The organism is Collinsella aerofaciens (assembly GCF_015556945.1).
GTDB lineage: Bacteria > Actinomycetota > Coriobacteriia > Coriobacteriales > Coriobacteriaceae > Collinsella > Collinsella aerofaciens_AO.
Map to the genome: position 1 here is coordinate 1 of NZ_JADNNH010000017.1, position 55063 is coordinate 55063.

The 55063-nt window shown below is 62.1% G+C and carries 53 protein-coding genes, 1 tRNA gene and 1 pseudogene; 13 read left to right on the plus strand and 42 right to left on the minus strand.

The features are described from left to right. Positions 1–152: 152 nt before the first annotated feature. From I2F59_RS06060 to I2F59_RS06090, 7 genes are all read right to left on the minus strand, one after another. Complete coding sequence (locus tag I2F59_RS06060) at positions 153–2747, minus strand: DNA topoisomerase I (RefSeq protein WP_195503565.1); 2595 nt, start codon at positions 2745–2747, stop codon at positions 153–155. Between the two features lie 54 nt (positions 2748–2801). After that, positions 2802–3485, minus strand: a complete 684-nt coding sequence (hypB, locus tag I2F59_RS06065) for a hydrogenase nickel incorporation protein HypB (protein ID WP_161115879.1) — start codon at positions 3483–3485, stop codon at positions 2802–2804. 55 nt (positions 3486–3540) lie between these two features. Further along, on the minus strand, positions 3541–3897 hold the full coding sequence (hypA, locus tag I2F59_RS06070; RefSeq protein ID WP_117565013.1) for a hydrogenase maturation nickel metallochaperone HypA: 357 nt from the start codon (positions 3895–3897) through the stop codon (positions 3541–3543). Between the two features lie 6 nt (positions 3898–3903). After that, entirely contained in the window at positions 3904–4695 is a 792-nt protein-coding gene (tatC, locus tag I2F59_RS06075) for a twin-arginine translocase subunit TatC (RefSeq protein ID WP_022093860.1), read from the minus strand. Continuing rightward, complete coding sequence (locus I2F59_RS06080) at positions 4695–5276, minus strand: twin-arginine translocase TatA/TatE family subunit (RefSeq protein ID WP_195503566.1); 582 nt, start codon at positions 5274–5276, stop codon at positions 4695–4697. The genes tatC and I2F59_RS06080 overlap by 1 nt, the downstream gene beginning before the upstream one ends. A 153-nt stretch (positions 5277–5429) precedes the next feature. Next, a complete protein-coding gene (locus tag I2F59_RS06085; RefSeq protein ID WP_035137695.1) occupies positions 5430–5744 on the minus strand; it encodes an STAS domain-containing protein in 315 nt (104 codons plus the stop codon). A 51-nt stretch (positions 5745–5795) separates the two neighbouring features. Further along, a complete protein-coding gene (locus I2F59_RS06090; RefSeq protein WP_195503567.1) occupies positions 5796–7100 on the minus strand; it encodes an aminotransferase class I/II-fold pyridoxal phosphate-dependent enzyme in 1305 nt (434 codons plus the stop codon). A gap of 149 nt (positions 7101–7249) precedes the next feature. Between I2F59_RS06090 and I2F59_RS06095 the strand changes: the two genes are divergently transcribed. Continuing rightward, positions 7250–7504 carry a hypothetical protein gene (locus I2F59_RS06095; RefSeq protein ID WP_195503568.1) on the plus strand — a complete coding sequence of 85 codons (255 nt, stop codon included), beginning with the start codon at positions 7250–7252 and terminating at the stop codon, positions 7502–7504. Between the two features lie 86 nt (positions 7505–7590). On the opposite strand, the gene nhaA is transcribed toward I2F59_RS06095, so the two are convergent. The 7 genes from nhaA to I2F59_RS06130 form a co-directional block, all read right to left on the minus strand. Further along, positions 7591–8949, minus strand: a complete 1359-nt coding sequence (gene nhaA / locus I2F59_RS06100) for a Na+/H+ antiporter NhaA (protein ID WP_195503569.1) — start codon at positions 8947–8949, stop codon at positions 7591–7593. A 267-nt stretch (positions 8950–9216) separates the two neighbouring features. Next, positions 9217–10140 carry a manganese-dependent inorganic pyrophosphatase gene (locus I2F59_RS06105; protein WP_195503570.1) on the minus strand — a complete coding sequence of 308 codons (924 nt, stop codon included), beginning with the start codon at positions 10138–10140 and terminating at the stop codon, positions 9217–9219. 168 nt (positions 10141–10308) lie between these two features. Beyond that, positions 10309–11262: an ROK family protein gene (locus I2F59_RS06110; RefSeq protein ID WP_229065365.1), complete on the minus strand. Its 954-nt coding sequence runs from the start codon at positions 11260–11262 to the stop codon at positions 10309–10311. Positions 11263–11503: 241 nt separating this feature from the next. Next, entirely contained in the window at positions 11504–11836 is a 333-nt protein-coding gene (locus I2F59_RS06115; RefSeq protein WP_197736861.1) for a PTS lactose/cellobiose transporter subunit IIA, read from the minus strand. 9 nt (positions 11837–11845) lie between these two features. After that, positions 11846–12148, minus strand: a complete 303-nt coding sequence (locus tag I2F59_RS06120; RefSeq protein WP_035137700.1) for a PTS sugar transporter subunit IIB — start codon at positions 12146–12148, stop codon at positions 11846–11848. A gap of 163 nt (positions 12149–12311) precedes the next feature. Then, on the minus strand, positions 12312–13655 hold the full coding sequence (locus I2F59_RS06125; protein WP_195503572.1) for a PTS sugar transporter subunit IIC: 1344 nt from the start codon (positions 13653–13655) through the stop codon (positions 12312–12314). A gap of 120 nt (positions 13656–13775) precedes the next feature. Then, positions 13776–15176 carry a glycoside hydrolase family 1 protein gene (locus tag I2F59_RS06130; RefSeq protein ID WP_195503573.1) on the minus strand — a complete coding sequence of 467 codons (1401 nt, stop codon included), beginning with the start codon at positions 15174–15176 and terminating at the stop codon, positions 13776–13778. A gap of 305 nt (positions 15177–15481) precedes the next feature. Here I2F59_RS06130 and I2F59_RS06135 point away from each other — a divergent pair, with 305 nt between their 5' ends. Both I2F59_RS06135 and I2F59_RS06140 read left to right on the plus strand, forming a co-directional pair. After that, a complete protein-coding gene (locus I2F59_RS06135) occupies positions 15482–16201 on the plus strand; it encodes a GntR family transcriptional regulator (protein WP_195503574.1) in 720 nt (239 codons plus the stop codon). A gap of 68 nt (positions 16202–16269) precedes the next feature. Further along, on the plus strand, positions 16270–17208 hold the full coding sequence (locus tag I2F59_RS06140) for a type I phosphomannose isomerase catalytic subunit (protein ID WP_195503575.1): 939 nt from the start codon (positions 16270–16272) through the stop codon (positions 17206–17208). 281 nt (positions 17209–17489) lie between these two features. Here I2F59_RS06140 and I2F59_RS06145 read toward each other — a convergent pair whose 3' ends face one another. Both I2F59_RS06145 and I2F59_RS06150 read right to left on the minus strand, forming a co-directional pair. Beyond that, positions 17490–20390 carry an ATP-dependent helicase gene (locus I2F59_RS06145; protein ID WP_195503576.1) on the minus strand — a complete coding sequence of 967 codons (2901 nt, stop codon included), beginning with the start codon at positions 20388–20390 and terminating at the stop codon, positions 17490–17492. 355 nt (positions 20391–20745) lie between these two features. Beyond that, positions 20746–21726, minus strand: coding sequence for an undecaprenyl-diphosphate phosphatase (locus I2F59_RS06150; RefSeq protein WP_117746102.1), 981 nt, complete (start codon positions 21724–21726; stop codon positions 20746–20748). Between the two features lie 247 nt (positions 21727–21973). Between I2F59_RS06150 and I2F59_RS06155 the strand changes: the two genes are divergently transcribed. Beyond that, complete coding sequence (locus I2F59_RS06155) at positions 21974–22411, plus strand: universal stress protein (RefSeq protein ID WP_006235921.1); 438 nt, start codon at positions 21974–21976, stop codon at positions 22409–22411. Between the two features lie 253 nt (positions 22412–22664). On the opposite strand, the gene I2F59_RS06160 is transcribed toward I2F59_RS06155, so the two are convergent. From I2F59_RS06160 to purH, 4 genes are all read right to left on the minus strand, one after another. Further along, on the minus strand, positions 22665–23708 hold the full coding sequence (locus tag I2F59_RS06160) for a sensor histidine kinase (protein ID WP_195503577.1): 1044 nt from the start codon (positions 23706–23708) through the stop codon (positions 22665–22667). Between the two features lie 9 nt (positions 23709–23717). Beyond that, a complete protein-coding gene (locus I2F59_RS06165; protein ID WP_118206245.1) occupies positions 23718–24389 on the minus strand; it encodes a response regulator transcription factor in 672 nt (223 codons plus the stop codon). 178 nt (positions 24390–24567) lie between these two features. Then, entirely contained in the window at positions 24568–25299 is a 732-nt protein-coding gene (locus I2F59_RS06170) for a hypothetical protein (protein ID WP_195503578.1), read from the minus strand. A gap of 81 nt (positions 25300–25380) precedes the next feature. Then, the gene (gene purH, locus I2F59_RS06175; RefSeq protein WP_195503579.1) at positions 25381–26988 is read right to left on the minus strand and encodes a bifunctional phosphoribosylaminoimidazolecarboxamide formyltransferase/IMP cyclohydrolase; all 1608 of its coding nucleotides are present in this window, start codon (positions 26986–26988) and stop codon (positions 25381–25383) included. A 277-nt stretch (positions 26989–27265) separates the two neighbouring features. Here purH and I2F59_RS06180 point away from each other — a divergent pair, with 277 nt between their 5' ends. Further along, entirely contained in the window at positions 27266–27907 is a 642-nt protein-coding gene (locus tag I2F59_RS06180; protein WP_195503580.1) for a GNAT family N-acetyltransferase, read from the plus strand. Between the two features lie 138 nt (positions 27908–28045). On the opposite strand, the gene I2F59_RS06185 is transcribed toward I2F59_RS06180, so the two are convergent. Next, positions 28046–29998 carry a DUF2207 domain-containing protein gene (locus I2F59_RS06185; RefSeq protein WP_195503581.1) on the minus strand — a complete coding sequence of 651 codons (1953 nt, stop codon included), beginning with the start codon at positions 29996–29998 and terminating at the stop codon, positions 28046–28048. Positions 29999–30506: 508 nt separating this feature from the next. Here I2F59_RS06185 and gluQRS point away from each other — a divergent pair. Next, positions 30507–31517: a tRNA glutamyl-Q(34) synthetase GluQRS gene (gluQRS, locus tag I2F59_RS06190; RefSeq protein WP_267473363.1), complete on the plus strand. Its 1011-nt coding sequence runs from the start codon at positions 30507–30509 to the stop codon at positions 31515–31517. A 15-nt stretch (positions 31518–31532) separates the two neighbouring features. Here the strand turns inward: gluQRS and I2F59_RS06195 are convergent, their stop codons facing one another. Continuing rightward, positions 31533–32258: a metallophosphoesterase gene (locus tag I2F59_RS06195; RefSeq protein WP_195503582.1), complete on the minus strand. Its 726-nt coding sequence runs from the start codon at positions 32256–32258 to the stop codon at positions 31533–31535. Between the two features lie 77 nt (positions 32259–32335). Next, positions 32336–32575: a hypothetical protein gene (locus I2F59_RS06200; RefSeq protein ID WP_195503583.1), complete on the minus strand. Its 240-nt coding sequence runs from the start codon at positions 32573–32575 to the stop codon at positions 32336–32338. Between the two features lie 358 nt (positions 32576–32933). Between I2F59_RS06200 and I2F59_RS06205 the strand changes: the two genes are divergently transcribed. Genes I2F59_RS06205 through I2F59_RS06215 form a run of 3 tightly spaced genes read left to right on the plus strand, consistent with a single transcriptional unit; the run spans position 32934 to position 35553 of the window. Then, complete coding sequence (locus I2F59_RS06205) at positions 32934–33476, plus strand: UBA domain-containing protein (protein ID WP_161144563.1); 543 nt, start codon at positions 32934–32936, stop codon at positions 33474–33476. An 18-nt stretch (positions 33477–33494) separates the two neighbouring features. Beyond that, a complete protein-coding gene (locus I2F59_RS06210; RefSeq protein WP_006235907.1) occupies positions 33495–34274 on the plus strand; it encodes a response regulator transcription factor in 780 nt (259 codons plus the stop codon). Then, positions 34258–35553 (plus strand): sensor histidine kinase, encoded by a 1296-nt coding sequence (locus I2F59_RS06215; RefSeq protein WP_138113387.1) that lies wholly within the window; start codon positions 34258–34260, stop codon positions 35551–35553. Before I2F59_RS06210 ends, I2F59_RS06215 begins: the two co-directional genes overlap by 17 nt. A 75-nt stretch (positions 35554–35628) precedes the next feature. Here the strand turns inward: I2F59_RS06215 and I2F59_RS06220 are convergent, their stop codons facing one another. Together I2F59_RS06220 and I2F59_RS06225 are read right to left on the minus strand one after the other, a co-directional pair. Continuing rightward, the gene (locus I2F59_RS06220) at positions 35629–36003 is read right to left on the minus strand and encodes a VOC family protein (protein ID WP_138113389.1); all 375 of its coding nucleotides are present in this window, start codon (positions 36001–36003) and stop codon (positions 35629–35631) included. An 11-nt stretch (positions 36004–36014) separates the two neighbouring features. Continuing rightward, the gene (locus I2F59_RS06225) at positions 36015–36302 is read right to left on the minus strand and encodes a PTS sugar transporter subunit IIB (protein WP_006235903.1); all 288 of its coding nucleotides are present in this window, start codon (positions 36300–36302) and stop codon (positions 36015–36017) included. Between the two features lie 163 nt (positions 36303–36465). On the opposite strand from I2F59_RS06225, the gene I2F59_RS06230 reads away from it, so the two are divergent. From I2F59_RS06230 to I2F59_RS06240, 3 genes are all read left to right on the plus strand, one after another. Next, entirely contained in the window at positions 36466–37089 is a 624-nt protein-coding gene (locus I2F59_RS06230; RefSeq protein WP_006235902.1) for a hypothetical protein, read from the plus strand. 31 nt (positions 37090–37120) lie between these two features. After that, positions 37121–37205, plus strand: a tRNA-Leu gene (locus tag I2F59_RS06235). A 259-nt stretch (positions 37206–37464) separates the two neighbouring features. After that, positions 37465–38766, plus strand: coding sequence for an ATP-binding protein (locus I2F59_RS06240; RefSeq protein WP_055285567.1), 1302 nt, complete (start codon positions 37465–37467; stop codon positions 38764–38766). 118 nt (positions 38767–38884) lie between these two features. Here the strand turns inward: I2F59_RS06240 and I2F59_RS06245 are convergent, their stop codons facing one another. From I2F59_RS06245 to larC2, 6 genes are all read right to left on the minus strand, one after another. Beyond that, on the minus strand, positions 38885–39886 hold the full coding sequence (locus I2F59_RS06245) for a Ppx/GppA phosphatase family protein (RefSeq protein WP_195503584.1): 1002 nt from the start codon (positions 39884–39886) through the stop codon (positions 38885–38887). Between the two features lie 28 nt (positions 39887–39914). Further along, complete coding sequence (locus I2F59_RS09905) at positions 39915–40676, minus strand: hypothetical protein (RefSeq protein WP_229065366.1); 762 nt, start codon at positions 40674–40676, stop codon at positions 39915–39917. A 196-nt stretch (positions 40677–40872) separates the two neighbouring features. Continuing rightward, entirely contained in the window at positions 40873–42162 is a 1290-nt protein-coding gene (eno, locus tag I2F59_RS06255; protein WP_195503585.1) for a phosphopyruvate hydratase, read from the minus strand. A 192-nt stretch (positions 42163–42354) separates the two neighbouring features. After that, complete coding sequence (mazG, locus tag I2F59_RS06260; protein ID WP_195503586.1) at positions 42355–43215, minus strand: nucleoside triphosphate pyrophosphohydrolase; 861 nt, start codon at positions 43213–43215, stop codon at positions 42355–42357. 2 nt (positions 43216–43217) lie between these two features. After that, positions 43218–43766: a phosphodiesterase gene (gene yfcE / locus I2F59_RS06265; protein ID WP_022094918.1), complete on the minus strand. Its 549-nt coding sequence runs from the start codon at positions 43764–43766 to the stop codon at positions 43218–43220. Between the two features lie 60 nt (positions 43767–43826). Beyond that, entirely contained in the window at positions 43827–44312 is a 486-nt protein-coding gene (larC2, locus tag I2F59_RS06270; protein ID WP_229065367.1) for a nickel pincer cofactor biosynthesis protein LarC2, read from the minus strand. A gap of 340 nt (positions 44313–44652) precedes the next feature. On the opposite strand from larC2, the gene I2F59_RS06275 reads away from it, so the two are divergent. Continuing rightward, on the plus strand, positions 44653–45564 hold the full coding sequence (locus I2F59_RS06275; protein WP_195503588.1) for a PHP domain-containing protein: 912 nt from the start codon (positions 44653–44655) through the stop codon (positions 45562–45564). Positions 45565–45684: 120 nt separating this feature from the next. Here I2F59_RS06275 and hisE read toward each other — a convergent pair whose 3' ends face one another. From hisE to I2F59_RS06330, 11 genes and pseudogenes are all read right to left on the minus strand, one after another. After that, on the minus strand, positions 45685–46002 hold the full coding sequence (gene hisE / locus I2F59_RS06280; protein ID WP_006235893.1) for a phosphoribosyl-ATP diphosphatase: 318 nt from the start codon (positions 46000–46002) through the stop codon (positions 45685–45687). A 45-nt stretch (positions 46003–46047) separates the two neighbouring features. Continuing rightward, complete coding sequence (gene hisI / locus I2F59_RS06285) at positions 46048–46377, minus strand: phosphoribosyl-AMP cyclohydrolase (protein WP_195503589.1); 330 nt, start codon at positions 46375–46377, stop codon at positions 46048–46050. A 148-nt stretch (positions 46378–46525) separates the two neighbouring features. Then, entirely contained in the window at positions 46526–47308 is a 783-nt protein-coding gene (gene hisF / locus I2F59_RS06290; RefSeq protein WP_195503590.1) for an imidazole glycerol phosphate synthase subunit HisF, read from the minus strand. A gap of 3 nt (positions 47309–47311) precedes the next feature. Next, entirely contained in the window at positions 47312–48055 is a 744-nt protein-coding gene (locus I2F59_RS06295; RefSeq protein ID WP_195503591.1) for a 1-(5-phosphoribosyl)-5-[(5-phosphoribosylamino)methylideneamino]imidazole-4-carboxamide isomerase, read from the minus strand. Then, positions 48052–48753 carry an imidazole glycerol phosphate synthase subunit HisH gene (locus tag I2F59_RS06300; protein ID WP_195503592.1) on the minus strand — a complete coding sequence of 234 codons (702 nt, stop codon included), beginning with the start codon at positions 48751–48753 and terminating at the stop codon, positions 48052–48054. Before I2F59_RS06300 ends, I2F59_RS06295 begins: the two co-directional genes overlap by 4 nt. Before the next feature lie 78 nt (positions 48754–48831). Continuing rightward, positions 48832–49419: an imidazoleglycerol-phosphate dehydratase HisB gene (gene hisB, locus I2F59_RS06305; protein WP_195503593.1), complete on the minus strand. Its 588-nt coding sequence runs from the start codon at positions 49417–49419 to the stop codon at positions 48832–48834. Then, positions 49420–50535: a histidinol-phosphate transaminase gene (gene hisC / locus I2F59_RS06310; protein ID WP_195503594.1), complete on the minus strand. Its 1116-nt coding sequence runs from the start codon at positions 50533–50535 to the stop codon at positions 49420–49422. Position 50536: 1 nt separating this feature from the next. After that, positions 50537–51973 carry a histidinol dehydrogenase gene (hisD, locus tag I2F59_RS06315; protein ID WP_195503595.1) on the minus strand — a complete coding sequence of 479 codons (1437 nt, stop codon included), beginning with the start codon at positions 51971–51973 and terminating at the stop codon, positions 50537–50539. A gap of 105 nt (positions 51974–52078) precedes the next feature. Then, positions 52079–53794 (minus strand): ATP phosphoribosyltransferase, encoded by a 1716-nt coding sequence (hisG, locus tag I2F59_RS06320; RefSeq protein ID WP_195503596.1) that lies wholly within the window; start codon positions 53792–53794, stop codon positions 52079–52081. 170 nt (positions 53795–53964) lie between these two features. Continuing rightward, on the minus strand, positions 53965–54801 hold the full coding sequence (locus I2F59_RS06325; RefSeq protein WP_195503597.1) for a sugar phosphate isomerase/epimerase family protein: 837 nt from the start codon (positions 54799–54801) through the stop codon (positions 53965–53967). 73 nt (positions 54802–54874) lie between these two features. Beyond that, positions 54875–55063 (minus strand): annotated as a pseudogene (locus I2F59_RS06330) (SIS domain-containing protein); the annotation flags it as partial.

Here is a 55063-nt window from a genome sequence, read left to right on the forward strand (position 1 = left end):
GCCTGACCCCATATCGTTGGGGCCAGGCCCGATTTTGCCTCTTGACAATGTCCTGCTCATATTAAAAGGAACGTCCCTAACTGCCGGTCAAAAAACGAGCGAGGATCGTGGGGTCCTCGCTCGTTTTTTTGGGCAATGTTTCGACTGCGCCGTTACTTGTCGGCGGCTGCTTTCTTGGTAGTCGACTTCTTCGCGGTCGTCTTCTTGGCGGCAGTTGCTTTCTTGGCCGTCGTCTTCTTGGCCGCCGTCGTCTTCTTGGCCGTGCTCGCCTTGGTCGTGGTCTTGCGGCCGCGGGCGGGCTTCTTCTCCTTGGTCGGGCAGTCCATGTTCACGCAGATGCGCCACGGGCCGCGCGCCGTGTTGACCACCACGATGGGGGCGCCGCACTCGGGGCAGGTCTCACCCGTCGCCTCGAGCTTACCGCGCGCCGGCAGAGGATAGCTCACGCCGCAGTCATCGTAGTTGGTGCAGCGGATAAAGCGCTTGCCACTCTTCTCGCTCTTGTGCGCGATCAGGTCGCCATGGCGTCCGGCCTCGGCGCACACCTTGCACTCGCCCACCTTAAGGTCGGGCTCGTAGTTGGTGGGGCACGTGGGGTTCACGCAAATCTCGAAGGCCTTCTGGCGGAACGGCTGGCACTTAATGCGCGGCGCGCCGCACTCGGGGCACACGGCCGCCTCGCCCTCGAGCGGGCTTACCTTGACGCCGCTCGGCACCGGATAGGTCACATCGCAGTCGGGCCAGCCCATGCAGCCGATAAAGCTGCCGCGGGTCTTGGCGCTCGTCTTCATAACCAGGTCCTTGCCGCACTTGGGGCAAGCGCCCACGCGCGCATCGGCCGTGACGGCGTCGCTGATGGCGTCGCCCAGCTCCTGCGTGTGCTTGAGCAGCTCGTCGAGCACGCCAGCCAGCAGCGCGCGCGAGTGCGTCACGACATGCTCTTCGGTATCCTCGCCGCGCTCCACACGGGTCATGTCGCCATCGAGCTCGCTGGTCATATCGGGGCTCGTGATGCGCGGGGCAAACTGCGACAGTGCATCGATAATGGCGATGCCCAGCTGACTCGGCTCCACGGGATCGTTTTTGAGATAGCGCACGGCGTACAGGCGCTCGATGATGCTCGCGCGCGTGGACTTGGTGCCCAGGCCGCGCTTTTCCATCTCCTGCACGAGCTTGCCCTGGCTGTAGCGCGCGGGCGGCTCGGTCTGCTTGGCCTCGAGCTTAATGTCGAACACGTCGACCGTATCGCCCTGCTCCAGCGGCGGCATCTGCTCGTCGCGCTTGAGTCCGTACGGGTACGCCTCGCGGAAACCCGGGGTCACGAGCACATCGCCCGAAGCCACGAACGACTCGCCGTTCACGTCGAGCTCGAGCTTAGTGTTTTCGATGGTCGCGGGACCCATAAGCGTCGCTAGGAAGCGGCGGGCGATGAGGTCGTAGAGCTTGCGCTGGCCGCCGTCGAGCGTGGACGGATCGCCCTCGCCCGTGGGATAGATAGGCGGGTGGTCGGTGGTCTCGACCTTGCCGCGCGTGGGCTTCATGGGGCCGGCGAGGACCTTTTTGCACACGGGCGCCAGCGCCGGGTTGATCTTTGCAAGGTCACTCACCACAGCGCCCAGATCAAGCGTCGCGGGGTATACGGTATTGTCGACACGCGGGTAGCTGATGAGGCCCGCCATGTAGAGGGACTCGGCGATGCGCATGGTACGCGCAGGCGAGATACCCTCGGCTGCGGCGGCAGCCTGCAGCGAGGTGGTCGCAAACGGCGTGGGCGGCTGCTGCTTGCGCGAGCGCTTGGTCACCGCGGCGACGGTTGCCGTCTTGGCACCGTCAACGTGACCGTACGCCGTCTCAGCAGCATCCTTGTCGGTAAAGCGCGCCGTCTTGTGCGCGATCTTAAAGCGATCGTCCTCGGCAGCGCCTTGCGCGGCGCCCATGCCGCGAATCTGCCAATAGTCCTCGGGCACAAACGCCATGCGCTCGCGTTCGCGCTCGACCACCAGGGCAAGCGTCGGCGTCTGCACGCGGCCGGCGGAACGCACGTTGCCAAAGCCGCCAAACTTGGCGAGCGTCAGGTAGCGCGTGAGCACCGCACCCCAAATGAGGTCGATGTGCTGACGGCTCTCGCCGGCGTCGGCCAGGTTCTGGTCGAGCGAGACAAGGTTATCGAAGGCCTGCGTGATCTCGGCCTTGGTAAACGAAGAATACTGGGCGCGGGCGACCGGCAAGTCGGGCGCCACCTCGCGCACCTTGTTGAGGGCGTCCGAACCGATCAGCTCGCCCTCGCGATCGAAGTCCGTGGCGATGATGACGCTGTCGGACTTTTTGGCGAGGTTCTTAAGCGAGCGGATGAGTTCCTTCTCGGCCGGCAGCTTAATGACGGGTGCCCAGGTGAGATACGGCAGACTCTCGAGCTTCCAGCCCTTGATGGAGATGCCGTCGGCAAGAAACGGCTTGCGTTTGGTGTCGTAGGGCGGGCGTGCCAGGCCATCGGGCATGTCGGCCGGTAGCATCTCGCCGTCCTCGGTAACCGAATACCAGCCCAGCTTTTTATCGAACAGCACGCTGTCGCAAAAATCGGGCGCAAGGATGTGACCGGCCAGGCCGATGGTCACGCACTCCTCGCCCTTCCACTCAAAACGGTAGATTGCGGTGTTGTACACCTTGTCCTTTTTGGGTTTGCCCGTGGACAGACGCTCGGCAATCTGACGCGCGGCGTCGTTTTTCTCTGCGATGATGAGCTTCAAAAGAGGCTCCTATCTCGTGTCTCTGCGGCTACGCCCGCCCGTATGGCGGCCGATTTACGCCCTTGCTTGCTCGATCTGCCCGATGAGCCAATCGCACCAGGCATCCATGCCCTCGCCCTTGCGCGCGCTCACGGCAAACCGCGGCGCCTGCGGATTGAGGTCATCGAGTGTCCTAGTATACCTATCCATGTCAAAATCGAAAGCCGGGGCCACGTCGACCTTATTGAGCAGCTGCGCGCCGGCGTGCTGGAAGATGCCCGGGTACTTGATGGGCTTGTCGTCGCCCTCGGGCACCGAGAGAATCATGATGGACAGGTTCTCGCCCAGGTCAAAGTCGACCGGGCAGACCAGGTTGCCCACGTTTTCGATAAAGATGACGTCGATATTTTGAAGACCCACCGCCTGGTCGAACGCGTCAACGGCCTCCATGATCATGTTGCCCTCGAGGTGGCACAGGCCACCCGTGTTGATCTGGATGGCGGGCATGCCGGCTTCCTTCATGGTGATGGCGTCGACATCCGAGGCAATATCGCCCTCGATGACGGCACAGCGCAGGCCAGCCTTGTCGCGCAGGCGCTCGTTGGTGCCCAGGATCGTGGTGGTCTTGCCCGAACCGGGGCTCGACAGCACATTGATCACATAGGTGTTTGTCTCTTTAAATCGCTGTCGCAGCTGATCTGCCAGGCGCTCGTTGCGCGACAGAATCGGCGACGCGATATCAATCGTTTTCTCAGCCATACTCGGCACTCCTTACTTTGGCCCCTTTATACCCCATCACCAGATGGCTAGCGGGCTAATCGTCGGGGGTTTCGATTTCGATACTTGCGATGTCGAGCTCGCGGCCGTGCAGCAGACGCACGTTGGCGCCGCCACATTGGGGACAGCGGCAATGGAAGCGATCGTGCTCAAAGACCTCCCCGCAGTCCAGACACTCGCTTTGTGGATGGACTTCCTCCACGGCAAGCTCGCAGCCTCGCGTGAGCGGGTCCTCATCGCGAAATGTCTCCCACGCAAAGTCGAGCGCCTCGCGCACAACTTCGGTCATATCCCCGATACGCAGCGTTACCAAAACGGCGCGCGAGGCCCCCGCCCCACGCGCCGCGCGAATCACTGTATCGAGTATGCCGTTGACAATGCCAACCTCGTGCATACCGATTTACTCCTCGTCGTCCTCATCGTCCGAGAACAGGTCCAGACGGCTCACAAACAAGCCCTCCTTGCCCTCGCGCGCGGTAATGACCACGCGGGCAATGGCGAGCGAAATCTCGTAGAGCGAGAGCAGGGCACCATACATGAGGCCCAGCGTAACGGGCGAGCCGTCGGGCGTAATCACAGCCGAGCCCACAAGCAGGCCCACGTACACGTAGCGCCAGGCGCCGCGGAAGGCCGCGTAGGACACGATGTGGAAGACGGACAGGTAGAAGATGATAAGCGGCAGCTCAAACGCCACGCCAAAGCCGATCATAAAGAGCAGCTCCATGTTGACGTAGTTCTCCAGGTCGGGCAGCGCCGTGGCGACGGCCGAGGTCTCGCCGATAAGCCACTCAAAGCCCGCCGGGATGATGATGAAATAGCAGAAGATGGCGCCCAGGAAGAACAGCACCGTCGAGGCGAGCACCGTGGGCACGACCCATTTGCGCTCGTTGGGACGCAGCGCCGGCAGGAAAAATGCTAGAATCTGCCAGATGATCATGGGCGTGCACATGACCACGGCCATCTTGATGGCCAGCGAGAAGCGCAGGCCAAAGCCGCCGAGCGTGGTGGTGATGTAGAACTTACCGTCCGGCACAAAGGAGCGGATGGGGTCTTCCAGGATGTCGAGCACCACGGGCGTGGCGAAATACAGCACGATGGCGGCGGCAAACACCGACACGACCACGATAGTCAGGCGGCGACGGAGCTCTCCCAGGTGATCGAAGAGCGGCATACGCGCAGGTCCGATAGGCATTACTCATCGCCTCCCTTCGGGGCGTCGGCGGCAGCGGCGTCGTCCTCGGCCTCGAGTTCGCGAGCGAGCTGGTCGACGACGGCCTTGCGCTTGCGGGGACGACGGGCGTAGAGGTCAGCCGTCGTGGGCTCTGCCGGCTCGGGCTCCGGCTCTGCAGCAGGCTCGGGCTCGACGACAAGCTCGGCGGCAGCGGCAGACTCGGCACCCTCGGCCTCGGACTCCTCAGCAGCACCCTCGCCCTCGGCGGCAGCCTCACTCGCGGCCTTCTCGGCAGCAAGACGGGCGCGACGCTCGGCAAAGGTCTCCTTCTTTGCGGGCGCAGCCGTCTCAACGGCATCCTCGTCTGCATCGGAATCGTCATCGACGGCAGCCTTCTTGGGCTTGACCGGGGCCGACGCGGCCTCGCTCACCGGATCGATTATCTCGGACTGAACAACGGCCGTCATCTTTTCCTGCGTCTCGCGGAACTGACGGATGGCACGGCCGATCGTGCGGCCCATCTGTGGGAGCTTATCCGGGCCAAACAGCAAAAAGCCGAAGACCACGATGATCGCGAGCTCACCCTCTCCAATACCAAACACACATACCTCCAAGGCTCGATGTGAGTCGAGCCCGCACCGCGCCATTCGGCCGGAACTCGTCTATTCATTCGGTCAAGTATAGCGCCCGGACGCCAAAACGTCCGAGCGCATCACAAACATATGCCAAACGGCACGCCCTTTTGGGGGCAAAGATTATGCAGCGGTGATCGAAATCTCCTGGTCGACACCCAACAGCTGGACCACGCGCATCACCGGGGGCTGCACATTGGTGCAGCTAAAGCGCTTGCCGTGGTCGACCGCGTGGTGCGCGGCGCCCACGAGCACGCCAATGCCCGTCGAATCGATGTAGCTCACCTGGGCAAAATCGAGCTCAACGGCCTCAGTGGGCTGCTCGAGCGCCAGGTCGATGGCATTACGCAGGCTATCGGCGTTAGAGATATCGATCTCGCCGGTTACCTTAATGGTGTAGAGCTCTGGCGTGGGGTTGGTGGAAATACCCAAATCCATGTATACGCTCCTTTACGTATCGAAAGTGCGGATAGTACTGGAAGCCGCGCGTTAGGCGCGCTCGGCACGCGCAAGCTCGGCAGCGACGAGCTTGACGGCCAGCACCAGCACATCGAGCGCGGCCTCCAGGTCCTCGACCGTGGGATAGCTCGGCGCGATGCGGATGTTGGTATCGCGCGGATCCTTGCCATAGGGCCAGGTAGCACCGGCCGGCGTGAGCTTGACGCCCAGGTCGGCGCACAGCGCGGCGACCTTTTGGGCCGAGCCCTCGGGACCATCGAAGCTTACAAAGTAGCCGCCGCGGGGATGCGTCCAGGTGGCGCAGCCCGTGCCGCCCAGGCCCTCGGTGAGCTTGCGCTCAACGGCCTCAAAGCGCGGACGCAAAAACTCGGCATGCTTTTTCATGTGCTCCTTGACCGCCTCGATGGTGGGAAGGAAACGCACGTGACGCAGTTGGTTGAGCTTATCGGCGCTGATGAGGCCGGCCTTCAGGCGCTTGGAGAACTCCGCGATAACCGCGGGGCTCGCACCGATAAAGCCGATACCGGCACCCGGGAAAGTGATCTTGGACGTCGAGGCGAATGCCACCACGCGGTCCTCGGTGCCCGCCGTGCGGGCAAGATCGAAGATGTTGGCGAGCTCGTCGGTCTCGTCGTACAGGTCGTGCACGCAGTAGGCGTTGTCCCAGAAGATGCGGAAATCGGGTGCGGCCGTGGGCATCTCAATCAGGCGGCGCACAGTGTCCTCGCTAAAGGTGATGCCCGTGGGGTTGGAATACTTGGGTACGCACCAGATGCCCTTGATGGAATCGTCGGCGGCGACGAGGCGCTCGACCTCGTCCATGTCGGGGCCGTTGTCGGTCATCGCGACGGGGACGTTCTCGATACCCAGATCGGCGGTGATGCCAAAGTGGCGGTCGTAGCCGGGAACCGGGCACAGGAACTTGACCTTCTTGCCGTCGTGCGCGGCCTCGTAAGCCTCCCAAGGGTCGCTACCACATGAGCCGCAACGCCAGAACATACCGGCGATATCGTGCTCGATCAGCAAGCTCGACGAGCCCAGCACGAGCGTCTGCTCGGCGGGGCAACCCAGGAACTCCCCCGCTAGCTTGCGTGCCGAGGGAATGCCCTCAAAGCAGCCGTAGTTGGAGCAGTCGACGTTGCCGTCGTGCAAATCGGCGTCGGCGTTGAGGATATCGAGCATGGGGCGCGAGATGTCCACCTGGGCGGGCGATGGCTTGCCGCGGGCCATATCGAGCGCCAGGCCCTTGGCCTTGACCTCGGCGACCTCGGCCTTGAGCGCCTCGATGGCGGCATCGAGTTCGGTGGTTTCCATCTTCTGGTAGATCGTCTGCATGGGTGCGACCTTTCACGAAGCGGTACGTTGCAATTCTTCTAAGTATAGACCGCCACCGTCGCAACGTTATGAAGCCGTGATAGATTAAGTCCATCGCAATGAATTACGAATCGCCGCGCATGCCGGCGTGGGGCGCCCAAGGAGGCACTATGGAGTACGGATCGTTCCAAGCCGAGGAATTCGGCGACCTACAGCGCCTGGTCGATGGGCTGTTTTACGACCACCACGCCATCGACCGCCTGGATCTCATCGTACAGGCAGAAATCTTGGACCTGGCGCCCGACCTCATGGAAATCGTGAACCTTTTGCCGCCCGGCTACTACGACCGCCAATCGCTTTGCGACCAGCTCAACTCCGCCTTGGCCGCCCACGGCTGGGGCGCCGTCTACGGCACCGTGGAATAAACCTAGTCATTTAAGAACGTCCCCAATGACTAAAACGCCGCTTGTGATGGTGTTCACAGGCGGCGTTTTCAAACTTGTATGTGCTTTTACTTGTCCTTGGGCGCGGGGTGCTTGCAGATCACACTCATGTAGATCATGCCAAGTACGGCCGCGGTGACAGAGCCGGCGAGAATAGCGGCCTTGGCAGCCAGAACCTCAAACTGGGCCGTCGGGAAGGCGAGGCCGCTGATGAGAATCGACATGGTAAAGCCGATACCGCCCAGAATGCCCACGCCGGCAATCATATGCCAGTTGACATTGTGCGGCAGCTCGCAGGCCTTGAGCTTGACCAAGGCGAACGTCATGCCAAAGATACCGATCGGCTTACCCAGCAGCATGCCAAAGTACACGCCGAGCGTCACCGGGTCGGTGAGCAGCGTGCTCATGTCCACGCCCACTAGGCGAACCTGTGCGTTGACGAACGCAAAGATCGGCAGGATCACAAAGTTGACCGGCGTGGAGATCAGGCGCTCCATGCGGATGAGCGGCGGGGTCACGCGGTGCATGACGCGCTCGACTTTGGTGGTCGAGACGGTAAAGTCATGCTGGCCCAGGATGTGCGCCTCGTCGTCGTAGCGGTCATCGAGCAGCGGCAAGCACTCGCCCAGCCAATCGGTGAGGCTATCAAGCTTAACACCGCACTTGGCCGGGATGGTGAAGGCCAGGATGACGCCAGCAAGCGTAGCGTGCACGCCGCTCTTGAACATGCAGAACCACAACAGCAGGCCCAGTACCGAATACGGGGCAAGGCGGTAATGCTGCGTCTTGTTGAGCCACACGAGCGCACAGGTCACAAGCGCGGCGGCGCCCAACCAAAACGGATTGGGGCTCTGACCGTAGAAGATGGCGATGGCGGCGATGGAGATGAGGTCGTCGGCGATGGCGAGCGTCGAGAAGAACACGCGCACGCCGTTGGGCACGCGGTTGCCCAAAAGCGACAGCACGCCCAGCGCAAAGGCAATATCGGTTGCCATGGGAATGGCCCAGCCGTTGTGCGCGCCGGCATGGTTAAAGATCAGATAGATGCAGGCGGGAACGACGACGCCGCCCACGGCCGCCAGCATGGGAAGCATAGCCTGGCGCGGGTTTTTGAGCTCGCCAACTGTCATCTCGTACTTGAGCTCAATGCCCACCAACAAAAAGAAAATCGCCATGAGGAAGTCGTTGACGAATAGCTCAACGGTGAGACCGGCCGTAAGGTTGCCCAGACCCACATACAGCGGGGTCTCCAAAAAGTGATGGATGGCCTCGTAGGCATCGGTATTGGCGCAAATGACGGCGGCGATGGCGGCGAAGACCATGACGGCGGCGGAAATCGTGCCGTTCTCGGCGATGCGCTCCCAAATGTCATGGCGCTCAAAACGCTTGCGCTCACGGACGTTGAACAGCTGCTCGGGTGCTGCCATGGGCGGCTCCTTTCACGGGAAAGCTCCCGTCTTAAAAAAGCACGGCCCGCCCAAGTGGCGGCGCCGCGCTCTAACGTATTACGCTTGCATCTAGCCTACCCTGCACGACAAGCACGCAGGCGTGGCCGAAAAGCGGAACCACAGGTTGAACATTATTTGTTCAACGGCACGGGCACGCCTGTCCAAGAGACGACACGGCGCCGTGCACAAAAAACGACCGGAGCGCGGGGCGTCCGCGGTCCGGTCGTGGCGTTTGGTCAACTAAACCTAGCAGGCGGCCATGATGGGGGCAGCGACCTGCTTCTTACGGGAGAGGACGCCCGGCATCCAGACGCCGTCGTGCTCGTCGGCAATGCCCAAGCCCTTCTGAGCGGCCTCGGTCTCGCCCTCGAGCAGGACCTGCGAGCCTTCCTCCATGATGTCGGTGATGCACAGAACGATGCCGTCGGCACCCTTCTCGGCGGCGTAGGCGCGCATGGCCTCGCGAATCTCGTCGATCATGCCGAGTGCGCGGGTCTTGTCGACGGTCTCGTACTGGCCGATGAGCAGCTTCTTACCAGCGGGCTCGAACATCTTGATGTCGTTGCCGACCATCTCGGCTGCGGTGAAGGAGCCGGACGGACGGGTGAGGAAGACCTCCATGCCAAACTTGACCGGGTCGACGCCCACCTGCTCGCCGAGCTTGGCGGCGACGGCGCGGTCGACATCGGTGGTGGTGGGGCTCTTGAGCATGAGCATGTCGGTCATCATGGCCGAGAGCAGCAGCTTGGCCTGGACGTCGGAAAGCTCAACGCCGAGCACGCCGGCGAGCTTGGTGACGATGGTGCAGCTGGAGCCCCAGGGCAGGCAGATGTAGTGCAGCGGGCCGGCGGTCTCGAAGTCGCCGATGCGGTGATGATCGACAACGCCAAAGACCGTGGCGTCCTTAAGGCCGGCGACGGACTGGGCAGACTCGTTGTGGTCGGTGAGGACGACGAGCTGACCGGCCTCGACGGACTCGATCACGCGGGGCTCGGCGATGCCGGCGTCGGCGAGCAGCTTGGCGGACTCGGCCGGAAGCTGACCAAGGGTGCAGGCCTCGTAGGTGTTGCCGGCATACTCAACCTGGTTGAGCAGCTGGGACAGGACGACGGCGCTCATGATGGCGTCGTTATCGGGGTTCTGGTGACCAAAGACAAGAACGTTTGCCATGGATATCCTCCACTTGATATGTGTACTTGGACGTAGCTATGGTAGCACGCCGATGCCGAGCCTTCGCAGACGGAAGGGCCACGGTATATTTTGGGGCGCAGGCACGGGGGCCAAGGCTGTCCCTTTTGCACCATGTTGGTGCAAAGTAACCTGTCCCCCTTGCACCAGCTATTTACCGGCGGCGCGCAGGGCTACGTAGGCGGCACCGATGATGCCGGCGTCGTTTCCGAGCGAAGCGACCTTAATGGGCGTCTCGCGCGAGGCAGAAAGCGCGTAGCGCTGGAAATGCTCACGAACTGCGTCGAGGTAGACATCGGCCGAAGCGGACGCGCCGCCACCGATCAGGAACATCTCGGGGTCGACCACGTTGGCAATGAGCGCCAGGGCACGGCCGAGATAGTCGGCCATGGTATCGGCCGCGGCAAGCGCGAGCTTGTCGCCCTCGCGGCAGGCCTGGAACACGTCCTTGGAATCGGAGGGGCCGGTGAGCTCGATGGGGTCGACGCCCGCCTTCTTGCACTCGGCAAGGTAGTTGCTCACCACGCCGGTGGCGCTGGAATACTGCTCCAGGTGGCCATGGCCGCCGCAGCCGCAGGTGCGCTCCTCAGCCGGGTTCAGGCACATGTGGCCGATCTCGCCGCCAGCACCCACAACGCCCGATACCACATCGCCGTTAACGATAACGCCGCCGCCCACGCCGGTACCGATGGTGACCATAACCACGTTCTGCACGCCCTTGGCAGAACCGAGCCAGGCCTCGCCCATGGCAGCGGCGTTGGCATCGTTCTCATACTTAACGACCGCATCGGGGCAGTGCTCCTGAATGGCGACCCTCAGCTCGGGCAGGTTAATGGCAATGTTGGCCTTGACCTTGGCATCGCCCGACGCCGGGATGGGACACGGAACGGCCAGGCCAATGCCCGCCACAAAGGCACGCGGAATCTGTGCCTTGGCGACCACCTGGTCGATAGCCTCGGTCACCGCGGCAAAGCCCGCAGCGTCAACGATAGGAGGCGTGGGCACGCTGGCCTTGGCAAGCAGGTTGCCGTCCTCGTCGAACAGGCCCTCCTTAACCGAAGTGCCGCCGACGTCGATGCCGATGTAGTACTGCTTAGGTTCCATGGGAGCCCGCCTTTCTCGTTTAAACATTGCCTGTATGGTACCGCTCCCAAGGCAAAAACCTACCAAAAAGGGACAGGTTTGTTTTGGCAGGTTTTATCTGGGGTAACGCAATTGGCTGCCCAACAGGCCGCGCAAGACCATCCCCAAAAATAAAGGCGCCGGGAGGCGGAGGCTCCCGGCGCCCGTCAAAGGGACTATGTTGTCTGTTGGACCGCACGGTCCGTCGCGGCGATAACGCCGACTAGGCCTGAAGTGCCTGCAGCTGCTTGTGAACCTCGATGAGCTCCGTCGCCATGACGCGCATGGTCTCGGTGCCGGCCATCTGGTCCTCGGCATGCAGCAAAATCAACGGGGCCTCGCCGTTACGTTCGCCGTTGGCCTCCTTCTTCAGAAGCCCCATGTGAACATCGTGGCCACCGTTATAGGCCTCGTCGCCCTGCTTGATAAGCTCCTCGGCGGCGTCAAAATCGCCCTCCTTGGCCTTTTGCACGGCATTGATGTACATGCTCTTGGCGGTACCGACGTAGCTGATGATCTCAAAGCAGGTCATCTGCAGTTCGTTCATATCCTCCATGCAGAGCACCTAGCCCATCACGCTGACGCAGTGGTCGATGATGCCGGCAGCGTTCATGCGGCCGTAGTCGACCATGTTGATGACCTCGACCGGAAAACGACCGGCGGCCTCCTTCTCAAAATCGCCCTTGGTGTAGCCGATCTGCGGACCAAGCAGCAACATGTCGCACTCGTCCAGGTGATCGTGGGCCTCGTTCATGGGACGAGCCTCGACCTCAATATCCAGACCACGGTTTGCAACCTCGGCCTGCATCTTCTGGACCAGCAGGCTCGTGGACATACCGGCATTGCAGCAGAGCATGATCTTCTTCATGGTTTCCTCCTTATAACTGCGCGGCGCGCAGACGACAACTGGTTTTATTCCTTGCGGCTATTGTGCCCACCCCCCCCCGCATCTTTACACAAGGGAGAGAGCTGCGGGCACCGGCGCCGCGTACCGGCGCCCGCAAAGGTGAAAGGGACGAACGTTAGGCGTTCTACTCGGCGAGAGCCTCCTGCTTGGCGATTGCCTTCTCGGAAATCTTCATAAAGGGCAGGTAGACGGCCATGCCAATGACAATCTCGATAGCCTGCCACACGCCAGCGCGCCAGTCAAAGCCCGTAGCGAGCAGGGCATTGATGACGGGAGGCATGGTCCAGGGCACCTGGGCGATGCAGGGGCTGATGATGCCTGCGCAGGTAAGGCCATAGGTGATGCCGATGAACAGGTCGGGAAGGAGGACAAACGGGATCATGAGCGGCAGGTTGTACACGATGGGGTAACCGTAGATAACCGGCTCGTTGATGTTGAACAGACCAGGCAGGATAGCCATCTTGGAAACGGTCTCGGAAGCCTTGTTTTTGGAGAACAGGAGCGTGTCGAGCAGGAGCATGAGGGTGCAGCCCGAGCCGCCGATGAGGGCGAAGCTGTTAACGATCTGCATGTTCATGTAGTGATCGGGCTGGATGGTGCCACCGGCGGCAAAGGTAGCCATGTTGTCGACGATGAGCATGGTCAGGATCGGCTCGACGGTAGCGCCAGAGATGGTGGACTGGTGAATACCGACGCAGAACAGCAGGTTAGCAAGGGTGTAGATGAGGATAACAGCCCACGGACCAGCGTTCATGATGCTCTTGAGCGGGTTGGAGATGCACGTGGAGATGATGGTGCACAGATCGGTGCCGGCGCCCACGGCGAGCAGGGCTGCGGCAAGAGCGAAGACCGCGAGGTTAAGCAGCATCGGAATCATGACGTTGAAGGAGTTGGAGACCGCGGGAGGCACGCCCTCGCCCAGCTTAACCTTGAGCTTCTCGACGCCAGAAATCTTGATGAAGAGCGAGACGGAAAGTAGGGCGATGATAATAGCCGAGAACAGACCGTTGGTGCCGGTGTTGGCAGTCGAAAGGGCGCCCGTGACCTCGGCGGAGGTGATCTTGTCGGTGAGCAGTGGGCTCGTGGCGGCAAGCGTGGCGGTGATCTGCTGCGGCATCATGATGACGAAGGCAGAGATAGCGACGACCATGCAAGCAAGCGGATTATCGAAGCGCTTGTTCTTAGCGAGGCTGTAGCCAATCAATCCGGCCAAGATAATGGCAGAAACGTTGAGGGTGCCCAGCGTAATCGCCGAACCCCACGTCTGAAGGTTGGCAAGGCCCGCCGCATCGAGCGGGAACAGAGGGAACACGACGTTGTTAATAAGAACCGCGATACCCGCAAGGATATAGAGCGGCGTGATGGTCGCGAAGGCGTCACGCAGGGAACGCAGGTGAACCTGGTTTCCCACCTTCGCAGAGACCTCGGCAAACTTGTCGAGGAAGCTCTTTCCGTTGTCACTGGCCATGATTGCTCCTAACTTTCAAATCCGGCCTTTTCCTATGCGCACGGTGGTCTGTCGCCCTCTGCCACCAGATGTGCCATGTGTTGCGCGCGGCGGCGCGCGGTCTGGACGTTCGTCCGGTCGCTAAACAACCACGTGGGTCGTGGCGACCTGTTTGAGCCAGGCCGCCGACTTCTTAAGACGGCGCTTATAGCCATCCATCAGATCGACCTCGACAAAGCCATAGCGATTCTTAAAGGCATTGGCCCAAGACCAGTTATCGATGACGGCCCAATAATGGTATCCGCGGCACTTGGCGCCCTCGTCGATGGCCTTGGCCACCCACTCCAGGTGCTGACGTACAAAGTCGACGCGGTAGTCATCCTGGATGGTTCCTTCGGCGTCACGGTTCTTGTATTCGTCCATGATGCCGATGCCGTTCTCGGAAACGAACCACTCAAGATCGGGGTAGTTCTTAGCGCAGTCCATGCCAAAGTCGTAGAGGCCCTGCGGGTAGATCTCCCAGCCGCGGCTCTCGTTCATAACGGCGTCGGGCCATACGTACTCGTCGGCAAAGTGCGGCAGGCCGTACTGGTCGACCTTGCTCGCCGGCGCCTGAACACGCGTGGGGTGGTAGTAGTTGCAGCCTAGCCAGTCGACAACACCCTGCTTGAGGATCTCTTGGTCGCCGGCGCGGAACGGGAGCTTAACGCCGCCCTCGGCCAGGCTGTCGAGCACGTCGGCAGGAAGCTCGCCCTTGGTGATGAGGTCGAGCCACCAGCGGTTGTTGATGCCGCTGGTCATGCGCACGGCCTCGAGGTCCGCCTCGCTGGGGTTCTCCTTGGTGTAGACCGGGGTAAAGCAGTTAATCATGCCGATCTTGGCATCGGCGCGAATAGCGCCCTCGTCATAGGCGCGACGATAGTTGGCCACGGCCAGCGCGTGCGCCAGCGAGATGTGATACTGCACGGTGCGGGCGCGGTTGAAGTCGTGGAGCTGCGGGAACCACACGCCCTCCTGATAGCGCTGCTCGGGCTCGACGATGGGCTCGTTAAAGGTGAACCAGTACTTAATCTCCTGGCCAAACTCGTGGAAGGCGACGTCGGCGTAATGTGCGTAAGCCTCGACAACCTCACGGCTCTCCCAGCCGCCACGGTTAAAGAGGTAGGTGGGCATGTCAAAGTGGTACAAGTTGACAAACGGCTCCAAGCCGGCTTCGCGAGAGGCGCGGAACAACTCGTGATACCACGCGGCACCTTCCTCGTTGAGGTTGCCGTCGGCATCGAGCAGACGGCTCCACTGGATGGAAGTGCGATAGGTATCCAGACCCAAGTCCTTCAAAATGCGAAGGTCTTCCTGGTACTTGGCCATAAAGTCATTGCCGGCGTAAGAGCCAACGCGGTTGTAGAACGAACCCAGATCCTGGATGGACCAGGTGTCCCACAGGTTCTCGAGCTTGCCGCCCTGGTTCCACTGACCCTCAGTCTGCGGGCCGGACATAGCAGCGCCAAAGAAGAAGTCGTTGGGCAGCTGATACTGTGCCATCAAAGTCCTCGCTTTCGTGTTCTAGAGCTTCCGGTTGGAGACGGGTTTGCTTTGGCAGGTTATCCGGCGCGGGCGCGCACCGGCCATACCGATATCCAACCCGCCAAAACAAAACCGTCCCCAAACGGTCGATCCTGTTGTGCGGAAGGATTCCGTTCGTTGCTTAAATTATAGCGCCCTAATTTTTAAAAGTAAAGCGTCTTTTTCTTTTTTCTTTCTCGAACTTCTTAGATAAAAGTAATATGGATGCCCTGTTGAGGGTTATACTTACTTTTTGTATTCATATATGTCGGAAAGGAGGTTCCATGATTCCCAAATACGAGGCGATAGCTGCAGATATTCGTCGAAGTATCGAGGATGGCGCTCTTAAACCGGGCGACAAGCTTCCCACCGTCGTTGAGTTCTGCGAGCTCTATAGCGTTTCCAAAATCACCGTCAAACGAGCTATCGAGCAAATCACCGAGGAAGGTCTTATTACCAGCCGGCGCGGATCGGGTACCTACGTTAAGGACACGGCGGGACTTCCCGGCCAGGCGTTTTTCCAGGGCAAAAACGACCGTGCCCAGGGCTTTTCGTATGAGCACCGCGGGGAAAAGGTGACCTCGGTGGTCTACGATTTCTCGATTGTTAATCCACCAGCGGACATCGCAGCCCAGCTGGGAATTGCCGAGGATGACTTTGCCTATCACGTCGTGCGCGTGCGTCAGGCCGATGGGAAGCCCATCGTTATCGAGTACACCTACATGCCCCTCGAGCTGATTCCGGGGCTGAAAAAGAAGGACCTGTACGGATCGGTCTACCATTTCATCCGCGAGCAATGCGGGCTGAAAATTTCGAGCTTCCACCGTACCATTCGCGCCGTGGCAGCAACCGAGGAAGAAGCCGATCGCCTGGACACCAAACCTGGCTCTCCCCTGCTCGAGCTCACCCAGATTGGCTTTTTGGACAGCGGCGCCGCCTTTGAGTATTCGGTCTCGCGCAACGTTGGCGACCGCTTTGAGTTGCACAACGTAACGTTGGCATAGGTTTTTGTAGTCATCCGGGCGCTCGCTTTGAGCTGTTTTGTGCAGCGCCCGCACAACACAATGGGGGTATGAACATGTCCGATTTGATTAAGCTGACGCCGATCTTTCACGAGAAGATCTGGGGCGGCCGCCAGCTCGAAACCGTATTTGGTTACGACATTCCCGATGGTCCCATCGGTGAGTGCTGGGCCATCTCGGCCCACCCCAACGGCGACTGCCAGATCGCTGAGGGCCCGTACGCCGGTCACACGCTGTCATGGCTGTGGGCCGAGCACCGCGAGCTCTTTGGCAACTGCGAGGGCAAGGAGTTCCCGCTGCTCATTAAAATTCTGGACGCCAAGGACGACCTTTCGATCCAGATTCATCCCAACGACGAGTACGCCGCCGAGCACGAGAACGGCAGCCTGGGTAAAACCGAGTGCTGGTACGTGCTGGATTGCGAGCCCGGCGCCACGATCATCGTCGGCCAGCGTGCTAAAGACCGCACTGAGGCCGCACAGATGATCAAGGACGGCCGCTGGGACGACATGCTCAACGTACTACCGATCCACAAGGGCGACTTTTTCCAGATTGATTCCGGTACCGTTCACGCCATCAAGGCCGGCACGCTCATTTTGGAAACGCAGCAGTCGAGCGACGTGACGTATCGTCTGTACGACTATGATCGCCCGGGCACCGACGGCAAACTGCGCCCGCTGCACATTAAGCAGAGCCTCGACTGCATCGACTTTGACGTCCAGGCCCCGGTCGATGGTACCGTGACCGCGCCCGAGGTGGACGGCGTGACCGAGCTCGAGTCCAACCCCTGCTACACCGTCGATCGCGTGCGCGTCGACGGCAGCAAGACCTTGGAGCAGCGCTGGCCCTTCATGTGTCTGTCGGTCATCGACGGCGAAGGCACCATCTGCGGCGACCCCGTCCGCAAGGGAAGCCACCTGCTGGCCCCCAGCACCGTCAGCTCCATCGACCTCGAAGGCAAGATGGAACTGATCATCAGCCACCTCTAGGTCACAACAACAACCAAAACGAAACAAGGGGCTCCCCCGTTCATCAACGGAGGAGCCCCTACTCGTATCTACATTTCAGCCCACCCGGTTCTCCAAATCAAAAAGCGGACGAGCGGAGCGGCGTTCGCAAGCAACGTTACCCAAGGACCTGGGCGGGCGTATGGGACAACATCGATCGCGAGTTCCGCACGCAAAGGAGAGCACTTAATGTGCTCTCCGTCTTGCGCAGGACTGCCCGAGCAGGCGATGTTGCCCCATACGCCCGCCCAGGTCCGCCGGGATCACGACAGTTTGACGATCGGTGCAAAACCTTTCATTAGCTTTTTGGTCTGGCCGGTCTTTTCGAATTGAACCTCGATCATGTCTCCGACGACCGAGATCACGGTACCCGTGCCAAAGGTCTTGTGGCTCACGGTATCGCCTGCGGCAAAGTCCTGCGACGCGCTAGCGCGATCGACCTTGCGCTCCACTGTCGGCGACACCTTAGATGACGGCTTTTTGGCTCGCGGCGCACCCGAACCAAAGGTCGAGGCAACACGGCCGGCGTCGGGCGAGACCCCACGATGGCGCTCGGTCCCGTAGCTGCTGCCGCCAAAGAAATCGTCAAAACTCGATCCACCGCGCGAACCGGAACCGCCGGTCGAGCGCGTATGCGAACCAAACACCTTGCCGCCGTACATATCCGAGCCCATACCCGAGCCAAACGTGCCGTGACGGTCGCCGCGTTTCTCCCAGCCCGTGCCCTCAAAACCGGCAGAACCGATGCCGCTAAACTCGATGTCCTCAAACGGAATCTCGTTGAGGAAGCGCGAGCGCGGGTTGGCAGAGGTCGAGCCGTAGGTGCGACGCGTGGCCGCATAGGTCAGGAACAGGCGCTTGCGAGCGCGCGTGATGGCGACGTAGGCCAAGCGACGCTCCTCCTCGAGCTTGCCCGGATCGTCACTACCGCCAAAGTCGTGCACGTGCGGGAAGATACCCTCCTCCATGCCGGCCACGAACACCGCCGGGAACTCCAGGCCCTTGGCGGAGTGGATGGTCATCATGGTAATGGCATGCGTCTCGCCGGCCAGGGAATCCAAGTCGGAGCGCAGGGCCAGCCACTCCATGAGTGCAGGCAGCGCTTTGCAGGTGAGCGGGCCGTAGGTGCGCTCGATCTCGTCGGCATGCACGGCACCCGCCGGCAGCTCCGTCGGCGCGGCATACGCGTTGCCCGCGATGGCGGCGGCCAGGGCATCCTGCGGAGACAGTGCCGGAGCGGCCAAGCCATCGAGCGGATTAGAGCCCGCGGCATCGCGCGCGCCAACGAGCGCCTCAAACGAAGACGCGGGCGCAGACGGACCGGGCTCGGGCGCAGGCGCGCTCAACACGACGGGCTCGGGCTCGGCGCCGGCAGGCACGTCGGCAACACCGGCTGCGCGCAGCTCTTCTAGGCTCTCGAGCGTACCCTCGATATCCTCGTGCGTCTCCTCAAATTCGGCGGCGACGCCCAGGAATTCCTGGATGTTCTCGGCGCGGCTCTCGGACTCCATGGTGCCCTCGGCGCGGAAAGCCTGCAGCAGGCCCGTCTTATCGACAATCATCTCGACGACGTCCTTGAGCTCGCCGTCCATGCGGCGACCCTCGCGCACCAGAGACACAAAGCTCGACAGGCCATTGCGCACCTTGGCGCTAAACATGCCGGTTTCGGCGCACGCGATCTCGCAAGCCTGGAAGAACGAGCAACGGTTGTCGCGCGCCAGCTGCTCAATCTTTTGGATCGAGGTGGAGCCGATGCCGCGGCGCGGCGTGTTGATGACGCGCTTGACGCTCATCTCGTCTGCCGGGTTCACAATCATCTTGAGGTAGGCCATGACGTCGCGGATCTCGGCACGGTCGAAGAATCGCGTGCCGCCCACGATCTTGTAGGGCACGCCTGCGCGCAGGAACATATCTTCGAGGATACGCGACTGGGCGTTGGTGCGGTAGAACACAGCGATATCGTCGTAACTCGTGCCCTTGGAGTGCAGCTTTTCGATCTCGCCGGCAATCCAGCGGCCCTCGTCGCGCTCATCGCTTGCCTGGAAGGCCTGGATCTTCTCGCCGTCGCCCTCGGCCGTAAACAGACGCTTGTCCTTGCGTTGCGAGTTGTGGCGCACCACGGCGTTGGCGGCGCTCAGGATATGACCCGTAGAGCGGTAGTTCTGCTCCAGCTTAACGGTCTTGCAGTTTTTAAAGTCCTTCTCAAAGTCCAGGATGTTGGTGATGTCGGCGCCGCGCCAGCTATAAATGGACTGGTCATCGTCGCCCACGACCATGAGGTTTTGGTACTTGGCGGCCAGCAGGTTGGCGATCTCGTACTGGACGTGGTTGGTGTCCTGATACTCGTCGACGCTAATGTAGCGGAAACGCTCTTGGTACTTATCGAGCACCTCGGGGCGGGTGCGCAGCAGCTCGAGCGTGCGCACGAGCAGGTCGTCGAAGTCCATAGCGTTGGCGGCGCGCAGGCGGCGTTCCAGCTCCAGGTAGACCTGCGCGGCCTTTTTGTCGTTGGGGCTGTCGGCGGATTTGAGCATGTCCTCGGGGCCGATCATGGCGTTTTTGGCCGAACTGATCTTGCTGCGGATCATATTGATGGGGAATTGCTTTTGCTCGATACCGAGCGCCTGCATAATATCGCGCACCATGCGCTTGGAATCGTCGTCATCGTAGATGGTAAACTGACCGGTGTAGCCCAGCAGATCAGCGTCCTCGCGCAGCATACGCACGCACATGGCATGGAAGGTGCACACCCACATGCCACGGGTGCCGCTGGGAATGAGCGCCGCCAGACGCTCACGCATCTCGGCCGCGGCCTTGTTGGTAAACGTGATGGCAAGGATCTGCCAGGGCTTAACACCCAGGTCGCCGAGCATATGTGCGATGCGGAAGGTCAAGACGCGGGTCTTGCCCGAGCCGGCGCCGGCAAGGACCAGCAACGGACCCTCGGTGGTCAGGACCGCCTCGCGCTGGGCGGGATTAAGGCTGTCGAGGTCGACGAGCGGCTTGGCGGGTTTGGGTGCCGGCGCGGGAGCGTCGTAGATGTCGAGCGGGACGAGCTCGGGCTCCGGCGCAGCGGGGGCGGTGTATGCATCGAGCGGCACGGGTTCCGGCGTGGGCGGCACGGGTACCGCGGCGTTCTTTTCCCAGGGCAAGGGCTGGGTCATGGGCGACTCCTCATCTGACGGACGGCGCGCCTGCGGGCGGCGCCATAGTTTGAGCCGTACCAGTATACCGAGCCGCGCGGACACCGGCGCAAATCACACCACGACTCCGTGCGCCACCGTCAGGCCCGCCCAGCGGATTTGGCGCAATGGGGTCAGGTTAGTCTGCACCACATTGGTGCAAAGAAACCTGGCCCCATTGCACCAATCACGGAGCCACCGATGTCATGGCAACGGTAGCGAGCGGCGGCCAGGGCGAACAAATTGGCATGAAAAGGGGGCGGCATAGACCTTTTGGTCATGCCGCCCCCTTCGAATGACAAGTTGTCTCCCTGGCCGCCGCGCGGCGTCAACCAAGTTACAGGCCGAGCATAGGCTCCAGAACGAAGAAGTATGCGAGCACTACGACGCCCAGGATGATGCGGTAAACACCGAAGCACTTGAAGTCGTGACGGCGGACGAAGCCCATGAGCCACTTGATGGCGATGAGCGACACCACAAAGGCCACAACGCAACCCACGCCCAGGATAGCGACCTCGTTGGCGCCGAACGTACCGCCCTTGATGAAATACTTGACCAGCTTGAGCGCACTCGCGCCAAACATGACAGGGATGGCCAGGAAGAACGTAAACTTGGACGCCACCGAACGCGTGCAGCCCAAAAGCAGGCCGCCGATGATGGTAGAACCGGAGCGAGACGTTCCAGGCACCAGCGAAAGCACCTGGAAGCAGCCGATACCCAGCGCAGTCTTCCAGCTCAGGTCCTCGAGCGTGGCGATGGAGCCAAAGTCCAGATTCTCGTCATCGTCCTCATCCTCAGCGGTAGCCGCGGCGGGCGCCGCAAAGTGCGCACCGGCGGGACGTCCACCCGACACCACAGCACGCGAACCAAACGAACCGGCAACGGCCATTTCCTCGCGCTTGCTCGCGCGCCAGTTCTCGATCACGATAAACAGCACGCCGTACACAATGAGCGCCAGCGCCACGACGGGAGCATTGTAGAAATGCTCCTCCATCCAGTCGTTAAGCGGCAGACCGATCGCCGCGGCGGGAATGCAGCCGAGCACAATCTTGCCCCACAGCACCCAGGTGTCGCGACGGCCCTCCTTGCCCTTGCTGGGCGAGAACGGATTGAGCTCATGGAAGAACAGCACACAGACGGCCAGAATGGCGCCGAGCTGAATCACGACCAGGAACATATTCCAGAACGTCTCGCTCACGTTCATCTTGACGAACTCGTCCACCAAGATCATGTGACCGGTCGACGAAACAGGCAGCCATTCGGTGATGCCCTCGACCAGGCCCATGAAGGCAGATTTTAGAAGCTCGATAATATCCAAAGGGACCCCCTCGTTAGACACCCGCCGATATTGTTCTGCGGACGGTGCGGGCGATGTCCCATTATCAACCGTTCGGGCGCGTCTACGCCTACCCTTACCAAAAAACTCGCCCGTTCACAGAATTGCGAGCGGTCAAACCCAAATCCTTGGGTATAACTGCAACAAGATAAAGTGTCCGGCGGCCAACGCGCCCGCGCCCGCCCGATGCACGAGCCCCGCGCCCGTGCGATAGACCAAGGAGGAAACCATGAACGAGGGCTACACCAAGGTATTTGTTTCACTCGACGGTACTGAGCAGCAGGATTTTGTGCTCGCACGCGCCATCAAGGTCGCCGCGAACAACGGCGCCAAGCTAATCATCGGCCACGTTATCGATTCCACGGCGCTCGAGAGCGCCGGTTCCTATCCGGTCGATCTGGTCAACGGCCTAGAGGAGGCATTTAAGAACTCCATCGCCAAGCAGCTCGAAGAGGCCAAGGCCAATCCCGATATTCCCGAGGTCGAGGTCATGATTCGCGCCGGCCGTATTCGCGAGACGCTCAAGGACGAGATGCTCGACGTGGTTAAGCCCGACCTGGTGCTCTGCGGCGCCCGCGGCCTGTCCTCGATCAAGTATGCGCTGCTGGGTTCGATTTCGACGTTCCTGCTGCGCAATACGGACTGCGACATCTTGGTCGTGAAGTAGGTTCCTTCCCGCCGGCGCAAGGCCTGCGGGGTTATCACGCCGACGTCCTCGCCGCTTCGCGGCTGCGGGATGTCGGCTTAGATAACCCCTCCCGGCCTTGCGCCTTCGTCACCGTACTTCAGCGAGTTGGCTGATAAAAAATGGCGTGCCGCCCTGGTTGGGGCGGCACGTTTTTTATGGGGCGATTCATTTAAATCCTTGCGGCTATATTCACGTTCGGGAACATAGCCGTCCGCACCGCAAGACGGCCCGCCTACTCAAAGTATTGGAACTTGTTGGTTGAGAAGGCAAACGTGACGACAAAGCCTTCACCGGGCTCAGATGCCGCGGTGACGTCGATGCCCATCTTGGAGCACAGGCGCGCCACCAGGTAGAGGCCGATGCCCGTTGCGCGCTTGGTGGTGCGGCCGTTGTCGCCGGTAAAACCCTTCTCGAACACGCGCGGCAGGTCTGCCGCACACACGCCGCAGCCGTTGTCCGCGACGGTAAGCTCGATGCGCTCGCTTGCCAGACCCTCGTCCAGCAACGCACCCGAAAACACGATCTTTGCGCCGTCCTCACGCGCATATTTAATGCTGTTCTGAATGAGCTGGCCCAGAATAAACTCGAGCCACTTCTCGTCGGTAAAGACCTCAAAGTCGAGGTTCTCGCACACCGGGGCCACGTGCGCCGCGATGAGCTCGCGCGCGTTGGCCTTAATCGCGCCCGTCACCAAGGTCTTGAGATCCCAGCGGCGAATCAGGTAGTCCCGCTCCACGACTTCCGAGCGCGCGTAGTACAGCGCCTGGTCGATATAGCGCTCCACGCGAGCCAGCTCGCGACCCAGGTCATCCACGCGCGACAGGTCGTCTTCGCTGCCGTCCAGGTTTTCCAAAATTAGATGGGCCGCCGCCAGGGGCAGCTTGGCCTCGTGGACCCAGCTCTCGATATAGTCGCGATAGTCATCGGTCTGACGCCGGCCTTCGGCAACCTCGTCGCAGGCGGCTTTGCCCACCCGGCGCAAGACCTCGTACTCGAGCTCGCCCTCGGCATAGGTCGGGCATTGCACCATCTCCTGCACCCATGCGGGACTCTCGAGCTCCTCTGCCGCACGCTCCAGCTGGCGCAGAAAACGACGACGGCGCGCGTATTCGATCACGATGCCGAGCATACCAAAGATAAAGGACACGCCAACCGCCACGACCACGATAGAAACGGGTGCACCGGCGACCGTCAGCACAAAGCAGCTCAGCAGCACGCCGCACGTCCACACGGCAACGGAAAGCAGCGCGTCTTTAAAGAACTTGGCAAACGACATAGCCGGCCCCTAGACCGAATAGCCTTGGCCGCGGTGCGTCGTCAAATACCCCTTGATGCCGATTTTTTCGAGCGTGGTGCGCAGGCGGTTGATGTTGACGGTGAGCGTATTGTCGTCCACGAAGGCGTCGGAGTCCCACAGGTCCTGCATGATGGCCGAGCGCGAGACGATCTTGCCCGCACGGCTCAGAAGCAGCGAGAGGATACGCAGCTCGTTTTTGGTGAGCTCGGTGCTGGTGCCCGTTTGTGTGTTGGTGACCATGGAGCGTGCGAGGTCGAGCTCCAGTCCCTTGTGGACGAGCGTGCTGCGCTCGCCCGCCGTCGCGGTGCGACGCAGTAGTGCGTTGATGCGCGCCACGAGCACACGGGCGCTGTAGGGCTTGGGAACAAAGTCGTCCGCACCGAGCGTCATGGCCATGACCTCGTCGATCTCGGTCGTACGCGACGTGAGGACGATGATGGGAACCTCGGATTCGCGGCGAACCTCATGGCAGATATGCTGGCCGTCCTTGACGGGAAGCGTCAGGTCGAGCAGCACCAAGTCGGGCGCGGCGGCGAGAATATCGCGCGAAACATGCTCGAACGATTCGCAGGCCTCGACCTCAAAACCGGCACGGGCAAGGATGTCGGCAAGTTCGCGACGAATGGGTTCGTCGTCCTCAACGATATAGATCAGCGCCATGGATTCCGCTCCCCTCTTGGTTGTCTTGCCCCATTATGACCGCGGAGCCGCAGGTACGTGCCACGCACGTCGCCAAGGTGACAGAACTGTTCGCGAGCGGGGGCGTTTTGTCCGCCTCGCACTCGCAGCGATGGCGGGGACCAAAATGATTTTTTAATCCCCGTCTCAGAACAATCATTTAGCGACGGGCGCGGAGCTTTTCGTAGCCTTCGGCGAAGAAGGCGACCGTCGCGGCGTCCGTCGCGGCGGCATCGGTATCGTCGGCAGGGACCACGCCGTGCTCGTCGCTCACCAGGAACAGCGCGCCCTTGAGCTGAGCGGGGATGTCTACGCGCGTGACCGGGATGCCCTTGGTCTGGGCCAGCTGCTCGATGAGCGTCGCCGTGCCGCACAGGCACTCGTCCGCTGGCGCCACAAAGGCAAGCTCGCCGTTATCGACGGCGGCGAGCAGCTCGGGCGCCACGCCGGTTTCGTCGGCCTCGGAGCGGGCCTCGGCGGAGCGGGCACGTAGCGCCTTGGCCGACGTATCGGTTAGCGGCTCGTACTCCCCCACCGTCATGGCGGCGTTGCCGTTGACGTCGATCACCAGCATGAGCACGCCGTCGCGTGCGGTGTAATCGCCCTCGGCAAGCGACCACTCAACGTGCTGCTTGGCCCAGCTGAGCATGTTATGGGTAAGCGGCTCGCCCTGCACCAAGCGCTCGGACAGTGCGCGAATGTGGCGGTTGAGCATGGGTACCTTTTTGTTGGACATGCGCCAACGGCAGACAAGCGCGGGCTTGTCGAGCGTAAACTTCTCGACCGCCTCCTGATTGGCGCAAAAGTCCTCGTACGCACGCTGATCCTCGGCATTGCCAAACAGCTCGGCATCATCAATCTGGGGCATGGTCATACCTTTCGTGTTAGTCATTCCGTCCTCTTATACCAAAAAGACGGCCCTCCAAACGGAGCAGCCGTCTTTTGCGGAGATTATTTTGTCCCAAGGCGGAACTTAGTGGCGGAAGTGGCGAGCGCCCGTAAACACCATAGCAATATTGTGCTCATTGCAGGCCTGGATGCTCTCGTCGTCGCGCTTGGAGCCGCCGGGCTGGATGATGCAGGTCACGCCGTGTGCAGCAAGAACGTCGACGTTGTCGCGGAACGGGAAGAACGCGTCGCTTGCACAGGCAAAGCCGCCCTTCTCCACGCCCTCGCGCTCGCAGAAGTCCTCGGCGCGCTCGCAGGCAAGCAGCGCAGAGTCAACGCGGTTAGGCTGACCCGGGCCCATGCCAATGCCGGCCTTGCCCTTGGAAACCAAGATGGCGTTGGACTTAACGCCCTTGCAGACCTTCCAGGCAAACTCGAGCTCGGCCATCTCGGCGTCGGTGGGCTTGCGGTCGGTGGGGAACGTAAAGGTCGCGGGATCCTCGGTCACGTGGTCGACTTCCTGCACCAGCATGCCGCCGTCGATGGAGCGCAGCTCCACCTGGGCGCCGTGGTCCACGCCGCCGGTGGCCAGCACGCGCAGGTTGGGGCGCTTGGCCATGCGCTCGAGCGCCTCGGCAGTGTAGCTCGGGGCGATGATGACCTCGACGAACTGTTTGTTCTGATCGGCAAAGTGCTCGACCAGCTCATAGGGAACCTCGCGGTTGCAGGCGATGATGCCGCCAAAGGCACTCTTGGGATCGCAGGCGAAGGCGCGGTCGTAGGCAGCCGTGATGTCCTCGGCAACGGCAGAACCGCAGGGGTTCTGGTGCTTGAGGATCACGCAGGCCGGCTCGTCGAACTCGCGGACCAGGTTCCAAGCGGCATCGGCATCCAGATAGTTGTTGTAGCTGAGCGGCTTGCCCTGGATCTGCTCGGAGCCAACGAGCGGGAACTGCGAGCTCGCGGTGTTCTCGCAGCCCTCGACAAAGCGGTAGACCGTAGCCTTCTGCTGCGGGTTCTCGCCATAGCGCAGGTCGTCGACCTTCTCCAGCGAGATCTCGAGCTTGGCAGAGGTGTCCGCCACGTCGCTTGCCTGGGCGGCAAGCCAACGGGAGATAGCCGTGTCGTAGGCGGCGGTGGTCTGGTAGACCTTCACCTGCAGGCGACGACGGGTGGAAAGCGTGGTGCAGCCACCGGTCTCGTGCATCTCGGCCAGGACGGCATCATAGTCGGCCGGGTCGGAAATGACGGTAACGCTCGTGGCGTTCTTGGCAGCAGAGCGCAGCATGGAGGGACCACCGATGTCGATGTGCTCGATGGCGTCCGCGAAGGTGACCTCGGGGTTGGCGACGGTCTTCTCGAACTCGTACAGGTTGACGACGACCAGGTCGATCAGCTTAATGCCGTGCTGAGCGGCCTCCTGCATGTGCTGCTCGGAATCGCGGCGGGCCAGCAGCGCGCCGTGAACCTTGGGGTGCAGGGTCTTAACGCGGCCGTCCATCATCTCGGGATAGCCCGTGAACTCCTCGATGGGGGTTACGGGAACGCCCGCGTCCTCGATGGCACGAGCCGTGCCGCCCGTAGAGATGATCTCGACGCCAAAGTCATCGACCAGCGTCCGTGCGAAATCGACGACGCCCGTCTTATCGGTAACCGAGATCAACGCGCGTGCGATCTTCACATCAGATCCCATGCAGTCCTCCTGTCTGGTACGCCGCCGTGCTCTGTGAGTCGGTGATACGTCGATCTGCAGCGCTCGCGCAGCGGCATTGAAAATACTGATTTAATGTAGCGCATCGAGCGCATCGATGCACCCCGCAACGGGCGCATGTGCAGAAAAAGTTTGCACGCGGAGGGGATGGGCACAGCACCGGGCACGGTGAGTTCATGGAACACAGGGGCACCATAATTAGATGCCAATGGCGTGGTAGAACTGTGCTCGATATGCATCCGCAAAAGAAAGAGGCACCATGGTCTCGCGGGTTCTCTACCGACCGTTTGATACCGAAGACTTCGACGCCATCGCGCTGATTCTGCAGCAGCTTTGGCATAACAATTCGGATAACGATGAGTACAACCGCTTTGAGGCCGCGTGCGACCTCGCCTACTGCCTTTCTTCTTCCACGTTTTCACAGGTTGCCGTAATCGACGGTCAGGCGCGTGGCATTTCGCTCGCGCGTGCGGGACAGAGCTCCGGCGCCACTATCAACGAGCATTGGATGGATACCGAACGCGCGCTGCTATCGCAGATGCGTGAGCTGGAGCCTGATGCCTGCGCCGAGTATCTCTCGTTTGTGCGCGCAACCATCCGAACCAACAACCGCCTGCTCGAGAGCAGCCCGTTGCCGCACGACAACGAGGTCACGCTGCTTGCCGTGGATCGCGATGTCCATGGCCTGGGCGTTGGCACGGTTCTGCTCGATGCCGCGGTCTCGCACCTGTCCTCGCTTGGAGCGACGAGGGCGCACCTGTACACCGACTCCAACTGCTCGTGGAAGTTCTACGAGCTGCACGGCTTTAAGCGCACGGCCACGCACCGCGCCAACCGCGAAGAGCGCCGTCACGACATGCCGCGCGAAAGCTTCCTCTACGAACTCGACCTAACAGCCTAAACCCGGCAGCCATACCTAGTCATTTAGGGATGTTCCCAGTGATTAGTCGTTGGGGACAGCCTTCGTAGGTAGCGCATAAAAATGGGATGGATCCGTCGGCAGTCGCCGGAGAAGATCCATCCCAAAAATCAGAGCGCGCTAGAACGTTCCGCCGCCGCCTCCGCCGACGCCGCCACCACCGCCACCGCCACCGGAAAAGCCGCCGCCGCTGCCGCCGCTCGAGCTATCGGAACTCGAAGCCAGCTCGCGGATGGTCTCGTGATACACATCGTTGAACGAATCGAGCGGAGACTCGTTGCCGTAGTGATGGTAATACCACCAGTAGCAGGGGTAGTTGTCGTAGAAATCGTCGCTGTTGCGCAGGTCCGCAGGCACGGCCTCGGCCAGCTGTCGCAGCACTTCTTTCGAAACGCCCAGGGCAACGCCCATCACCAGCAGCTTGTTCCACAGCACCAGATCGCCCGGGACGGCTTCCTTTAGGCGCGTGAAATCCTCGAGCCAATGCTTGAGCGCCTTGCAGCGAGCCGCCACCTCGGCGCCCTCCGGCGTGTAACGGCGGAAGGTGCAGCTCAGGACAAAGCCCACAATCGTGACGGGGATCGAGATCATAGCGGCACCGACGTTGGCGTCCGCAAAGTCGGTATAGAACAGAGAGCCAAAAATGCCAAAGACAATGATGATGCCAAGGACCAAGCCAAGCACCATGGCGACGGTGCCGTCCGATGCAATAAGCTCGCGCGCCTCCAGCTTGCCCTTAACCGTGCTCTGATAGTCCTCGAGCTTGTCGCCAACAGATTCAGTACGCTCGCTGGCATACTCCTCCAGCTCGCTAAACGTGCGCGAACGGACGCCGTCTTTATCGGGCTTAACGCCAGCGAAGAAGACCTTGAGCACGTCGCGATCGATGCCGTCCTTCTTGGCAGCCTTCCAGGCCTCGTCGGTCACTGTGATGCGATACGTCTGCTCCTCTTTTTCGCGACGGAGCAGACCCTTCTTCTTGGTCTCGGTCGCTTCCTCCAGCTTGATCACGCGGTCGTCGGTCAGCTTCATCAGTGTGGCGATATATGCCTGATCGGGCACGTCGTTCCAGCTCATAAGAGCTGCAAGCACCGCGGGATGGTCGGCCGAGGGCACATCGCGGAAGTACTCGTCCTGGAAGAGTGACTTGGGCTTGGGCCTGCGCAGCTTGAGCATCACGATCACACCGGTATAGGCAACCGCCACAACAACACACACCACGGCAATCGCGCTGGCAACCGCACGCGCGTGCTCACGGCGGGCGTTAGCTTCGTCGGCCCATTCCTTCTCTTCGCTCAGGATCGTTGACATGCGCTCTTCGCTCGAGGCGGCGAGCTGCGGCACCCAGTCGCTGGGGAAAGCGATGCGTGCCTCGGCGAATTCGCCCTGATGCACACAGGGAATGGTATAGGTGACCATGGGTTCGTCCGCATCGAGCGATACATCGCCCGTCAGCGGGCCGTGGCCCCATGCGCGGAAGTTATCGCCCTTGACGGCCGCCGTCCCGGCAGCGGCATTTGCGAAGCGCACTTCCATCTCGACATCGTCGGAATCCGCAGACCAGCCGTCGCCCACGAACTTCCAGTAGAGCTCGGCGGTATCGGCCCAGTTCATAACCGCACCGGTCATGGTGTAGCTCACGTAATAGATCGCGCTGTCGCCGCTCTCGTGGGGGCTGAACACCTTAATCCTTACGCCGTCACCGGTCTGCTCGACCGTGTAGACGCCAGAGTCGCCCTTGTTCGCGCTATCGACTTTGTTAAACGCGGTGTCCTCTTCCTCGACACTCAGCACGTCGACGCCCGCCGTGCCGCCCTGCTGGTTGGTGCCCGTATTGATCTCCCAAAACACGCCGTTGATGTCGTCGTCGAAATCAAACTGGCGTCCCTCGACAACGGTCAGCGATCCATCGGCCTCAACCGTGGCACTGATATAGGTTTGGGTCATGGAATAACCGTCGGCGTGTGCGGCGGCGGGCAGTAGCAGCAATGCAAGCGCGACGAGTGCGCAGACGGAAGCAAATCGCGCAAACAGGCGGCGCTGCCGACAGGTTTTGGCAACGGGGTCGTTCATGGGCACATCCTTTGTCTGTGATACCAGCAACGCCATTGTCCCACGTTTACGGGCGCACATGACGAACATCTAGGCCAGCGGAGTATCAAACGGGACGAAAGTCACGCCCGCGGCCGGCACCTGGGGACGTTCCTTATCTGCCGGCAATCTGGGACACTCCTTGGCATGGCCTGCGCCAGCAATAGATACCACTTCACAGCTCTGTCACAGGTGTAGCGGCTTTGTGTGGGTGCGGCACGCGCTGATTGAGCCGCCAGCCGAGGGGCATAAAGCAGTTGAGCGAAAACGGTTTGCCCCTTTGCCGTTCGCTCGAGGATCATGTCCCCCTTTTCCGCGGAAACCCCGGCAGTTGCGAAGAGCTGCCGGGGTTTCTGTCGTTTGTGAGGCTAAGTCGGTACGCAGCGATCGAGACCTTGAGCCGCAAACCCACCGTGCGCAATGCGCACCGCCGCCAACTTGTGAGCGCGGCAACGCCTTCCCTGCCAAGCCCCGCGCTATACTCGTCCGCATGGATATCAAAACACGCAACATAGCAACGCCCGCCGCGGACGCGGGGGCGACGCCACCCGCCTCCGCCCCCGCGCCCGTCGTGGGCCGTTTCGCCCCGTCGCCCTCGGGCCGCATGCACCTGGGCAACGTGTTCAGCTGCCTGTGCTCGTGGCTTTCGGCCCGCAGCCAGGGCGGCAGCATCGTGCTGCGCATCGAGGACCTGGACGATCGCTGCAAGCGCCCGGAACTTGCCGCTCAACTGATTGACGATCTGACCTGGCTGGGGCTCGAGTGGGACGAAGGCCCCTACTACCAGCACGATCGCCTGGATCTGTACGAGGACGCCCTGCGCCAGCTGCAAGACGCCGGCCTCACCTATCCCTGTTTTTGCACGCGTGCCGAACTCCACGCCGCGAGCGCGCCGCACGCCAGCGACGGCACGCCCATCTACCGCGGCGCCTGCAGAGGTCTTTCTGCTGATGAAATCACCCGCCGCAGTGCCCTGCGTGCTCCGGCCACGCGCCTGCGCGTGCCCACCGTCGACGACCTCGCCAGCGACGTGATCGAATTCGTGGACCGCACGTACGGAGCCCAATGCGAAGCACTCGCCACCGAGTGCGGTGACTTTTTGGTGCGCCGCAGCGACGGCGTGTTTGCCTATCAGCTGGCCGTGGTGGTCGACGACGCTGCCATGGGCGTCACCGAGATCGTACGCGGATGCGACCTGCTTGGTTCCACGCCGCGCCAGATCTATCTGCAACATCTGCTGGGACTGCCCACGCCGCACTACGCGCACATTCCGCTGCTCATGTCACCGGACGGCCGCCGCCTTTCCAAGCGCGATCGCGATCTGGACCTGGGCGAGCTCCGCACCCGCTTTGGCACACCCGAGGCACTGTTGGGATGGCTCGCCGGGCAAACAGGCATCGCGCCGGACACCACGCCGCGTACCGCCGAGCAGCTGGTCGAGCACTTTAGCTGGGACGTCATCCGCGCGCATCGGGAGAACATCACTGTAACGGTCGAGTAGCCAGCCACCCCGCCTCTACGCAACATCCCAGGGCTGGAGTTCGTCGCCCAAGCGAACGATGCAGTCGTAGAGCACGGTGTGACGCTCGGCCGGGTTGGTATCCCGATGAAAATGCCCGTAGTACCAGCGCTTGTAGTCCAAGCGGTCTTCCAGCTCATCGAAAAATGCCGTAAGCCGATCAACGGAGGGGCAATTCCAGCCGGACGCTGGATAAAGCGTGGACGAAAGCATGCGCGTAGAGCAGGTGTGAGTGATCACGTAGTCGACCGTCCAGCCCACGCTGTCGAGCTTTGCCCGCGCCTCCTCAAAGTTGCGCTCGTCCGGCAGCTCCTGCGGCCACCAGCTGGAATACGGAATGCGGTATTCCTTGTCCACGCTCGTGGCGCCGCCCATGGTAAAGACCGTTGAGCCGTCGAGCTCAAAAACCTCGCCGCGCGTCAGGCGCCGTATGGGAGAGGTGTCCGACAGGCGCTGCGTCAGCCCACCGTGCCACAACTCCATGGGGCGCTCCGCCCAGTGATCGAAACGCTCGTGGTTGCCGTCGACAAACAGCACGGTATAGGGACGCGATTCCAGCCAAGCGATGTCGGCACATTCTTCGGCAGAGAAATCCCACGGAAAGCCAAAGTCGCCGGCGATAATCAGATAGTCGTCGCTCGTCAGACTATCCCCAAGGTCCCAGTCGCGCAGCTTTTGCATGTCGACGCCGCCGTGAATATCGCCCGTCACATAGACCGTCATCTGATCACCACTTCCCTGTAAGTCGCTAGCCCGCATTCTGCACGATCACTAAGCCAACCGTTCCAGCCCCTTAGGGCTTACCCCTCGTTCTTCCATCCAAACGGGTCAAGCACCCAAAAAACCAGATCGAGCACGCCGCCGGTCATCATGGCGCCGGCAAGGGCCATGCAAACGTGCAGAGAGACGGCACTTCGGAGCACGTCGAACGGCCCCAGAACAGCCAGCAGCGCAACCGCTGTGCCGGCAAGGCACAACGCGAGGCACGGCCACGCGTCCTTGACGCACTTCTTTGCGAGATGCTTGGTGTTGTCACTCATCGGTATCGAACTCCTTAGAGGGTCGTTGTTCAGACGCATGCCGCCGCGGCAGAGCGGGGCGGCAGGGTAAGTGTCACATGCTGTGCGGACATCAATGGAGAAACCGCCTGCTCGACCAACCTTTGACGCCGTTTTGCACCGGCACCACATCCCCCGCTATCGAGGTCTAATACTTTTCCCACCGCTACCCAAAAACTCATCCAACGTTAATCTTGGCTCAAGAATCGCTTAATCTATAACCTGCACTATAGAGTTCGACCAAGGGCGGGGCGGCGCCGCGCAACGCAGGCCGCCGAACGCAACGCTCGCGCCCGGGCAGATCGCCCGGCGTCGCGCCCATCGAACGAAAGGACAGGTCATGGACGACCTCGAAAAAGTTGAAACCATCCGCACCAAGTGCAACGTGAGCTACACCGATGCCAAAGCCGCGCTCGACGCCGCCGACGGCAACGTTTTGGACGCCATCATTTGGCTCGAGTCGCAAGGCAAGACCCAGACCACGTCGGCGCACGCCGCCACCGAGTCCGCGCCGGTCGACGAACCCTCGGCCGAGATGGTCGCCGCGCAGGCCGCCTACGAGAAGTCGAGCGAAAAGACCGACTTCTCCAAGAAGATGGACAGCGTGTGGGAGTACCTCAAAAAGCTCTTCCGCCTGAGCCTGGACACCAAGTTTATCGCCACGCGCCGCGATGCAATCATCCTCAACATCCCCATCCTGATCCCCATCATCGCCCTGTTTGCCTGGGGCGCCACGATATGGCTGATGCTGATCGGCCTGTTCTTTGGCATGCGTTACCGCATCGATAGCGACGGCGACGTGCCCGGCAGCATCAACAACCTTATGGATCACGCCGCCGACGCCGCGGACGACATCAAGCAAAATCTGAACGACGACAAGTAATCGCAAACGGGGGCACGCATGGCACGGATCCTGATCGTAGAGGACGAGGAGAAAATCGCCCGCTTTGTGACGCTCGAGCTGGAGCACGAGGGCTACCAGGTGGAACACGCCGCCGATGGCCGCACCGCCGTGGACCTGGCGCTGGAGCGCAACTACGATCTTATTCTGCTCGATGTGCTGTTGCCGCAGCTCAACGGCATGGAGGTCCTGCGGCGCGTCCGCAAGCACAAGGACGTGCCGGTGATTATGGTCACCGCGCGCGATGCCGTGATGGACAAGGTGGCCGGGCTCGATGCCGGCGCCGACGATTACCTGACCAAGCCGTTTGCGATTGAGGAGCTGTTCGCACGGATCCGCGTGGCGTTGAAGCGCTCGGAGGCCGTGCGGGCGGCTTCGGGCGTTGGCGGCATCGGGACGGGCGCGGCAGGCGGCACGGGTGTCGGCGCCACTGCGATGCCCCCGGTCAGTGACTCGACCCAGGTTTCCGCCTCGCTCTCCCCCGCCACGCTCGCCGTGGGCTCGGTTGCGCTCGACCCCGACCGCCGCGAAGTCACGGTCGGCGGCTCGCCCATTGCGCTCACGGCCCGCGAGTTCGATGTCCTCGCCCTGCTTATGGCGCATGCCGAGACCGTGCTCACGCGCGAACGCATCGCGCACGAAGCGCTGGGCTACGAATACATGGGCGACACCAACAACGTCGACGTGCACATCGCGCATCTACGCGCCAAGATCGAGGACGCCGGCGGCGCCCGCATCATCCAGACCGTGCGCGGGGTGGGCTATGTCTGCCGCGCGTAACGCCGAGGCCAAGCGCGTCACCTCCATCGCCCGCGCCATCAACTGGAGCTATATGTGGCGCCGCCTGATGAGCTACGTCTGGCTCGATCTGTTGCTGGTGGTGATTGCGGCGGCGATCCTCGTCTATGGATACAACCAGACACTGCCCGACAGCGCGTTTACCGCAGGATGGATCCCCGGCGCCACCGTTCGCGGCATGTCGCTGAAGCCCGCGCGCGGCTGGGACCTGACAACGCTCACCTATACCGTCGAGCTTGCGCGTACCACCAAGACCTTCCCCCTCGCGCAGGACCTCATCGCACTTTGGCCCCTCTATATCGTTGTTGTAGGTTGGCAGGTCATCAGCATGCTCGATATGCTCGGCGGCGCTCGCCGTGTGCGCCGCACCATGGCGCCGCTCAACGACCTGGCCCTGCGCGTGGACGAGCTCGGCCGCATGCAGCTCTCCGGCGGCAAGATGGAAACGCTGGAGCAAGCCATCGAGCGCGCGAGCGTCGACTCGCCGAGCGTCACCACCGGCGACGCCGACCTGGCAAGTATCGAGGTCGCACTCAACCGCCTGCTGCGCCAGATGCAAGAGGCCAAGCTGCAGCAGATGCGCTTTGTCAACGATGCAAGCCACGAGCTGCGCACGCCCATCGCGGTGATTCAGGGCTACGTGAACATGCTCGACCGCTGGGGCAAAGACGACCCGGACGTGCTGGCGGAATCCATCGCGTCCCTCAAGGCCGAAAGCGAGCACATGCAGGAGCTCGTGGAGCAGCTGCTGTTTTTGGCGCGCGGCGATGCCGGGCGCACGGTCCTGCGGCGTGCGCATACCAACCTGGCTGCACTGGTCGGCGAGGTTTGCGAAGAATCGCAGATGATCGATGCCGGGCACACGTATCGGCTGGCCTTTGACGCTGCGCTTATCAGCGACCCGCGCTGCGACGCGTCCGTCGATGTCGCGCTCGTGAAGCAGGCTCTGCGCGTGATCGTGCAAAACGCCGCCAAGTATTCGGACGCGGGCACGCCCATCTCGTTTGGCGTAGCGCCGGATGCGGGCGCGGGCACGATCGACATAAGCGTTGAGGACGAGGGCATCGGCATGAACCAGGAATCCGCAGCTCACGCGTTCGAGCGGTTCTACCGCGCCGACAACGCGCGCGATGCCGGAGCGCAGGGCTCGGGCCTGGGGCTCGCCATCGCCAAGTGGATCGTCGATAGCCACGGCGGCGTCATCGGCGTGACCTCGGTCGAGGGCGTCGGCAGCCGCTTTACGATTCGCCTGCCGCGGTAGGAAGCCCCTCGGCATAAATAAAGGGATAGGGCCACGCAGCCCTATCCCTTTTTGCTAGCTATGACAGCTTGTGCGCTACTCGCGGCACAGGTGCACGGCGAAGCCGGCGAACTCGCGCTTAAAGTACACGAGCTTGGTACCACCGTCGGGTAGCAGCGCGCGCGACTCCTCGTTGACCTCGAGCCCGCGCTCGGCAAACCACTTCTCAGCTGCATCGATGTCGTTAACGGCAAAGCCGATGTGGCCTTTGGTGCCACGACCGTTCTGCTTCATGACCTCGACCAGCGAATCGTTGAAGTACGAAACCGGGGTCTCGATAACAGGCAGGCCCATCATCGTCGAGAACAGCTCCGCGATCTCCAGGGCGTCTGCCGGGTCGGCGGCGTTAATGCCCACATGGGCAACGCGCATGCCAAAGAGCTCGACCGGGTTGACGTTCTGCTCACTCATACAGGCAGTGCCTACTGAGCCATGACGTCGAGAACGGCCTTCTCGGCAGCGACGCGGTTCATGCCGGTCATGAAGGGCACGCCGCTCACGTACGGGCAGGTGAGGCCTTCGGGGGCAACGGTGGTGGCGATCAGCAGGTCGGCGCCCTCGTCGCAGTAGTCCTTGGCCTCGGAGATGGCGCACTGCACGATCTCGTACTTGTCGGCGTAACCGTTGGCGTCGAGCAAGGTGGCGACCTTCTGGGCAACGAGTGTGGAAGTAGCAGCGCCAGCACCGCAAGCCAAAACGATCTTCTTCATAGGTAATGTCTCCCTTCATGGTTTTCTTTAGGTAAGTGTACCGCAGCGAGCGATGGCACTCAGCCTCGATGAGCTTTTATGCCAGTTTGCTTGCACGCTGCGTATAATACATCTAGTACGTGTTGTCATACCGCTCGCTTTAAGAGCGACTAAGGACTCTGAAATGCCCGATTCCCGCACCCTCTGGACCGCCGTCGTTATCATCTGCATCGCCGTGTCGGTGTTCTTTAGCGTCAAAAAACGCACCACGTTCAAGCGTCTGCAGCAGTTGATGGCCGCCAAGCAGTGGGACGAGTTCGATCGTTTGCTCGACGGCAAACTCACCAGCATGCTGTACCCACGCTACAACCGCGACTACCTGCGCCTGAACTCCTATCTGCTGCGCGAGGACCACGAGCGTGCCAGCGAGATGTTCGACCTGCTGCTGGGGCTCAACCTCCCCAAGATGCAGCGCGTCGACCTGGTGATCAAAGCCTTTAACTACTATGTTGGCCAGGAGGACCGCAAAAAGTCCAAGGAGTTACTGCACGAGATCAAGGGCTTTGAGGGCGGTCAGGCCGAGGCAGTTGCGCACGAGTGCCAGCTGATGTACGACACGATGATCCTCAAGCGCCACAACGACATTCCCGAGCTGGAGCGCATGCTCGAGGATGTCGGCGACGACCCGGTCAAGCGCTGCCGCTTGGAGTACCTGCTGGCCCTGCAGTACCAGAACAAGGGCGACGAAGCCAAGTTCCAGGAGTTCCTGGAGAAGTCGGGCCAACACTCGATGGCCGTCAACGCGTAACGGACGGCTTGTGCTAGACTTCTAGTCTCACGGGGGCGTGGCGGAATTGGCATACGCAGGAGACTTAAAATCTCTCGCCGCAAGGATTGTGGGTTCGAGTCCCACCGCCCCTACCATATGATTGCTTGCGAGCCCGTGTTCCCCAGGGATGCGGGCTCGTTTCTTTTGGACGCCGTCAACTGCAGAGCAGCTCATTTGGGACGGGGCTTTTTTGACTACTTTTTCCGCCCACCCAATGAGTTTCCTACCACATTTTCCGATGGAAAAACGTGGTTGTCTCGCACATTTTCCGATGGAAAAACGTGGTTGTCTCGCACATTTTCCGATGGAAACACCCAAATGGCCTTATACTAACCGAGAGGGTTGGGAGGCAATATGCAGCGACAGCTTATGAGCGAACTTATCGCTTGGAAATCAAGGACGAATCGCAAACCTCTCTTGCTTAAGGGAGCCCGCCAGACAGGAAAGACTTGGCTTCTTAACGAATTCGCAAGCCAGCAGTATCGAAACGTCATTCGTTTTGACTTTATGCTCGAGCCGAGCACACGCTCGCTGTTCGATGGGGACCTCGACCCCAAGCGCATCATCTCCCAGATAGAACTCCTACGTGGCCAAACTGTAACGCCAGCAGACACGCTCATCATCTTCGACGAGATCCAAGAGGCCCCGCGCGGGATCACCTCGCTCAAGTACTTCAACGAGCTTGCACCCGAATACCACATCGTAGCAGCCGGTTCCTATATGGGCCTCGCGCTCCGACGCGAAAACGAGTCATTTCCCGTCGGCAAAATCGACCAGCTCACCATGCGTCCCATGGGGTTCGCCGAGTTCGTTCGTGCCGTCGACGGCGACCCGCTCGCCGACGCCATCCTTGCCGCAGACATGAACCTTCTAGCAAACGTTACCGAAAAGCTCGAACACTTGCTCAAGGAATACCTTGTTGTCGGCGGTATGCCCGAAGTTGTCTCCGCTTTCGCCGAGACACGCGACTTCATCGAAGCCCGAAGGCTTCAGCAGCAAATCATCGAGGCTTACGAATCCGATTTTGGCAAACATGCACCCGCCCGCATCGTCGAGCGCATGAGGTTGGTTTGGAAATCCCTTCCCGGCCAGCTTGCAAAGGAGAACAAGAAGTTTGTCTATGGCGCCCTTCGCCCCGGAGCGCGCGCACGCGATTTCGAGGAAAGCCTCCAGTGGCTCACGGACTACGGAATCGTTCATAAGGTGCCACGTGTTTCCGCTCTAAAGGCGCCGCTCTCGAGCTACGAAGACCTCTCGGGCTTCAAACTGTTCTGCATCGACACCGGCATCCTCGGAGCGCTCTCCGGTCTCTCTCCGGCCGTCGTTCTTAACGGATCCGCTGTTTTTACCGAGTTCAAAGGTTCGCTGACCGAACAATACGTCGCGCAAGAGCTCTTGCTCCAGGACAAAACTCCCGCGTATTGGTCCTCTACCTCCGGCAATGCCGAAACCGACTTTGCCATCGACCATGCGGGAACCGTGCTTCCGCTTGAGGTCAAGGCGGCAGAGAACCTTAAAGCGAAGAGTCTGAAAATAGCCTGCGAAAAATTCAAACTCGAGCGTTGCGTGAGGAGCTCCCTGGCGGCATATAGAGACGAGGGCATGCTCATCAATATTCCGCTTTGGGAGATTGGGCAGATCGACAAGCTGGCATAGGCGCTGTGGGGACGCCCCGCAAGGACTGTCCCCAGGTGCCGGCTGTTGAGTTGCGGTGGAATAGGGACTGTTTGGTGCCCGAAAGGGCGATTGTAGTCCGTATTTCACCGCAAATTATTTAGAGGGTGCTGAGAGTGGGGGTCCAGGCGATGGTGGGAGTCGCGCCGTCGAGAACCTCGTTGATGGTGGCGGCCATGCCAGCGAGTAGGCTGTTCTCGCTTACGGTGAGCGCATCGTAGCCACCGGCGCGCATGAGCTCGCGAATCACCACGGCGCCGGCCAGAATCACGCCCGCGCGCTTGGGCTGCACGCCCGGCAGCGCAGCGATACCCTCCACATCCAGCGTAGATATACGATCGATGGCGGCCGAGATCTGCTCCATCGAAAGCTCGCGCAGGTGCACAAAGCTCGAGTCGTACGGCTCCAGTTCGTGGACCAGCGCCACGAGCGTGGTGACGGTACCGCCCACCGCGACGAGGCGCTCGGCGTGCTCAAAGTCGCTGGGCAGGCCCTCAAAATAGGCGGAGAACTGCTCGCCCGCCCACGCGGCGGCAACCGCAAGCTCGTTCGTCGACGGCGGCAGCGCAGAGAAAAACCGCTCGGTCACGCGACGGCAACCGATGTCCAGTGAGCGCGTTCCCTCCGGCGCAAAGACCCCGCGCTCCGGCGCATAGACGCCCGTCGCGAGCTCCGTGGAGCCACCGCCCGAATCGGCGACGATGATGCGCTCGCCAGCAAAGTCGTGTGCCACGCCAAAAAACGTCAGGCGCGCCTCGACCTCGCCCGGAATCACCTGTGGCTCAAGCCCCAAATCGCGCAGGCCGTCCAGCAGCAGCGCGGCGTTGGACGCATCGCGCGCGGCGCTCGTGCACGTGGTACAGATGCACGCGGCGCCAAAGTCGCGCGCCTCGTCCACAAACATGCGGCACGCAGCGAGCACGCGCTCGACGGCCGCCTCACAAAAGCGACCCGTCGCGTCCACGCCCTCGCCCAGGTCGGTAATCTCGGTATGTTTGGACGATCCCACGATCGCCCCAGCCTCAACCCGGGCCAGCACCAGTCGCGACGACACCGTTCCCAGGTCGATCGCCGCCACCTTATATCGTTTGCAATCTGCCATTGCGGGCTCCCCTCCGGGCGCTACTCGCCTACTCGCCGCTGGACGCGACCGTCTGACCCTCGACGCCGTTAAATCCAAACAGCATGTCGAGCGCCTGGATGTACCACGGCGCGTCCTTGCCGACTTCTTCGATCTCCTTGGCCACCTCGCTGGCCTTCTTGGCGTTCGACGACTTCTTTTCAGCCGACGACGAGTCCGAATCATCGTCCAAGCCCAGCACTTCAATCCTCTTCTCGCCGGGCATCGCCATGCCCAGTTCCCGTGCCCGATCCTTAATGCCCTCTTCCGAGAGCCACTTGTCAGTGTCTTTTTTCATCTCATCTTTGTATTGCTCGCGAATCTCGACCTGCTTGGCCAAGATGTCGTTCGAGCGTTTTGCAACGTACAGGTCGCGCACGGGGAAATACAGGCTCACGAGCGCCAGAGCCACCACGATACCGATAAACAGCGGGCGTAGAGAGCCATGCGTAAAGTCATAGATCGCCTTAATCACCGCGTTGTCGTTGGCGTAGCGCATAAAGTCCGAACGCGAAAGACGGCTCGAAGGCCTGCTCGATTTGTCGTGCGTCTGGGCCGAGGGACGCGACGCATGTGTCGAACGTGCCGGGCGCACCGGTCCATCTGTCGAAGTATTCACTTGAGCATTGGGGCGCGAGGTACTTGTCGGGCGCTGCATGGAGCGGTCGGCGCCGGCGTAGGCGGACCCACCGAGCTGCACCGTGCGCGCACGGCGAGGCGACGGCTCACGCGAACCGGCGGAATAGTACCTGTTGTCGTAAATCTGATCCATGTGCGCCTTGTGCGGTTGAGGTTTGTTTGCGCTAAGTATTCTAGTTATAGCACGAGCGTGCGCACCACCTTCGACAGCCTTTGCTCGACATAAAAAAGGCGCTGAGCCATATGGCCCAGCGCCCACAGCGCTTTGCGGCGTCCAGCCAAGGCGGGGGCGGAACCGAGTCAGCCTCCCCCTCGCCAAATTCGCCCGTTTAGCGAATGTTGTAGAACGCGGCCTTGCCGGCGTAGCGCGCGCTGCCCTCGAGCTCGTCCTCGATGCGGATGAGCTGGTTGTACTTGGCGATACGATCGCTGCGGCACGGGGCGCCCGACTTGATCTGGCCGGCGTTGACGCCCACGACCAGGTCGGCGATCGTGGAGTCCTCGGTCTCGCCGGAGCGGTGACTCACGATGCAGGCGTAGCCGGCCTCCTTGGCGGTCTCGATGGCCTCGAGCGACTCGGTGAGCGTACCGATCTGGTTGACCTTGACCAGGATCGCGTTGGCGGCACCAAGCTCGATGCCCTTCTTGAGGCGCTCGGTGTTGGTGACGAACAGGTCGTCGCCTACGAGCTGCACCTTATTGCCAATGCGGCGGGTAAGCTCGACCCAGCCGTCCCAGTCCTCCTCGGCCATGCCGTCCTCGATGGAGATGATGGGATAAGTGTCGACGAGCTTCTCCCAGTAATCGACCATCTGGGCGCTCGTGTACTCAACGCCCTCGCCCTTGAGCTCGTACATACCGGTCTCAGCGTTGTAGAACTCGGTGGACGCCGGATCCATGGCGTACATAAAGTCGACGCCGGGCTTAAAGCCAGCCTTCTCGACGGCCTTGGTGATGTACTCGAACGGCTCGGCATTGGTCTTAAGGTTGGGGGCAAAGCCGCCCTCGTCGCCCACGCCGCCGCCCAGGCCGGCCTCGTGCAGCACGCCCTTGAGGGTGTGGTAGACCTCGGCGCACCAACGCAGGCCCTCGGCAAAGCTCGGGGCGCCCACTGGCATGATCATGAACTCCTGGAAGTCGACGTTATTGTCGGCATGCACACCGCCGTTGAGGATGTTCATCATGGGCGTGGGCAGCAGATGGGCGTTGACGCCGCCCAGGTACTGGTACAGTGACAGGCCCGCCGACTCGGCAGCGGCGCGGGCGACGGCCAGCGACACGCCCAGGATGGCGTTGGCACCGAGCTTGGTCTTGTTGGGGGTACCGTCCGCGGCAATCAGCGCGGCATCGACGGCGCGCTGGTCGAAGGCGTCGAGGCCCACGACGGCGTTAGCGCACTCGTTGTTGACGTGCTCGACGGCCTGCAAAACACCCTTGCCCAGGTAGCGGCCCTTGTCGCCATCGCGCAGCTCGCAGGCCTCAAAGGCTCCGGTCGAAGCACCCGAAGGCACCATTGCGCGGCCAAAGCTGCCGTCCTCGAGCACGACCTCGACCTCGACGGTGGGATTGCCGCGGCTGTCGAGCACCTCGCGACCGTAGACGTCCAAAATATCGCTCATGTTGTCTCCCTCTCACTTGGAAACGGGTTGAATGCTTGGCGACGCGGCTTGCACGCTGTAGAGGCGCGCAGGTTCATAAGTTAGCCATGTCGCACTTTTTGCATTATGCCCTAAGCTAGCCGAGGGATACACTTGATTTTCGAAAAATTTAGCGGAAACGATGAGGCGTGTCAGCCCGTCGTTCCCGCAGTCTTACTCCTCCGCCTTTGCGGCATCCCACAGGTCGTTGAGGCCGTGGGTCGAAAGCTCGGCAAGATCCACGTGAGCATCGGCCGCCATCTGCTCCATCGCGGCCCAGCGACGGCGGAACTTTGCCGTGCTGGCACGAAGGGCGCTCTCGGCGTCAATGCCCTCCTTGCGCGCGACGTTGACCAAAGCAAAGAGCAGGTCGCCAAACTCCATTTCGCGCTCGGGCGAGCCAGGGGCCTCGGCCTCAAACTCGGCACGCTCCTCGGCAACCTCGTCCCACACATCCTGGACCGTCTCCCATTCAAAGCCCACGGCAGCCGCCTTGCGCGACACCTTCTGAGCCTGCATCAGCGCCGGCAGATGCGTGGGCACGCCGTCGAGCAGGCCCTCGGGCGCAGCCTCGCCTGCCGCCACGGCCTTGTCCTTGGCAGCCCTCTCGGCAAGCTTGACCTCGTCCCAAATCTTGAGTACCTCGTCGGAGCTGTCGGCATCTACATCGCCAAACACGTGCGGGTGGCGGCGAATGAGCTTGGCGTCGATATCGCGCGCCACGTCGGCCAGCGTAAACTCGCCGGCGTCGGCAGCAATCTGCGCATGCAGCACGACCTGCATGAGCACGTCACCCAGTTCCTCGCGCAGGTGAACCGCGTCGTCCGCCTCGATGCAGTCGAGCGCCTCGTAGGCCTCCTCGATCATGTTCTTGCCGATGCTGCGGTGCGTCTGCTCGCGGTCCCACGGGCAGCCATCGGGCTGACGCAGACGCCAGATGGTCTGCACCAGATGCTGCAGCTCGGCCGACGCGTCTATCAGCGTGGACAGATCGCGCGAGCCCTCGGCATTTTGCTGAGCCATATGCTGCGCCATGGTTAGTCCTCCTCCAGGATCACGTGGCGGAACGCTCCGCCCTCGTAGATGCCGTAGCTGTGCGTGCCGTCCTTGGGGATGCTCACGCTGCCGGGGTTGAAGAGCCACAGGCCCGGGTGCGCGGCGCTTTCCTCGTTGACCTTGATGTGCGTGTGGCCGTAGACGAGCGCGGAGCCCTCGGGCAACGCGGGCGCGTGGTCGACGCTGTTGTGCATGCCGGCGCCAAAGACATGGCCGTGCGTCAGGAACAGCTCGCGGCCGGTCTCGTCGAACAGCGTGGCGTAGTCGGCCATGACGGGGAAGTCGAGCACCATCTGGTCGACCTCGGCGTCGCAGTTGCCGCGCACCGCGATGATGCGGTCGGCCAGGGCGTTGAGCAGCGGGATAACGCGCTTGGGAGCGTAATCGCGTGGCAGGTCGTTGCGTGGACCGTGGTAGAGCAGGTCGCCCAGCAGCACGACGCGGTCAGGCTGCTCGGACTCGATGGCGGCGCAGAGGCGCTCGGCCCAGTATGCCGAGCCGTGGATGTCGGAGGCGATGAGGTATTTCATGGGGAGATCCTTTCGAATGGGGTTGATATGGCTAGGCGCAGGATGTCGCCACCAGCCGCGTTATTCAAATCGCAGTGCCGCGCTCTGGGCCGCCCGCATCACGCGCTGGAGCGGCACATTATGCTCGCGAGCGAGACGGGCGCAGTCCTCGTACTCGGGCGCTGCACGCTCGCTGCCGTCGGGCAGGGTGGCCACTTTAACGGACACCTCGCCCCATGGCGTCGTTACGCGCTCAAAGCGGCGTGGCAGGCAAACGCGCTCCATGACCTGGCGACGAATGCCGTTGGTCGTGGTTTCCAAAAAGATAATCGTCTGCAGGCGCTCGATATCCTCGTGAGCACAGATTACCTGTAGCTGCCAGCTGGGGCGGCCTTTCTTGCAATAGAGGGGCAGCCAATGCACCTCGCGCGCACCCGCCCCGCGCAGACGGTCGGCGGCGTAGGCGAGCACCTCGGGCGACGCATCGTCGATGTCGCATTCCAGCTTGACGATGGTCTCGGGCGCATCGGTCTCGCGAGACAGCGGAGATGTGCTATCGCATTGCATACGGTCCGGATCCTTTCCGCGCGGGCTCGTTTTGTCCACCCAAACGCTAGCACATCGCAGGCGGCGCAGGGGCGGCGTCATGGGATAGGTGCGACTTTTGCTGGGCGCAAGTGCTGGCGCGCTCCAACGCCGGCCCGCTCCATTCAAACGTGTACGTCAGCCTCCAAACATGTCATTTTTTGCAGCTTTTGGAGGCTGATGCACATGTTTTGAGAGCGCAAGCGAGGCCGCACCGCGCGCCGCGCAGCCTTTCCAATCGATTTCGACCCCCGGCGTGCCCGGCGTGTTGAGAGCTGCGCCATTACAATGGAGCGGATTCGCTTGACGCAAAGGAGCCGCCATGTCTGCTTGCCCGCTGATCGATTGCCATACCCACACCTCGTTCTCGGACGGTCATGCCTCGTTTGAGGACAACGTTCGCGCCGCTGCTGCGGCCGGCTGCCGCGTCATGGTCTCGACCGACCATCTCACCCTGCCTGCCAGCATGGATGCCAACTGCGAAGTGCAGGTTACTGAGGGCGACCTGCCGGCACATCGTCTGGCCTTTGAGGACGCCCGCAAACTCGCCGCGCAGATCACGCCGGAGCTCGAGCTTATCTATGGCTTTGAATGCGACTGGTACGAAGGTTGCGAGCCTTTGGTTGAGCGCTGGTCCGCGGGTGCCATAGTGCGCTTGGGCAGCGTGCATTGGATTGGCAACCCGGGCGATATCATGGCCGGTGCCGCGGGTACGGCGGGAACGGAAAACGTCGCTCGCCCCGATACGCCCGATTCCCTTTGCGGTTGGATCGACGACGACACCGACCTGCACGTTTGGGAAAACCTGGGCGTGCGCGGCGTGTGGGAGCGCTATGTCGACGACTGGTGCCGCGCCTGCGAAAGCTCGCTCAGCTTTGATGTGATGGCTCACCCTGACCTGGTCATGCGCTTTTCGAAGGAAGGCTTTACGCCCGACTTTGACCCCGCACCGTTTTGGCAGCAGATGGCCGAATGCGCCCACGATACGGGCCGCCGCATTGAGGTCTCGACCGCCGCACCGCGCAAGGGCCTCGACGACTACTATCCCACGACCGGATTGCTGCATTGCTTTGCCCACGCCGAGGTGCCGATAACTTTTGGCTCGGACGCACACCGCGCCTGCGACATCTGCTGGAACATCCGTGAGGCCCAGGCACACGCCTACGACTGCGGCTACCGAACCTTCGGCATCCCCCACCTCACCGGAGAATGGGAGTCCACGCCCCTCGCCTAACCATCCCTTCATAAGTTGCGGTGGAATAGGGATTGTTTTGCCTGATGAAGCGCTTAAACAGTCCCTATTTCACCGCAACTTCCATGACCCCGTTACACCAACAAAGACTGTCCCAAACGACTAGTGGCGGCGGGCGTTGAGTTCGCCGGCTAGCTCGTCGAGGGTGATACCGTAGCGCTCGAGCGTCACGAGCAGGTGGTAGACCAGGTCGCCGGCCTCGTAGCGGATGTGATCGTGATCGTTATCCTTGCAGGCCATGATCACCTCGCTTGCCTCCTCGGCAAGCTTCTTGAGCAGCTCGTCCTCGACGTCGGTCAGCAGGCGAGCGGTATAGCTCTCCTGCGGCGATGCGTCGCGACGGCCGTGAATCACCTCGGCGAGCCCCGTCAGCGTCTCACCGATATTTCCATCCTGAACGTTTGCGGTGCGCACACCCATAGTTCAATCCTTTCTGGTGGCCGAGCGTCTAATCGAGCGCCCGCCCTACGCGAGTTTCTTAAAGAAGCAGGTACGGTTGCCGGTATGGCAGGCCGGGCCCGGCGAGTCGACCTTGACCAGCAGCGTATCGCTATCGCAGTCGGCCCAAAGCTCCTTGACCGCCTGCATGTTGCCGCTCGTCGCGCCCTTGTTCCAGAGCTCCTGGCGGCTGCGGCTCCAAAACCACGTGGTGCCGGTCTTGAGCGTCAGCCCCACCGACTCCTCGTTCATCCAGGCAACCATAAGCACCTCGCCGGTGTCATACTGCTGAACCACACAAGGAATCAGCCCACGGGCGTCGTACGTAAGATCAGACGCTTCTATTACCTCAGTCATCATTTCTCCCAAGCAACAAACGAAATCCCACAGGTCGGCGAGGGTTGTCCAGGTGCCCGAGATTCCGAGCGACAAGCCCGACGACGCGTACTTAAGTACGCGAGGAGGGTTGGAGCCAGAAGGTCGGGTGCCTGGGCAAGCCGCAGCGCTAAAAGTCCAGCCTCACAGGGATGCCCTGCGACGCCATATACTCCTTCACCTGGCGAATGCTGAACGTCCCAAAGTGAAAGACGCTCGCCGCCAGCACGGCGTCGGCCTCGCCCTCGATCACGCCCTCGGCAAAATGCTCGAGCGTACCCACGCCGCCGCTTGCGATCACCGGAATCGGCACCGCGCGCGCCACGGCACGGGTGAGCGCCAGGTCAAAGCCGGCCTTGGTGCCGTCGCGATCCATACTGGTCAGCAAGATCTCGCCGGCGCCGCGACGAGCCGCTTCCTCGGCCCACGCCACCGCGTCGATACCCGTGGCGTTGCGACCTCCCGCGGTAAAGACCTCCCACTTGTCGGCACCCGGCTCTCCGGGCAAACCGACGCGCTTGGCATCGATCGCCACGACCACGGCCTGACTGCCAAAAGCCGCGGCAGCCTGGCTAATCAGCGACGGGTCACGCACGGCCGCCGAGTTGAGCGACACCTTGTCGGCACCGGCGGCAACCATGGTCCGCATGCCCGCCAAGTCGCGAAAGCCGCCGCCCACGGTATAGGGAATAGCGAGCTCCTCGGCCGCGTGCGCCGCCATCTCGATGGTCGTCACACGGTTGTCACTCGTCGCGGTAATGTCCAAAAATACGACCTCGTCCGCACCTTCGCGGTCGTAGGCGCGCGCCAGCTCCACCGGATCGCCCGCATCGCGCAAGCTCACAAAGTTGACGCCCTTGACCACACGGCCGTCCTTGACGTCCAGGCAGGGAATTACGCGTTTGGTAAGCATAGGCTACTCCTCCCCTCGGGCGGCGGCCAGCGCCTGGGCCAGCGTAAAGTTGCCCTCGTAGAGCGCGCGACCGGTAATGGCACCCTCGATGGCATCCCCGCCCACCGCGGCAAGCGCACGGATGTCGTCGAGCGTCGAGATACCGCCCGAAGCCACGACGGGAAAACCCGCGACCTCGGCCACATGGCGATACGCCGCCACATCGATGCCCGTCTGCATGCCATCACGCGCGATGTCGGTATACACCAGATGCTTAAAGCCCAGCTCGGAAAGCTGCGCCACGGCGTCGTCGAGCGCCACGCCCGCGCCGTCACGCCAACCGTTCACCTTGACCTGGCCGTCGCGAGCGGCGATGTCGGCCACGAGCAGCTCGCCAAAGCCTTGGGCTGCCACCTCAGCAAAACCCGGCTCGGTCACCAGCACCGTGCCCAGCGCGATGCGGCGCGCACCGTAGCCGGCCAACTCGTCGATGCGCGCGAGCGAGCGGACGCCGCCGCCCACGTCCACGGACAGACCGTCGACGCCGCAGATGGCCTTAATCGCCGCCGAGTTGGCAGCGCATGTGTCCTCGTCCTCGCCAAAGGCAGCGGACAGGTCGACGACGTGCACCCAGCTTGCGCCCTGCTCGGCAAACGAGCGAGCAACGGCCACGGGGTCGTCGGAATATACCTTGCAGCGGCTGCGGTCGCCACGCTCCAGGCGCACGACTTTGCCGCCGATCAGATCGATTGCGGGAAACAGGATCATCGGCCAGCCTCCTCGACGATGTTGACGAAGTTCTTAAGGATGCGCTGACCCAGCGCGGAGGATTTCTCGGGATGGAACTGGCAGCCCCACACGTTGCCATGGCGCACGATGCACGGGAAGCTCCGCGTATAGTGCGTGCGCGCCAGCACATCGGCGGCATCGGCGTCGTCGGCCACCGCATAACTGTGGGTGAAGTACATGTTGGCACCCTCGGCAAAACCAGCAAGCAGCGGATCGGCCGCGCCGGCGGGCGTCATGTGCACCTGGTCCCAGCCCACGTGCGGCACCTTCAGGCGGCTCGACTCCAAGCGTGTGCACGAGCCGCGCATAATACCCAGGCCATCGACCCAGGGGCCGCCGGCCTGCTCGGAGGTGTTGCCGTCGGCAACCGCACCCTCGTCCGCAGGCACGCCCTCGTTGCCGCGCTCAAAAAATAGCTGAAGGCCCAGGCAGATGCCGAGCAGCGGAGTTCCGGCGGCAACGGCATCGAGTACCGCGTCCGCCTCGCCGCTCTGGCGCATAAAGGCAATCGCATCATAGAACGCGCCCACGCCCGGGATGACCAGGCCGTCGGCGTTGCGGATCTGCTCCGGATCGTCCGACGTGCAGGCGGCGGCACCGGCGCGCGCAAGCCCGCGCGCAACGCTCGACAAGTTGCCCTTGTGGTAGTCGACCACCACGATCTTCGGTTCGCCCACGCGACCCTCCTTTTCCCATCATCCAAAACCACCACAAAGGGGACAGGCACCTTTGTGGTGGTTTGTGCAATCCGTCAGCTACAGTGAACCCTTGGTGCTGGGGATGCCCTGCACGCGGGGATCCAGCTCGCAGGCGTGACGCATCGTGCGGCCCATGGCCTTAAAGGCGGCCTCGATAATGTGATGCGAGTTGCCGCCCGCCAGCTCGCGCACGTGCAGCGTGAGCTTGGCGTCGCGCGCAAAGGCGTAGAAGAACTCGACGGCCAGCTCGGTATCAAAGCTGCCCACGCGCTCGGTCGGCACGGGCAGCTCGCAGTAGGCCTGCCCGCGGCCCGAAATATCAACAGCAGCCATCACGAGCGTCTCGTCCATGGCGATCGCCGCGTCGGCAAAGCGCGTAATGCCCGCCTTGTCGCCCAGCGCCCGGCAAAACGCCTCGCCCAGCACAATACCTGTGTCCTCGACGGTGTGATGCGCATCGACCTCGACGTCGCCCACCGCGTGCACCGTCAGATCGAACAGACCATGGCGGCCAAAAGCGTTGAGCATGTGGTCGAAAAACGGCACGCCAGTCGAGATATCGCACACGCCAGATCCGTCCAGGTCGAGCTTTACGACAATGTCGGTCTCCCCCGTCTTGCGGGTCACCTCGGCATAACGGTCCATCTACATCTCCTCCTTCACCAGCGCGGCAAACGCGGCCAGCACCTCGTCGTTTTCCTGCGGGGTGCCTACGGTAATGCGCAGACAGTCCGCGAGCCCCGGCGCGTAACTAAAGTCGCGCACCAAAATCGAATACTCGTCGCGCAGACGCTCGCGCACGCGCGTGGCATGCGGCGTGCGCACAAGCACAAAGTTCGCCGCGCTCGGCCACGCCTCCACGGGCAGACCCTCGGCAGCCATTGCGCGCAGGGCACACAACTCGCGCTCGCGCTCGGATGCGACCTGTGCCACCACGGGCGCGTACGCATCGCGGGCACGCACGCAGGCAAGCGCCGCCGCCTGGCTCAACACGTTGACCGAATAGATCTGGCGAATCGCCGCGAACACGTCGATGACCTCGGGCGCCGCGATCACATAGCCCAGGCGCGTGCCGGCGGCGCCGAACGCCTTGGACAGTGTATGCAGAATCACCAGGTTAGGATGCTCGGCAATAAGGCCTTGCGCCGTAGTTGCCGCGCCAAACGAATCGTCGGCAAACTCCACGTAGGCCTCGTCGACCATGACCATGCCGGGGCACGCATCGCACAGCGCCGCGACAAAGTCGAGCGGCGCCACGTCGCCCGTGGGATTGTTGGGCGAGGTCACGATCGCCAGGTTGCACTCGGGTGCGGCCGCAAGCACCGCCGCCTGGTCGAGCTCAAAAGTTGCCGGGTCGCGCCACACGTCGCGCACCTCGGTCTGACAGAGCGACGCAAAGAACGCGTACTCGCTAAAGCACGGCGGGCAGTTGAGCAGGATCCGCCCCGCGCCGCCAAACGCCAGCAGGAAGTTATAGAGTAGCTCGTCGCCGCCGTTGCCCACGCAGATGTTCTCGCGCGTCACGCCATGCCAGGCAGCAAGCTCGTCGCGCAGGTCGTTGGACATGGGATCGGGATAGCGGTTGAGCGGTGCGGCAGCCAAGGCCGCATCAACCGCCTCGCGCACGCCGGCCGGCACGGGATAGGTGTTCTCGTTGGCCGAAAGATTGATGCGCGTGGGCGTAAAGTTGGGATCGTAGGGCTCGATGCCGGTCAAGTAGGGCTGGACGAGCTCCTTCATGCGCGGCGTGAGTTCGGCCATGTTAGACCTCCTCGCCGGTCGCGCCAGCGGCACCGCCTGCAGCCGCCGCCAGGTCCACGCCCTCAGCAACCGTCGCCACGGCGTCGCCCGGCCAGGCGACCTTGGTCAGGTCGGCCGCAGCCAGTGACTCGGCACTCACGGCATCCTCGCCCTGCTCCAGCACGCGACGACGCAGGGCAGCAGAAAGCGCGTGCGCCCACAGGCCCTCGGCCTCGGCTAGACGCTGTGTGGCAGGAGCGTCGGAGAGCAGGCCCTCGGGCGTATAGCAAATGACGCTCGAGCGCTTGACGAACTCCTCCACCGAAAGCGGGTTGGAGAACATGGCGGTGCCGCCGGTCGGCAGCGTGTGGTTGGGGCCGGCGACGTAATCGCCGAGCGGCTCGGAGCTCCAGGCGCCCACAAAGATGGCGCCGGCGTTGCGGATGCCGCCGAGCAGGCCCATAGCATCCTTGCAGTGCAGCTCAAGGTGCTCAGGCGCCACGGTGTTCACGGCCTCGACGGCGGCGGCCATATCGGCAGCCACCACGATGGTGCCCTCGTTGTCCAGCGAAGCACGGGTAATCTCGGCGCGCGGCGACTGCGCCACTAGAATGTCGATGCCCGCCTCGACCTCGCGCGCAAACTGCTCGTCGCAGGTCACCAGATAGCAGGCAGCGAGCGGATCGTGCTCGGCTTGGGCCATCAGGTCGGCCGCAACCACCATGGGCTTGGCCGTGGCATCGGCCAGCACGCAGACCTCGGAGGGGCCAGCGACCATGTCGATTCCCACGTCGCCCGAGACAATCTGCTTGGCCGCGGCGACAAAGGCGTTGCCCGGGCCGGTGATCTTGTCGACGCGCGGAATGGTCTCGGTGCCGTACGCCAGCGCGGCCACGGCCTGAGCGCCGCCCACCATATAAATCTCGTCCACGCCACCGAGCTTTGCCGCGGCAAGCGTGTACGGGCTGATCAGGCCATCCTTTTGAGGCGGGGTCACCATGACCACGCGCTTGACGCCGGCGACCTTGGCGGGAATGGCGTTCATGAGCACCGTGGAGGGATACTGCGCGCGACCGCCCGGCACATAGATGCCAGCCGCCGCGAGCGGGGTCACCTTAACGCCGAGTATCGTGCCGTCCGGGCGCGTGGTAAACCAGCTCTGCTCGACCTCGCGCTGGTGGAACTCACGAATCTGGCGTGCAGCCTTCTCGAGCGCCGCGACAAAAGCGGGATCGAGGCCTTCGAGCGCGGCCTCGATCTGCTCCTGCGGCAAGCGGAAGCTCTGCAGCTCGACACCGTCAAAACGCTGACAGTAATCGCGCACCGCGGCATCGCCGTTGGCACGCACGTTGGCCACGATATCGCGGGCGGCGTCGACGATGTTTTGCGGCAGCACGCCCTTGCGGTTGAGCTGGTTGGTAACGAGGCGCTCACCGGGAGCAAGCTTGATGGTCTTCATATCGGTATCCCCTATCGGTCGAGGTTGTGTTCGAAAAACGAGAGGCCGGGCGGCGGCGCCAATCGGCCCGCAGCCCAGACGTTGGGACGCCCGTGCGTGCTCGCGCTATTGTGCCGAGCCCGCAACGGGCTCAAAATGCTTGTCCTTCACGGCCGCTGCCAAGCGATCTGCCAGATTGCGCACGCGCGGATCCAGGCGCGCAGCACCCGGGTTGACGAAGAAGCGGGCCGTACAGTCCATAATGCGACCGGTGATGACCAGGTCGTTGTCGCGCAGCGTGGCGCCCGTGGCGGTAATATCCACGATGCGATCGGTCATGCCGACGATGGGGCCCAACTCGATGTTGCCGTGCAGCGAAACGATGTCCGCGTTCACGCCTCGCTCGGCATACCAGGCACTCGCGATGCGCGGATACTTGGTGGCCACGCGAAGCGACCCGCGGCGAGCATAGTTGCGCTCGGCCTGACCGGCGCGCCGTGCGGGCTCCGCCTCGATAAAGGTGCACAGGCCATAGCCCAGGTCGACCAGCTGCAGCAGGTTGAGGTCTGCCTCGATGAGCGAGTCCCAGCCGCAGATGCCGCAATCGGCACCGCCGCAACCCACAAAGGCAGGCGCATCGCTGGGACGCACGATGACAAACTCGATATCGCCGACCGCGCCCTCGCCGGCACGCGTGTCGCGGCCGCGCACGATCAGGTGACGGCCGGGGTCACGCAGCTCGGAGACGTCCAGGCCCGCGGTCTCAAGCACGTCGAGGGTATCGGCCTTGAGCGAACCCTTGGGCACGGCGATACGCAGCGGCCCCTCGGCGCCACGGCCCACGGCGTGGTCGCCATCGGAAGCGGCGTCCTCGGCCGAGGTGCGCACGGCCTCCAGACGCTCGAGCGAAAAGGCGAAGCCCGCCGCCGGCACCTCGATACCGTCGCCAAATGCGCCGGTAAAGATGGAATCGTAGCGTCCGCCCGAACCGACCGGATCGGGCAGTCCGCCGGCATAGGCCTTAAAGACCAAGCCCGTGTAGTAATCGAAAGAGTTCATGATAGAGAAGTCGAACGACAGCACCTGGGCGTCCTCGGGTGCCAGGCCCTCGACCAGGACACGCAGCTCGCGCGTCAGCGGCGCGACGATACCGGCGGCCTCCAGCAGCGCGTCCACGCGGTCGAGCACCTCGGCACCGCCGTGCAGACGCGGCAGCTCGCCAATGGCGGCCTTGACGGCATCGGACTCGACGCTTACCGCCACGCGGGCATCGAGGCCCACAAAGTCGTTGGCATGCACGCAGCGCAGGGCCTCGGCAGCCAGCTCACGATCCTCGCATACCGCGAGCAATTCCTTAAAAGGACGCACGCTGCCTGCGATAATGCGCGCATCGGGAAGTGCCAGCTCGCGCACGGCCTCGGCGACCAGCGAGACAATCTCGACATCGCCCGAGGTATCGCCCGCGCCGATAAGCTCAAAGCCCAACTGCGTAAACTGGCGCGAACCACCGGCATTGCGCTGACACTCGCGAACCACCGGCGCCTCGTAACGTAAGCGCAGAGGCAAGTCGGCAGCGCGCATACGGGTCGAAACCAAGCGCACGATCGGCAGCGTGTTGTCGGGACGGACCACCAACAGGCGGCCGTCGTCATCAAAGAGCTTAAACGGCGTGTCCGCAATGCGGCCGCCTTCCTCGAGCGAACCCTTGTCCTCGAGCAGCGGTGTCTCGACCGGAAGGTAATGATGCTCCCTGAAGCAGCCCTTCACCGTACATGCGATCTCCTCGCGCGCCTGAGCCTCCTCGGGCAATATGTCCCGGAATCCCCACGGTGTGGCCGTCATCTGGTGAGCCTCCTCATGCTGTGTTTCATATAGAGCAGAAGACCGGCATAGCTCCGCCGGTCTTCTGGGTACTTTAGCATACTAGAGTGTTTGCGGGGAGAATCGTCCTCCTCGGCTCACACCGTATTCATTTGGAAACATAGGAGCGGATTGTCGCAACCCAACCCCACCTAGACGCCAATCGCACGACGATACTCTGCCATTACCTGCGCATCGGCTGCCGCGGGATTGGCAAAATAGCGCCAGTCATAGGTCTCGGCCGAAACAACTCCGCGATAGCCGCGCGCCACCAGCCTATCTAGGTCGGCGCGCATATCGCGGTCGCCGTCACCCCAAGCAAGATGCGTCGTGCCGTCTGCCGCAACATCGACAAAATGCACGTGGGCGACATCATCGCCAAGCAGATCGAAATAATCGTCGATGGTATCCCCTGCCACCGCCATAGCGCCCAAATCCAGACACGCCTTAAGTGCCGGATGATCAACTGCCTCGATCATGCGCTTCGTGTCGGCCGCCGAGTTCACGATCATCGACTCAACCGGCTGTAGGGCCTCGAGCACCAGTCGCACGCCGCGCTCTCCCGCATGCTCGGCAATCGCACGCAGCATCGAGGCGCTGCGACCCCACGCGTCCTCGATCGGCTCGTTCAAAAATGCCCAGCCGCTCGAGACCATGACCTGCTCGGCTCCAAGTTCCGCCGCGATATCCACAACGTTCTTAAAGTACGCGAGCGTGCGGGCACGCGCCTCATTCCCGCGCGCCGCGATATTCCACGGCTTGGGGTTGTTCTGCTCGGGACAAAGCCCCACAATCCGAACCCCATACCGGTGTGACAGCTCCCGCACCTGCTCGAGCGAATCGTATCCATGGCAATCGACATACAGATGCATCGCCCCGGTCCAAAGCTCGCAACACGTGTAGCCCGAAGCCGACGCCGAAGAAAAGAACTCCTCAAGGTCAAAATAACGATGGCTGATATTCATAACGGCAAGCTGGGGGTAGCTCATAATTACTCTCCAACCCAAACGGGGCCCCGTTCCATATAGGAGCGGGGCCCAATTACACAAACGATATTTGCTCTTAGTAATCGAACTGGTGATAGTAACGACGATAGTTCAGGTTGTGCTTGGTGACCGTCTCGTAGTAAGCGGCAAGGCGATCGGTGATCAGCGAGGAGAGGATCCACGGGGAGACGATGACGCGGAACTCGTCGTCAAGGCCGGGGATCGCGAACTCGGCGGTGTCGATGATGTTGATGTCGGTGTCGCC

Bases quoted from the DNA above. Each gene is read 5' to 3' on its own strand.
- hypB (WP_161115879.1), bottom strand. From the start codon at position 3,485: ATGGCTGAGAAAACGATTGATATCGCGTCGCCGATTCTGTCGCGCAAC.
- hypA (WP_117565013.1), bottom strand. From the start codon at position 3,897: ATGCACGAGGTTGGCATTGTCAACGGCATACTCGATACAGTGATTCGC.
- tatC (WP_022093860.1), bottom strand. From the start codon at position 4,695: ATGCCTATCGGACCTGCGCGTATGCCGCTCTTCGATCACCTGGGAGAG.
- I2F59_RS06085 (WP_035137695.1), bottom strand. From the start codon at position 5,744: ATGGATTTGGGTATTTCCACCAACCCCACGCCAGAGCTCTACACCATT.
- I2F59_RS06090 (WP_195503567.1), bottom strand. From the start codon at position 7,100: ATGCAGACGATCTACCAGAAGATGGAAACCACCGAACTCGATGCCGCC.
- I2F59_RS06095 (WP_195503568.1), top strand. From the start codon at position 7,250: ATGGAGTACGGATCGTTCCAAGCCGAGGAATTCGGCGACCTACAGCGC.
- nhaA (WP_195503569.1), bottom strand. From the start codon at position 8,949: ATGGCAGCACCCGAGCAGCTGTTCAACGTCCGTGAGCGCAAGCGTTTT.
- I2F59_RS06105 (WP_195503570.1), bottom strand. From the start codon at position 10,140: ATGGCAAACGTTCTTGTCTTTGGTCACCAGAACCCCGATAACGACGCC.
- I2F59_RS06110 (WP_229065365.1), bottom strand. From the start codon at position 11,262: ATGGAACCTAAGCAGTACTACATCGGCATCGACGTCGGCGGCACTTCG.
- I2F59_RS06115 (WP_197736861.1), bottom strand. From the start codon at position 11,836: ATGGAGGATATGAACGAACTGCAGATGACCTGCTTTGAGATCATCAGC.
- I2F59_RS06120 (WP_035137700.1), bottom strand. From the start codon at position 12,148: ATGAAGAAGATCATGCTCTGCTGCAATGCCGGTATGTCCACGAGCCTG.
- I2F59_RS06125 (WP_195503572.1), bottom strand. From the start codon at position 13,655: ATGGCCAGTGACAACGGAAAGAGCTTCCTCGACAAGTTTGCCGAGGTC.
- I2F59_RS06130 (WP_195503573.1), bottom strand. From the start codon at position 15,176: ATGGCACAGTATCAGCTGCCCAACGACTTCTTCTTTGGCGCTGCTATG.
- I2F59_RS06135 (WP_195503574.1), top strand. From the start codon at position 15,482: ATGATTCCCAAATACGAGGCGATAGCTGCAGATATTCGTCGAAGTATC.
- I2F59_RS06140 (WP_195503575.1), top strand. From the start codon at position 16,270: ATGAACATGTCCGATTTGATTAAGCTGACGCCGATCTTTCACGAGAAG.
- I2F59_RS06145 (WP_195503576.1), bottom strand. From the start codon at position 20,390: ATGACCCAGCCCTTGCCCTGGGAAAAGAACGCCGCGGTACCCGTGCCG.
- I2F59_RS06155 (WP_006235921.1), top strand. From the start codon at position 21,974: ATGAACGAGGGCTACACCAAGGTATTTGTTTCACTCGACGGTACTGAG.
- I2F59_RS06160 (WP_195503577.1), bottom strand. From the start codon at position 23,708: ATGTCGTTTGCCAAGTTCTTTAAAGACGCGCTGCTTTCCGTTGCCGTG.
- I2F59_RS06165 (WP_118206245.1), bottom strand. From the start codon at position 24,389: ATGGCGCTGATCTATATCGTTGAGGACGACGAACCCATTCGTCGCGAA.
- I2F59_RS06170 (WP_195503578.1), bottom strand. From the start codon at position 25,299: ATGACTAACACGAAAGGTATGACCATGCCCCAGATTGATGATGCCGAG.
- purH (WP_195503579.1), bottom strand. From the start codon at position 26,988: ATGGGATCTGATGTGAAGATCGCACGCGCGTTGATCTCGGTTACCGAT.
- I2F59_RS06180 (WP_195503580.1), top strand. From the start codon at position 27,266: ATGGTCTCGCGGGTTCTCTACCGACCGTTTGATACCGAAGACTTCGAC.
- I2F59_RS06185 (WP_195503581.1), bottom strand. From the start codon at position 29,998: ATGAACGACCCCGTTGCCAAAACCTGTCGGCAGCGCCGCCTGTTTGCG.
- gluQRS (WP_267473363.1), top strand. From the start codon at position 30,507: ATGGATATCAAAACACGCAACATAGCAACGCCCGCCGCGGACGCGGGG.
- I2F59_RS06195 (WP_195503582.1), bottom strand. From the start codon at position 32,258: ATGACGGTCTATGTGACGGGCGATATTCACGGCGGCGTCGACATGCAA.
- I2F59_RS06200 (WP_195503583.1), bottom strand. From the start codon at position 32,575: ATGAGTGACAACACCAAGCATCTCGCAAAGAAGTGCGTCAAGGACGCG.
- I2F59_RS06205 (WP_161144563.1), top strand. From the start codon at position 32,934: ATGGACGACCTCGAAAAAGTTGAAACCATCCGCACCAAGTGCAACGTG.
- I2F59_RS06210 (WP_006235907.1), top strand. From the start codon at position 33,495: ATGGCACGGATCCTGATCGTAGAGGACGAGGAGAAAATCGCCCGCTTT.
- I2F59_RS06215 (WP_138113387.1), top strand. From the start codon at position 34,258: ATGTCTGCCGCGCGTAACGCCGAGGCCAAGCGCGTCACCTCCATCGCC.
- I2F59_RS06220 (WP_138113389.1), bottom strand. From the start codon at position 36,003: ATGAGTGAGCAGAACGTCAACCCGGTCGAGCTCTTTGGCATGCGCGTT.
- I2F59_RS06225 (WP_006235903.1), bottom strand. From the start codon at position 36,302: ATGAAGAAGATCGTTTTGGCTTGCGGTGCTGGCGCTGCTACTTCCACA.
- I2F59_RS06230 (WP_006235902.1), top strand. From the start codon at position 36,466: ATGCCCGATTCCCGCACCCTCTGGACCGCCGTCGTTATCATCTGCATC.
- I2F59_RS06240 (WP_055285567.1), top strand. From the start codon at position 37,465: ATGCAGCGACAGCTTATGAGCGAACTTATCGCTTGGAAATCAAGGACG.
- I2F59_RS06245 (WP_195503584.1), bottom strand. From the start codon at position 39,886: ATGGCAGATTGCAAACGATATAAGGTGGCGGCGATCGACCTGGGAACG.
- I2F59_RS09905 (WP_229065366.1), bottom strand. From the start codon at position 40,676: ATGGATCAGATTTACGACAACAGGTACTATTCCGCCGGTTCGCGTGAG.
- eno (WP_195503585.1), bottom strand. From the start codon at position 42,162: ATGAGCGATATTTTGGACGTCTACGGTCGCGAGGTGCTCGACAGCCGC.
- mazG (WP_195503586.1), bottom strand. From the start codon at position 43,215: ATGGCGCAGCATATGGCTCAGCAAAATGCCGAGGGCTCGCGCGATCTG.
- yfcE (WP_022094918.1), bottom strand. From the start codon at position 43,766: ATGAAATACCTCATCGCCTCCGACATCCACGGCTCGGCATACTGGGCC.
- larC2 (WP_229065367.1), bottom strand. From the start codon at position 44,312: ATGCAATGCGATAGCACATCTCCGCTGTCTCGCGAGACCGATGCGCCC.
- I2F59_RS06275 (WP_195503588.1), top strand. From the start codon at position 44,653: ATGTCTGCTTGCCCGCTGATCGATTGCCATACCCACACCTCGTTCTCG.
- hisE (WP_006235893.1), bottom strand. From the start codon at position 46,002: ATGGGTGTGCGCACCGCAAACGTTCAGGATGGAAATATCGGTGAGACG.
- hisI (WP_195503589.1), bottom strand. From the start codon at position 46,377: ATGACTGAGGTAATAGAAGCGTCTGATCTTACGTACGACGCCCGTGGG.
- hisF (WP_195503590.1), bottom strand. From the start codon at position 47,308: ATGCTTACCAAACGCGTAATTCCCTGCCTGGACGTCAAGGACGGCCGT.
- I2F59_RS06295 (WP_195503591.1), bottom strand. From the start codon at position 48,055: ATGATCCTGTTTCCCGCAATCGATCTGATCGGCGGCAAAGTCGTGCGC.
- hisB (WP_195503593.1), bottom strand. From the start codon at position 49,419: ATGGACCGTTATGCCGAGGTGACCCGCAAGACGGGGGAGACCGACATT.
- hisC (WP_195503594.1), bottom strand. From the start codon at position 50,535: ATGGCCGAACTCACGCCGCGCATGAAGGAGCTCGTCCAGCCCTACTTG.
- hisD (WP_195503595.1), bottom strand. From the start codon at position 51,973: ATGAAGACCATCAAGCTTGCTCCCGGTGAGCGCCTCGTTACCAACCAG.
- hisG (WP_195503596.1), bottom strand. From the start codon at position 53,794: ATGACGGCCACACCGTGGGGATTCCGGGACATATTGCCCGAGGAGGCT.
- I2F59_RS06325 (WP_195503597.1), bottom strand. From the start codon at position 54,801: ATGAGCTACCCCCAGCTTGCCGTTATGAATATCAGCCATCGTTATTTT.